Annotated in this window: 49 protein-coding genes (2 of these 49 running past the window's edge); 23 read left to right on the forward strand and 26 right to left on the reverse strand. The window is 43.5% G+C overall.

Annotation, left to right across the window (positions count from 1 at the left end; genetic code table 11):
- Positions 1–514 carry the end of an acyltransferase family protein gene (locus tag ACP26M_RS00860; protein WP_426585311.1) on the forward strand. The gene continues 653 nt to the left of window position 1, outside the view, so only the last 514 of its 1,167 coding nucleotides appear in the window; its start codon lies beyond the left edge, outside the window; its stop codon occupies positions 512–514.
- A 331-nt stretch (positions 515–845) separates the two neighbouring features.
- On the opposite strand, the gene ACP26M_RS00865 is transcribed toward ACP26M_RS00860, so the two are convergent.
- The 4 genes from ACP26M_RS00865 to ACP26M_RS00880 all read right to left on the reverse strand — a co-directional run bounded on the left by ACP26M_RS00865 (position 846) and on the right by ACP26M_RS00880 (position 5,066).
- Positions 846–2,240: an IS4 family transposase gene (locus ACP26M_RS00865; RefSeq protein WP_426589699.1), complete on the reverse strand. Its 1,395-nt coding sequence runs from the start codon at positions 2,238–2,240 to the stop codon at positions 846–848.
- A gap of 258 nt (positions 2,241–2,498) precedes the next feature.
- Entirely contained in the window at positions 2,499–3,488 is a 990-nt protein-coding gene (locus tag ACP26M_RS00870) for an MlaD family protein (RefSeq protein WP_426585313.1), read from the reverse strand.
- 28 nt (positions 3,489–3,516) lie between these two features.
- On the reverse strand, positions 3,517–4,290 hold the full coding sequence (locus ACP26M_RS00875) for an ABC transporter ATP-binding protein (RefSeq protein ID WP_091166784.1): 774 nt from the start codon (positions 4,288–4,290) through the stop codon (positions 3,517–3,519).
- 11 nt (positions 4,291–4,301) lie between these two features.
- Complete coding sequence (locus ACP26M_RS00880) at positions 4,302–5,066, reverse strand: MlaE family ABC transporter permease (RefSeq protein WP_223266281.1); 765 nt, start codon at positions 5,064–5,066, stop codon at positions 4,302–4,304.
- Positions 5,067–5,879: 813 nt separating this feature from the next.
- Here ACP26M_RS00880 and ACP26M_RS00885 point away from each other — a divergent pair.
- The 5 genes from ACP26M_RS00885 to ACP26M_RS00905 all read left to right on the forward strand — a co-directional run bounded on the left by ACP26M_RS00885 (position 5,880) and on the right by ACP26M_RS00905 (position 12,463).
- Positions 5,880–6,758 (forward strand): AraC family transcriptional regulator, encoded by an 879-nt coding sequence (locus ACP26M_RS00885; RefSeq protein WP_426585316.1) that lies wholly within the window; start codon positions 5,880–5,882, stop codon positions 6,756–6,758.
- A 257-nt stretch (positions 6,759–7,015) separates the two neighbouring features.
- Entirely contained in the window at positions 7,016–8,848 is a 1,833-nt protein-coding gene (locus ACP26M_RS00890) for a sodium:solute symporter family protein (protein WP_426585318.1), read from the forward strand.
- Positions 8,849–8,859: 11 nt separating this feature from the next.
- Positions 8,860–10,056 carry a glycoside hydrolase family 130 protein gene (locus tag ACP26M_RS00895; RefSeq protein ID WP_426585320.1) on the forward strand — a complete coding sequence of 399 codons (1,197 nt, stop codon included), beginning with the start codon at positions 8,860–8,862 and terminating at the stop codon, positions 10,054–10,056.
- Positions 10,057–10,070: 14 nt separating this feature from the next.
- A complete protein-coding gene (locus ACP26M_RS00900) occupies positions 10,071–11,294 on the forward strand; it encodes an AGE family epimerase/isomerase (RefSeq protein WP_426585322.1) in 1,224 nt (407 codons plus the stop codon).
- A 44-nt stretch (positions 11,295–11,338) separates the two neighbouring features.
- On the forward strand, positions 11,339–12,463 hold the full coding sequence (locus ACP26M_RS00905) for a glycoside hydrolase family 26 protein (RefSeq protein WP_426585325.1): 1,125 nt from the start codon (positions 11,339–11,341) through the stop codon (positions 12,461–12,463).
- Between the two features lie 72 nt (positions 12,464–12,535).
- Here ACP26M_RS00905 and nhaA read toward each other — a convergent pair whose 3' ends face one another.
- Entirely contained in the window at positions 12,536–13,843 is a 1,308-nt protein-coding gene (gene nhaA / locus ACP26M_RS00910) for a Na+/H+ antiporter NhaA (protein ID WP_426585327.1), read from the reverse strand.
- Between the two features lie 95 nt (positions 13,844–13,938).
- Between nhaA and ACP26M_RS00915 the strand changes: the two genes are divergently transcribed.
- Positions 13,939–14,226 (forward strand): hypothetical protein, encoded by a 288-nt coding sequence (locus ACP26M_RS00915; protein ID WP_426585329.1) that lies wholly within the window; start codon positions 13,939–13,941, stop codon positions 14,224–14,226.
- Here ACP26M_RS00915 and ACP26M_RS00920 read toward each other — a convergent pair.
- The 3 genes from ACP26M_RS00920 to ACP26M_RS00930 form a co-directional block, all read right to left on the reverse strand.
- Positions 14,189–15,427, reverse strand: coding sequence for an MFS transporter (locus ACP26M_RS00920; RefSeq protein WP_090528348.1), 1,239 nt, complete (start codon positions 15,425–15,427; stop codon positions 14,189–14,191). The two genes, ACP26M_RS00915 and ACP26M_RS00920, sit on opposite strands and share 38 nt — an antisense overlap.
- Positions 15,428–15,618: 191 nt before the next feature.
- Positions 15,619–16,356 (reverse strand): hypothetical protein, encoded by a 738-nt coding sequence (locus tag ACP26M_RS00925; RefSeq protein WP_426585331.1) that lies wholly within the window; start codon positions 16,354–16,356, stop codon positions 15,619–15,621.
- 120 nt (positions 16,357–16,476) lie between these two features.
- Positions 16,477–17,187, reverse strand: a complete 711-nt coding sequence (locus ACP26M_RS00930; protein ID WP_426585333.1) for a DsbA family oxidoreductase — start codon at positions 17,185–17,187, stop codon at positions 16,477–16,479.
- 137 nt (positions 17,188–17,324) lie between these two features.
- Between ACP26M_RS00930 and budA the strand changes: the two genes are divergently transcribed.
- Positions 17,325–18,119, forward strand: a complete 795-nt coding sequence (gene budA, locus ACP26M_RS00935; RefSeq protein WP_426585335.1) for an acetolactate decarboxylase — start codon at positions 17,325–17,327, stop codon at positions 18,117–18,119.
- 125 nt (positions 18,120–18,244) lie between these two features.
- The gene (locus ACP26M_RS00940; RefSeq protein ID WP_426585337.1) at positions 18,245–19,483 is read left to right on the forward strand and encodes a DUF3179 domain-containing (seleno)protein; all 1,239 of its coding nucleotides are present in this window, start codon (positions 18,245–18,247) and stop codon (positions 19,481–19,483) included.
- A gap of 13 nt (positions 19,484–19,496) precedes the next feature.
- On the opposite strand, the gene ACP26M_RS00945 is transcribed toward ACP26M_RS00940, so the two are convergent.
- The 8 genes from ACP26M_RS00945 to ACP26M_RS00980 form a co-directional block, all read right to left on the reverse strand.
- Positions 19,497–19,790: a hypothetical protein gene (locus ACP26M_RS00945; RefSeq protein ID WP_090528337.1), complete on the reverse strand. Its 294-nt coding sequence runs from the start codon at positions 19,788–19,790 to the stop codon at positions 19,497–19,499.
- A gap of 277 nt (positions 19,791–20,067) precedes the next feature.
- Positions 20,068–20,289 carry a heavy metal-binding domain-containing protein gene (locus ACP26M_RS00950; RefSeq protein ID WP_426585340.1) on the reverse strand — a complete coding sequence of 74 codons (222 nt, stop codon included), beginning with the start codon at positions 20,287–20,289 and terminating at the stop codon, positions 20,068–20,070.
- 3 nt (positions 20,290–20,292) lie between these two features.
- Positions 20,293–21,741 carry a PepSY domain-containing protein gene (locus ACP26M_RS00955; protein WP_426585342.1) on the reverse strand — a complete coding sequence of 483 codons (1,449 nt, stop codon included), beginning with the start codon at positions 21,739–21,741 and terminating at the stop codon, positions 20,293–20,295.
- Between the two features lie 3 nt (positions 21,742–21,744).
- Positions 21,745–24,102 (reverse strand): TonB-dependent receptor, encoded by a 2,358-nt coding sequence (locus ACP26M_RS00960; protein ID WP_426585344.1) that lies wholly within the window; start codon positions 24,100–24,102, stop codon positions 21,745–21,747.
- Between the two features lie 338 nt (positions 24,103–24,440).
- Positions 24,441–24,812 (reverse strand): hypothetical protein, encoded by a 372-nt coding sequence (locus ACP26M_RS00965; protein ID WP_426585346.1) that lies wholly within the window; start codon positions 24,810–24,812, stop codon positions 24,441–24,443.
- Positions 24,813–24,954: 142 nt separating this feature from the next.
- Positions 24,955–25,314, reverse strand: coding sequence for a hypothetical protein (locus ACP26M_RS00970; RefSeq protein WP_426585348.1), 360 nt, complete (start codon positions 25,312–25,314; stop codon positions 24,955–24,957).
- A 241-nt stretch (positions 25,315–25,555) separates the two neighbouring features.
- Positions 25,556–25,921: a hypothetical protein gene (locus ACP26M_RS00975; RefSeq protein ID WP_426585350.1), complete on the reverse strand. Its 366-nt coding sequence runs from the start codon at positions 25,919–25,921 to the stop codon at positions 25,556–25,558.
- Between the two features lie 111 nt (positions 25,922–26,032).
- Positions 26,033–26,395: a hypothetical protein gene (locus ACP26M_RS00980; protein WP_354486154.1), complete on the reverse strand. Its 363-nt coding sequence runs from the start codon at positions 26,393–26,395 to the stop codon at positions 26,033–26,035.
- A 296-nt stretch (positions 26,396–26,691) separates the two neighbouring features.
- On the opposite strand from ACP26M_RS00980, the gene ACP26M_RS00985 reads away from it, so the two are divergent.
- Positions 26,692–28,908 (forward strand): putative Ig domain-containing protein, encoded by a 2,217-nt coding sequence (locus ACP26M_RS00985; RefSeq protein ID WP_426585352.1) that lies wholly within the window; start codon positions 26,692–26,694, stop codon positions 28,906–28,908.
- 142 nt (positions 28,909–29,050) lie between these two features.
- Here ACP26M_RS00985 and ACP26M_RS00990 read toward each other — a convergent pair whose 3' ends face one another.
- The 9 genes from ACP26M_RS00990 to ACP26M_RS01030 form a co-directional block, all read right to left on the reverse strand.
- Positions 29,051–29,959, reverse strand: a complete 909-nt coding sequence (locus tag ACP26M_RS00990) for a hypothetical protein (RefSeq protein WP_426585354.1) — start codon at positions 29,957–29,959, stop codon at positions 29,051–29,053.
- A gap of 136 nt (positions 29,960–30,095) precedes the next feature.
- A complete protein-coding gene (locus ACP26M_RS00995) occupies positions 30,096–30,539 on the reverse strand; it encodes a hypothetical protein (protein WP_426585356.1) in 444 nt (147 codons plus the stop codon).
- Positions 30,540–30,835: 296 nt separating this feature from the next.
- Positions 30,836–31,873 carry a fatty acid desaturase gene (locus ACP26M_RS01000; protein WP_176628907.1) on the reverse strand — a complete coding sequence of 346 codons (1,038 nt, stop codon included), beginning with the start codon at positions 31,871–31,873 and terminating at the stop codon, positions 30,836–30,838.
- 130 nt (positions 31,874–32,003) lie between these two features.
- The gene (locus ACP26M_RS01005; RefSeq protein WP_426585359.1) at positions 32,004–33,005 is read right to left on the reverse strand and encodes a YncE family protein; all 1,002 of its coding nucleotides are present in this window, start codon (positions 33,003–33,005) and stop codon (positions 32,004–32,006) included.
- 56 nt (positions 33,006–33,061) lie between these two features.
- Entirely contained in the window at positions 33,062–36,157 is a 3,096-nt protein-coding gene (locus ACP26M_RS01010) for an efflux RND transporter permease subunit (RefSeq protein WP_426585361.1), read from the reverse strand.
- Positions 36,157–37,086 carry an efflux RND transporter periplasmic adaptor subunit gene (locus ACP26M_RS01015; RefSeq protein ID WP_426585363.1) on the reverse strand — a complete coding sequence of 310 codons (930 nt, stop codon included), beginning with the start codon at positions 37,084–37,086 and terminating at the stop codon, positions 36,157–36,159. Before ACP26M_RS01015 ends, ACP26M_RS01010 begins: the two co-directional genes overlap by 1 nt.
- A 1-nt stretch (position 37,087) precedes the next feature.
- Positions 37,088–38,335, reverse strand: coding sequence for a TolC family protein (locus ACP26M_RS01020; RefSeq protein WP_426585365.1), 1,248 nt, complete (start codon positions 38,333–38,335; stop codon positions 37,088–37,090).
- 78 nt (positions 38,336–38,413) lie between these two features.
- Positions 38,414–39,661: a sensor histidine kinase gene (locus tag ACP26M_RS01025; protein ID WP_426585367.1), complete on the reverse strand. Its 1,248-nt coding sequence runs from the start codon at positions 39,659–39,661 to the stop codon at positions 38,414–38,416.
- The gene (locus ACP26M_RS01030) at positions 39,661–40,338 is read right to left on the reverse strand and encodes a response regulator transcription factor (RefSeq protein WP_090528286.1); all 678 of its coding nucleotides are present in this window, start codon (positions 40,336–40,338) and stop codon (positions 39,661–39,663) included. Before ACP26M_RS01030 ends, ACP26M_RS01025 begins: the two co-directional genes overlap by 1 nt.
- Before the next feature lie 146 nt (positions 40,339–40,484).
- Here ACP26M_RS01030 and ACP26M_RS01035 point away from each other — a divergent pair, with 146 nt between their 5' ends.
- Together ACP26M_RS01035 and ACP26M_RS01040 are read left to right on the forward strand one after the other, a co-directional pair.
- Positions 40,485–40,898, forward strand: a complete 414-nt coding sequence (locus tag ACP26M_RS01035; protein ID WP_129571406.1) for an EamA family transporter — start codon at positions 40,485–40,487, stop codon at positions 40,896–40,898.
- A gap of 147 nt (positions 40,899–41,045) precedes the next feature.
- The gene (locus tag ACP26M_RS01040; protein ID WP_426585370.1) at positions 41,046–43,532 is read left to right on the forward strand and encodes a TonB-dependent receptor domain-containing protein; all 2,487 of its coding nucleotides are present in this window, start codon (positions 41,046–41,048) and stop codon (positions 43,530–43,532) included.
- Between the two features lie 122 nt (positions 43,533–43,654).
- On the opposite strand, the gene ACP26M_RS01045 is transcribed toward ACP26M_RS01040, so the two are convergent.
- Entirely contained in the window at positions 43,655–44,302 is a 648-nt protein-coding gene (locus ACP26M_RS01045) for a DUF47 domain-containing protein (RefSeq protein WP_426585372.1), read from the reverse strand.
- A gap of 291 nt (positions 44,303–44,593) precedes the next feature.
- On the opposite strand from ACP26M_RS01045, the gene ACP26M_RS01050 reads away from it, so the two are divergent.
- From ACP26M_RS01050 to ACP26M_RS01100, 11 genes are all read left to right on the forward strand, one after another.
- Positions 44,594–44,800, forward strand: coding sequence for a hypothetical protein (locus ACP26M_RS01050; protein ID WP_090528273.1), 207 nt, complete (start codon positions 44,594–44,596; stop codon positions 44,798–44,800).
- Positions 44,801–44,911: 111 nt separating this feature from the next.
- Entirely contained in the window at positions 44,912–47,317 is a 2,406-nt protein-coding gene (locus ACP26M_RS01055) for a TonB-dependent receptor (RefSeq protein WP_426585375.1), read from the forward strand.
- 272 nt (positions 47,318–47,589) lie between these two features.
- Positions 47,590–48,108 carry a DUF2911 domain-containing protein gene (locus tag ACP26M_RS01060; RefSeq protein ID WP_090528267.1) on the forward strand — a complete coding sequence of 173 codons (519 nt, stop codon included), beginning with the start codon at positions 47,590–47,592 and terminating at the stop codon, positions 48,106–48,108.
- A 133-nt stretch (positions 48,109–48,241) separates the two neighbouring features.
- On the forward strand, positions 48,242–49,348 hold the full coding sequence (locus ACP26M_RS01065) for a DUF3810 domain-containing protein (protein ID WP_426585377.1): 1,107 nt from the start codon (positions 48,242–48,244) through the stop codon (positions 49,346–49,348).
- Between the two features lie 506 nt (positions 49,349–49,854).
- Positions 49,855–52,092 carry a penicillin acylase family protein gene (locus ACP26M_RS01070; protein ID WP_426585379.1) on the forward strand — a complete coding sequence of 746 codons (2,238 nt, stop codon included), beginning with the start codon at positions 49,855–49,857 and terminating at the stop codon, positions 52,090–52,092.
- A 27-nt stretch (positions 52,093–52,119) separates the two neighbouring features.
- On the forward strand, positions 52,120–52,608 hold the full coding sequence (locus ACP26M_RS01075; protein ID WP_090528258.1) for a hypothetical protein: 489 nt from the start codon (positions 52,120–52,122) through the stop codon (positions 52,606–52,608).
- Positions 52,609–52,883: 275 nt separating this feature from the next.
- Positions 52,884–53,216, forward strand: coding sequence for an L-rhamnose mutarotase (locus tag ACP26M_RS01080; protein WP_426585381.1), 333 nt, complete (start codon positions 52,884–52,886; stop codon positions 53,214–53,216).
- Between the two features lie 11 nt (positions 53,217–53,227).
- Positions 53,228–54,580 carry an alpha-L-fucosidase gene (locus ACP26M_RS01085; protein ID WP_426585383.1) on the forward strand — a complete coding sequence of 451 codons (1,353 nt, stop codon included), beginning with the start codon at positions 53,228–53,230 and terminating at the stop codon, positions 54,578–54,580.
- A gap of 49 nt (positions 54,581–54,629) precedes the next feature.
- Positions 54,630–56,291: a UxaA family hydrolase gene (locus tag ACP26M_RS01090; protein ID WP_426585385.1), complete on the forward strand. Its 1,662-nt coding sequence runs from the start codon at positions 54,630–54,632 to the stop codon at positions 56,289–56,291.
- An 80-nt stretch (positions 56,292–56,371) separates the two neighbouring features.
- On the forward strand, positions 56,372–56,791 hold the full coding sequence (locus ACP26M_RS01095) for a DUF433 domain-containing protein (protein ID WP_426585387.1): 420 nt from the start codon (positions 56,372–56,374) through the stop codon (positions 56,789–56,791).
- A gap of 121 nt (positions 56,792–56,912) precedes the next feature.
- On the forward strand, positions 56,913–57,671 hold the 5' portion of the coding sequence (locus ACP26M_RS01100; protein WP_426585389.1) for an SDR family NAD(P)-dependent oxidoreductase. Its footprint extends 6 nt past the window's final position; 759 of the gene's 765 nt are visible here — the first part of the coding sequence; its start codon is at positions 56,913–56,915; its stop codon lies off the right edge, out of view.

A 57,671-nucleotide genomic window follows, 5' to 3' on the forward strand; every position in this document is an offset into this window, starting at 1 on the left:
CTTTCAATTAGGGCATTTTGCGCAATACATAGGCATGTTTTGGATGGGAATAATAGCATCACGAAACAACTGGCTTAACAGTTTTGATATCAAAACAGGTAGGTTGTTTGCATGGCTGTCAGCTTTTATGATTTTTGCGGTATTTCCGGCAATTTATTTTATAAAAGAAAGCACGCATAGTTCTATCGAAACGTTTAGCGGAGAGGGGTACTGGCAATCGTTAATGTACGCCTTTTGGGAGCAGTTTACAGGTATTTTCATTATGGCAGCCTTATTGATCATCGCGAAGCATAAGTGGACAGGGCAATCTGCGGTTGGAAAAAGCATGTCGCGTGCGACATTCGGCGTATATATTTTTCATCCCTTGGTGCTCATCTCCCTTTCGGTGGCTGCCATAAGTTGGCCAATGGATCCGGCTTATAAATTGTTGATTGTTGGCCCGCTGGCTGTAACAGGCAGTTTTCTGTTGTCCATGATGCTGGTGAAGGTCCCGGGTGTAAATAAAATTATTTGATCTGAAAAAGGATATCAGGTTTAAGCAATCGGATATTTTAAAATTTTGTTTATTTAAGTATCTGATTGTTGATAATTGATCGATATCAATGAGATGTTGTCGGGATTGCGTTCCGGGGTGAGATACGGAACGCATTTTTTTTGCCTCACCCTAAATCCCTCTCCGGGAGAGAGGGACTTAAAAAGAATTGTATTTTAAAAGTCTTCGCCGTTGTTGGTGTTGTCACCAACAACTCCGCGCCGCTCAATTACTACGTGCATAGCAAATGGTGATTTCGTGATTATAAGAGACAAAACAGGCAAAAAAGTTGTTGGTGACAACACCATATCCGTTAACCTAAGGGATTGAATATGTCGTAAACAATCTCAAAGGCTGCTTTTTTCCGTTTCTTAGGTTCAATGAGCATGTTTTTTATAATTGGGAAAATGAATATCTCGCACCACTGTTCAAAGCTCATGGAGCTTTTTACCACTTTTCTTAATGCATAATCAAACTGGCGTGCCTGCTTGAAAAACTTCCACATAGAGCAAGCGTATCCGGGCACTCCCTTTTGAATAGCTGCATCGATACATCGGAAGATCTTCCAGTTGAGTAATATCCATATGAATTTGGCGATCAACTGGCATTCCAATCTGTCTTTTTTAACTGCCTTGATCTGATGTATACCGAACAACGATTTCCATGTTTTGAATACTAATTCAATCTGCCATCGTAAGCGATACAATTGAATAATAGCTGCCGCGTTAAGGGATTCTTTCGTTGTATTGGTAATGAATACGCTGAATTTACAACGGGTCTTGTACTTATCAGTAAGTTTACTTTTCTGACTTTTTGCTTTTTGTTCAGCTTTTCTTATTCGTTCTGACCATACCGCCTCCGGTACAGGTAAAGCGATCAGGCGACAAGTGATGGCATCTTTACCTGTTCCAACAATAACCTCCGTATCAAAATGATTATTATTATTCTGCATCTTTTGGTACAGCTTTACCCAATCTATCTGCTTACCATTGCTGCACTGGACAAACTTTACCTGTGGGTGAGGTCTGTTCAGGAAAAATGCCTCTTCCTTAATTACTCTTGCAAGATATTCTAATGTTACAAACCCCAGGTCCCGGATATGCAATTCGTCTTTGCAGATCCGGTCTAATGTCTTTCCCGAATGACTTTGGTCATTTTCAGTTGCTTTTGTTAATTCAAGGTTCTCCCAGTTCCCGTGCTTCAAATCAAAAGAATACTGAATGTTCATAATAGAAGATACTCCAAAGTTTCCAAAGCCTGGATAATCTTCCGCGAATTGGTCGGGTAGCGTAAACTTAGAGGAATCAGCGATTAGCACACGTGAAAAAGGCTGCCAGCTGTTTAGCTGGCCATGATCCAGCTTTAAAGCCATTTGGGTTGACAAAACCGATTTCAGAAAGTCAAGCGTTCTTGTATTGAAGCGTTTGTGCAGTCCAACTTTACTTAAAGATTTCTGATGTTGCTGGGCCAGATCGTTACAGCAATCCTGCAGACTAAGCTGGCTATGGTCTAAATCACTAAACATCAACGTGTCGATAAACTCCGATGGTTTTAGCTTGGACTGCCTTTGTAGGAAACCACTTTTTCGAGCTAATTCAGAAAGTTTATCAGGGTCTATAACTGAGCGGATGCTGGTTTGTAGTTCGGATGCATAATCAGTAACAAATGTACTTTGATCGAAAATAAAAGGCGCTTTTCCCCTTAAAATGAATGATTATCGCGAAAAAAAACTTATTTTTATAAAAGAAAAGGCGGTAATTGCCTCGAAAACAAACCGCCTTTTTAATAAATATTAAACTATACAAATATGGGAAAATCTAAGTGGTTTTGCCCAATGGCGAAGCCCCGTCATTTATAACTCCTCAAAAAAACTTTTTTAAAATCCTTAGGTTAACGGCTATGGTGACAACACCAACAACGGCATGAGTTTTTAGTGCTCATGAGGGCTACGCCGTTTAGAGGGGGCTTACTGTTTTCCCTTCAAACTATCAGCTTTTGCTTTTTCTTTCTTTTTGAAAAAACCTCTCAGGAAAAAGTTATGCTGAACGGCTTCCAGGTCATCATTTAATTTGATAGATGCTGCCTGCAGGTTATTAATGGCCGATTGTGTTTGTACTGCTGCTTTTTGATCATTTAACAATACTCCCAGCGCATTATCTGTGCTATTAAGCTTATTGCTTGCTTTGGTAAGGTTGTTAGTAAGCGTTGAAGCATTTGCCGCAGTTTGCTGCAGTTGGCCTACAGCCTGTTTAATTTGGGCAAAGGTAGCTGTATCGGTAAGCATTTTATCGGCAAGGCCGCCTTTGGTGTTCATTTTACGGCTAAACTTGTCGAGCTGCACCGCCATTAAAGCCGCGCTTTGGGTGGTGGCCTGCAGGTTGCGCATAGCGCCTCGTAGCTGTATAGCCATGGTGCTGTCGGCTAATAATGCGCCAACGGTACCTTTACCCTGCAATATGTTGTGACTTAATAATTTAAAATCATTGGTAATGGCCAACAGGTTTTGGTTATTATCCTGCAGGGTTTTAAGCATGTCATCGGTCGAGAGCATTTTTTCGGATTGCAGTACGTCGCCATCTTCAATTACCGGCGCCTGTGCAGTTCCGCCTTCTATCACAATAATTTTATTACCTATCAAACCGTCTGATCCTATTTTGGCCATCGCGTTGCGGCGGATGTATTGCTGTGTAGCCTCATCAACATTCATATACACCTGGACCTCTGATGGGCCGATAAATTTGATATTGCTGATAGTACCAACTTTAACGCCCGAAAACCAAATGGCGTTGCCTTTCTTTAAACCGGCAACATCGGTAAATACAGCGCTTAGCTTTATATTTTTAACAAAGGCTTTTTGCTGGCCGCCCAGGGTAAATACCCCCAATATAAACAATATGAGCCCAAGTGCCAGGAATATGCCTACTATGATCGATTTTCTGTTTTCTGCTGGATCCATGATAATGGTATATCTTATCTAATTGTTGTTATTCAATAAAGTTGTAATCGTAAAATGGTTTCACCCGGCTATCGGTGGTGTTAAACACCTCGTCGAAAGTACCGGTGCGCTGAAACTGCCCGTCTAAGAGCATGGCTATCCTGTCGCCGGTTTGCTTGGCGCAGGTCAGGTCATGTGTTATAATGATGGATGATGTATTGTAACGCTGCTGCACCTCGTTAATCAGGTCATTTATTTCGATACAGGTGATGGGGTCAAGGCCGGCGGTGGGTTCATCATACAGCATAACCTCGGGGTTCAGGATCAGCGTGCGGGCAATGCCGATACGCTTACGCTGCCCGCCCGAAAGCTCGGATGGCATCTGGTTAATGGTTTGCGAAAGTCCAACCGCGTCAAGCACCGTTTCAACCGCGGTATTGATCTCCCCGCGGGTAAGGTTACGTTTGTTACGCACTAACGGGAACTCCAGGTTTTTACGCACGGTCATACTATCGTACAAAGCACTGTTCTGAAACGAAAAGCCTATACGGATGCGTAATTTCTGTAAGTCATCTTCGGTAATATGAGCAATATCCTGGCCAAATACCTTTACCATACCCTCATCGGGTTTAAGCAGGCCCGATATGATCTTGATCAGTACTGACTTACCTGTACCCGAGCGGCCAAGTACCACAAGGTTTTCGCCCTGGTAAAGGTCAAGGTCGATACCGCGGAGCACGGCATAATCCTGAAAAGCTTTTTTTAAGCCCCTGATGCTGATAACCGGGTTATTATGATCTGTCTGTACTGCTGCCTTTTTCATACCTCCATAAATTAGCGGAACCAGCCGGTTATCTGTACAATAATAACTTCTTCAATAAACACCAGGAACATAGCGGTAATTACCGCGCCGTTTGCTGCTTTACCTACGCCTTCGGTTCCTTTATTGGAATTATAGCCCTGGTAGCAGCCCACAATGCCAATGGTAAAGCCAAATACAATTGATTTTATAAGCGATGCCACAAAATCGGTAAAGGTTAGCGGCTCAAAAACTTCCTGTATAAAAGTTGTCCAGGTGGTGCCTTCGTTCATGGTTACATTTAAATACCCGCCAAATAAAGCCACAAAGCCTGTATAGGTTGATAAAATTGGAATAGTAAGCGTGGTAGCCAGTACGCGGGTACATACCAGGTATTTAAATGGTTTGGTGCCGGATACTTCCATCGCGTCTATCTGCTCGGTAACGCGCATGGACCCCAGCTCGGCGCCAATGCTTGAGCCTACTTTTCCGGACGCTATCAGTGCGGTAACCAATGGCGCAAGCGCACGCATGATGGCTATGGATACCAGCGAAGGCAACCACGATTCGGCGCCAAACTGCGATAACGATGGCCTTGATTGCTTGGTAAATATCACCCCCACAATAAAACCCGTAACCGATATCAGGGTAAATGAACGTACACCTACTTCATAACACTGGCGTATAACTTCCTTAAGTTCAAAAGGTGGTACAAAAGCTTCTTTAAAAAAGCGGATGATAAACTGGTTTATCCGGTAAAGCGTTAAAAAAAAGTCGCTCAGGCTTTGTTTAAGCTTCACGAATCTTTTGTTTGTATGCCTGGTTATGCTTTGCGTATTGTCCATTAAAAATGTACTTGTATATGCGTATGGTAACTCTACAAAACCCGCAGGTGTTTGTTTGCCGTACCGTGTTTTATTTCATTAAGATACTTTGGGCAACTTTTTAAATCGTTTTAAAAAGAATTTGTTTAATTAATAAAATGACATAAAAGTATTAGGTGCCGATGCTTTATTTTGAGTGTTTACAGTAGTAATTTAAACGTTTTTGGTAATTTAAAACTAAATAATGAAAAAAAAGTATTATATCTTGCCCGTGCATTAAAAGTACATTTGATGCTAAATCAATTATAAAAATGCTGTAGCAAAAAGGCCGGCCAAAATCTCTGCCGGCAAATTATCAATACAGTATTAATGACAGATTAAATTACGGCTAAATAAACCTTTGACCGTTTGGGTTAAATGTTTAAACCAATTTGTCTGCAAACCTAAAAGTTAAAATTTATATAGCGCAGTACAGCCCCCAAAATATTAGTTAATGAAGTGTAAAATTTTGATAAGTTGCCTTATATTATACAGTATTGCCGGGCATTTTAAAACGCGCTGCCAAATTCATTTGAGTTTTCACGGCTTGATATTAACTGGGGCGAACTTTGATTTTGCCATATAACTAACGTTAAACCTACAGGCACATTTTAATTGGTTAGGTGCTGTAAGGGGCATAATACACAATGAGGTAACGAAAATCAATAATTAATTGTTTAATTGACATTTTGAAAATATAAAAGTGTTAAATTAGTATCATTAATTAGTAAACTTATTTTTTGGGATTCTATGACGACAAGTAATGTAATGCGGGAGATAACTCCGCTAACGCCAAGTGATTGTTTTACTATTTTTTCGAGGGTAAAAAAGAAATTTGATTTTCCGCTTCATTATCATGACGAATACGAGCTTAATTTAATTATCAACGCCAAAGGGGCCAAAAGGGTGGTAGGTGGCCATATTGAGGTTATTGAAGAAGTGGAGCTGGCGCTGATAGGCCCAAACTTATACCATGCCTGGTTTACGCACCAATGTCAAAGCGAAGATATAACCGAGGTTACAATTCAGTTTCATAAGGATCTGTTTGATGAAAAGTTTCTGAAGCGAAATCAGTTAAGTTTTGTAAAAAGCATGCTCGAGCGCTCGCAAAGGGGGGTTTCTTTCTCATCGGAAACCATTTACGCGCTTAAAGACAGGATTATGCAATTGGATAAAAAGAGCGGTTTTGACTCCGTATTAGAGCTTCTGTCCATTCTTCATGACCTGTCAATTTCCCGCAATATGAAAATGCTGTCGGATCCAAGCTTTACAAATGAGAAGTTTTACTACAACAGCCGCCGCATCGAAAAAGTGTTTGAGCACATGAATATTAACTATAACAAGCAAATCACCCTTGCCGAAGTAGCTAAAATTGCCAATATGCCCGAGGCTTCATTTAGCAGGTTTATCAAAAAGCGCACGGGCAAAACCTTTATTGACAGTTTGAACGAGATCAGGCTTGGGCATGCTTCCAGGATGCTTATTGACTCCACAACCACCGTGGCCGAAATTGCCTATAAATGCGGCTTTAATAATATCTCCAATTTCAACAGGATCTTTAAGCGTAAAAAAATGTGTATTCCCAAAGAATTCAGGGAAACCTATACCGGAAACCGCGTATTTATTTAACTGGTATTTATTTGGCTTTATGGTTGGTTAAAAATGTATCAGCCTATCGATAAAGTTAAATATAAGGTTAAAAAAGTATTATAAAGTTGCTGATAATAAATTCAATTTTGAGTAATGACAGTTAGGTGTCTGAACTCGAATTTTTGGAATTTATGAATTCGTCGAATTTATTGTATTTGGCCATTTTTAAACCAGGATTGTAGTATTCTGACAATTATTTAATTCAAAAAATTCCGGTTCAGACAAAATCAGACAAGATGAAGTTACACTTACTTGATGTTGCCATTATAGTTTTATACCTGCTGAGCACCATTTTTATTGGTTTATGGTACCGTAAAAAAGCCCGCGAAAATAAGGAAAGCTACATGCTGGGCGGCAAATCTTTACCCTGGTATAAACTGGGTTTAAGCGATGCCTCCGATATGTTCGACATCAGCGGCACCATGTGGATGGTAAGCCTGTGCTTTGTTTATGGTATGAAGAGCATCTGGATCCCCTGGCTATGGCCGGTATTTAACCAGGTGTTTTTGATGATGTACCTGTCGCGTTGGCTGCGTCGGTCAAACGCCGCTACTGGGGCCGAATGGCTGGCAACCCGCTTCGGTAAAACCGGGCCGGGGGTAACAGGTTCAAATGTGGTAGTTATCGCTTTCGCGCTGTTAAGCTGTTTTGGCTTTTTAGCCTACGGATTTATTGGTTTGGGCAAGTTCATTGAAATATTTATCCCGTGGGACCTGGTTAAAGCTTACGTGCCCTTCCACGTTGCGCCTCAGTATGTGCCGCATATGTACGGGATCATATTTACGCTATTTGCCATGTTTTATTCTATCATAGGCGGCATGCATAGTATTGTACTGGGCGATATGATCAAGTACGGCATTATGACCGTAGCCTGCGTGTGGATCAGTTTCATAGCTGCAGGCAAACTCAGCGGCAACCACCTCAATGTGCCCGATGGCTGGTATAGCCCTTTTTTTGGTAAAAATCTGGGCCTCAGCTGGACGGGAATCATCAACGAGGTAAATAACAAGATCAAAGAAGATGGTTATTCGCTGTTCGGCCTGTTTTTCATGATGATGACCTTTAAAGGTTTCTTCGCGGCAGTTGCCGGGCCCGCGCCTAATTATGATATGCAAAAGATCCTCTCCACCCGCTCGCCCGAAGAGGCCAGCAAAATGAGCGGCTTTGTAAATATCATCCTGCTGCCTATCCGTTATTCGCTTATTGTGAGTTTAACTATCCTGGGTGTACTTTTTTATCACCAAATGGATTTGAAAGACGCCAAAGGGGCTATTGATTTTGAACGCATCCTGCCGGCCGTGATCAACAACTTTTTGCCCGTTGGTTTGGTTGGCTTGCTGCTGGCCGGTTTGCTTGGGGCTTTCATGAGCACCTTTAGCGGTACCATGAACGCGGCGCAGGCTTATATTGTGAATGATATCTACCTCAAATACATCAACCCGAAGGCATCTACCAAAAAAATCATCACCGCCAATTACATGGTGGGGGTTTTTGTGGTAGCGGTAGGCGTGATACTCGGCTTTTTTGTAAAGGATGTGAACAGTGTGCTGCAATGGATAGTATCGGCACTTTATGGCGGTTATATAGCCAGTAACGTACTTAAATGGCATTGGTGGCGCTTTAATGCCAACGGTTTTTTTTACGGGATGCTTTCGGGGATTTTGTCAGCCATGATATTCTCGCTTATTATCCCTTCGATCCAACTGTTGTACTGGTTCCCGGTGCTGTTTGTCATCTCGCTGGGGGGCTCGGTTATCGGCTCGTACGCTACAGCGCCAACGGATATGACCGTGTTGCGGTCGTTTTATACCACCGTAAGGCCGTGGGGCTTTTGGGGGCCTGTTAAGGCTTTGGTAATGGAGAAAAATCCATCATTTGTGCCTAACAAAAACTTTAAGCTAAACATGTTCAACGTGGTTATCGGTACTATTACACAATGCTGCCTTACCATACTGCCCATGTACCTGATACTGGCACAAAAAGCATCGCTCATAGTTACCATAGCCATACTGGTGGTTACTATTACCATACTGAAAAAAACATGGTGGAATAAATTAAAAGACTATTGATAAAAAACTATATGACGCAGGAATTTAACCAAAGGCTCATTCAACTACAGGCCGAACAAGCGCAATTGATTAACCGGCAAAACCAGGTTGAGGAAACAGGCAACGGTATTTTTTGCCGGTTTAAATATCCTGTGCTTACTGCCGCCCATACCCCGCTTGAGTGGCGATATGATCTTGATGCTAAAACCAACCCTCATTTAATGGAACGTTTTGGTATTAACGCGGTTTTTAATGCCGGCGCTATAAAGTTTAACGGCAAATACCTGATGGTAGCGAGGGTTGAAGGCGCCGATCGGAAATCGTTTTTCGCTGTGGCCGAAAGTGCTGATGGGATCAATGGGTTTAAATTTTGGGATTACCCGGTTGAACTGCCCCAAACCGATGAGCCCGATACCAATGTGTACGATATGCGCCTTACCCAGCATGAAGATGGCTGGATCTATGGCCTGTTTTGTACCGAACGCCGTGACCCCGAAGCTCCGTCATATGATCAGTCGATGGCGATAGCAGCCTGCGGTATCGCGCGCACCAGGGACCTGGTAAAATGGGAGCGCCTGCCCGATCTGAAAACCAACTCGCCCCAGCAGCGCAACGTGGTATTACACCCCGAGTTTGTTGATGGTAAGTATGCCTTGTATACCCGTCCGCAGGATGGTTTTATCAGTGCAGGGACCGGTGGTGGAATAGGTTTTGGCTTGTGCGATACTATGGAGCACGCGGTTGTTGACCATGAAACAATCATTCACAATAAAAGCTACCATACCGTTTACGAAGCCAAGAATGGCCAGGGCCCGGCGCCAATCAAAACGGAAAAAGGCTGGCTGCACCTGGCGCATGGCGTACGCAATACAGCTGCTGGTTTACGTTATGTGTTGTACATGTTTATGACCGACCTTCATGACCTTACTAAAGTACTTTACCAACCAGCAGGTTATTTTTTGGCACCGGTCGGTGAGGAGCGTATCGGCGATGTATCCAATGTGGTGTTCTGTAACGGCTGGATAGCTGACGATAACGGATCTGTTTATGTTTATTATGCATCCTCAGATACCCGCATGCATGTAGCCATCACCACAATTGATAAACTGATAGACTATGCCATGAACACACCGGCCGATGGTTTGCGTTCAGCCTCATCGGTACAGGCAGTGTACAATATTATCGATAAAAATAAAGCTTTAAGCCAATTACAGGGAGCCAGCGCCTGAACAGAGATTTAAACATGCTTCAACCATCAAATACTGTTTCAAAAGATCAACTCGTTATCTTCAGCAATGAGCTAACAGGTGAGCTGAAAAATATCCTCAATTATTGGCTCAATCATACTGTAGATGAAGTAAATGGTGGTTTTTTTGGCAAGATCAACAATGATAACCAGGCTACTCCCGGTGCCCACAAAGGTTCGGTCTTAAACGCGAGGATCCTGTGGAGTTTTTCTGCTGCTTACAATCAAACCCCCGATGAAGCTTATTTACAGGCAGCTAAGCGGGCCTATGATTATATCAAAGCTCATTTTGTTGATGATGAGTTTGGCGGCGTGTATTGGTCGGTTGATTACAAAGGCGATATATTGGATACAAAAAAACAGGTATATGCCAATGCCTTTACCATTTACGCGCTGAGTGAATATCATATAGCTTCGAAATCGGAAAGAGTAAAGGAGGAAGCCATCGGCCTCTATCATCTTTTGGTTGATAAAAGCTACGACAACGATAAAACGGGTTATTTCGAAGCTTTCACGCGCGATTGGCAGCCGCTCGGCGATCTTAGGCTAAGCGCTAAGGATGCCAATGAGAAAAAGACCATGAACACCCATCTGCACGTACTGGAAGCTTATACCAACCTGTACCGCATCTGGCCCGATGACGGACTTAAACAGCAGATTGAAACCCTGATCAATAATTTTTTTGATCATTTTATTGATGCTGGAACCGGGCACCTCGTGCTGTTTTTTGATGAGGATTGGAACCGCCGGTCGGAAACCATATCGTATGGGCACGATATTGAAGCTACATGGCTTTTACTGGAGGCCGCTGAAGTTATCGGCAATCATGAAATGATTACAAGGGTCAGCAGCACTTGCATCGCGATAGCAGAAGCAACTATACAGGGTTTAGACGTTGATGGTGGCTTATGGTATGAATATGAACCGGCGGATGATCACCTCATCAAAGAAAAACACTGGTGGGTACAGGCCGAAGCTATGGTAGGTTTTTACAACGCCTGGCAGGTTAGCGGTAGTGATAAATACTTTCACTTGGTCCTTAAAAACTGGGCTTTTATAAAAGATAAAATACTGGATAAACAAAACGGTGAATGGTTTTGGGGTATCAAAGCCGATGGCAGTATTATGCCCGGCGAGGACAAAGCAGGGCTTTGGAAATGCCCCTATCATAACAGCCGTGCGTGTATTGAAATTATCAGGCGTATAGGCCCGATAAATTAGCGACAAAGCAGGCCTTCAAATGGTGTAACTTAGCGGCAGTGAATATGATAAAATTTTTTAGAAGGATTGCTGTTTTATACCTGCTGATCCATAGTTCAACCGCTATGGCGCAGCTGTTTGAACCTGCCGATAAACATGCCACAACCGAAGCCCGGCAGCTTTTTTACAGTATGCAGCGCCTGCTTAACGTGGGGGTAATATTTGGTCACCACGATGACCTGGCTTATGGTGTGGGATGGCGTAATGAACCGGACCGCTCAGATGTTAAGAGTGTTACCGGATCATACCCGGCCCTGTATGGCTGGGATTTGGCCAGGATTGAGCACGACAGCATTCACGATATTAACGGAATCGCCTTTGAACAGCAGAAGCGGTTTGTTAAAGATGTTTATGCGCGCGGCGGCATCAATACATTTTGCTGGCATATGGATAACCCGGTCAATGGCAAAACCGCCTGGGATACCACGCAGCATACCGTAAAAGATCTTATCCCCGGCGGCGCGTTTCATGATGTATATGTTGGATATCTTGATCGTGCGGCCAATTATTTAGCTGAAATGAAAGGCCCGGAAGGCGAGGCTATCCCGATATTGTTCCGGCCATTTCATGAGCTTACGGGCAATTGGTTTTGGTGGTGCAAAAACACCTGTACCCCCGATGAATTTAAAGCCCTGTGGCGTTTTACTATCGATTACCTGCGGGATAAAAAGAAGCTGCATAACTTGCTCATCGTATATTCGGCGGCTGATTTTGAATCGGAATATGAGTTTTTGGAACGCTATCCCGGCGATGCTTACGCGGATTTTATAGGCTTTGATAATTATTGTACGCAAAGCGTTGAGCGTTTTCAAGCTAAGCTGGATCAACGCCTTGCCATTGTTGATGGCATCGCTGTAAAACACCATAAAATAACATGCCTGCCCGAAACCGGCTATGAAGGTGTCCCCATGTCCAACTGGTGGACGGATATAATACTGCAAACCCTCGCTAAGCATAAAGTATCCTACGTAATGGCATGGCGCAACGGAAACGATCATCATTATTACGTTCCATACCCCGGCCAAACCAGCGCCGGTGATTTTATAAAGTTTTATAATAGCCCGCAAACCATTTTCCAAAACCGCATAACACCACTGGGCATTTATGGTAAGCCAAATTGGAAGCAGTAGCCTTGCGGTTCATGGATGATAGTTCATGGTTCATAGAGGAGGTGGATAATACATTCATTTTGGCTTTATGCTTTAAGCCTTCGACTTTTTGCTTAAAACAGCTACCCCCGATATCCCGGCCAGCAAGGACGCTAACAGGATCCCATATTTGGCCTGGTCAATCATTTCGGCATGATCAAAGGCCAGTGCCGATATAAAAAGGGACATGGTAAAACCTACGCCTGCAAGCAAAGCCACACCTGTCATTTGTTTCCAGGATGAACCTGCGGGTAATTGTGCGCCAAATTTTACCATGAGCCAGGTAAAGAGCAATACACCTGTAAACTTGCCGGCAAGCAGGCCTGTAGCCACACCCATGCTAACAGGGTTGGCCAGTGACGAGAAAAAGTCATGGCTAACAATAATCCCGGCATTGGCTAAAGCGAAAAGCGGCATGATGACGAAAGCTACCCAGGGATGCAGGATGTGTTCAATTTTTTGCAGCGGTGTTTCGGCGTCAAGGCTCAGCTTTTTTATTTTATCAATAATGTGGTGCTGTTCGGGCGTTATAAGCGTACTGTTGTTGGGCTGCTCGTTTTCAAAATCGGTAAGGTATTGCTTTACAGATTGGGTGTAACTGATCTCGCTGATGCGGGTACGTGCTGGAATAGTAAAAGCCACCAATACACCCGCAATAGTTGCGTGGACGCCTGAAAGTAAAAAAGCTATCCAAACAGCGAAGCCTATGATCAAATAAAAAGCGGTACTCCTGATCCCCATTTTATTGCCGATAAGCAGCAGCACCAGCAGCCAAACCCCAAAGGTAAGCGGCACAAGCGCTATGTGACTGCTGTAAAAAAGAGCAATAACTAAAACAGCGCCGAGGTCATCGGCAACGGCCAATGCTGATAGGAAAACTTTTACAGAGGATGGAATATGTTTGCCCGCCATAGATAGTAAAGCCAGCGCGAAGGCTATATCTGTAGCCATCGGAATCCCCCAGCCATGGGCCGATGGCTTACCGGTATTAAAAAGGAAAAAGATGAAAGCAGGCACCAGCATTCCGCCCAACGCGGCAAACATCGGTAATGAAGCTTTTTTTACAGAGGATAGTTCGCCGGCCATGAACTCGCGTTTTAACTCGAGGCCTATCACAAAGAAAAACAAAGCCATAAGGCCGTCGTTGATCCAAAGGTGCAGGGGATGGTTTAAAACATATTTATCAAAACCGAGCGATAGTTTGAGTTCCCAAAGTTGGTGGTAACTGTGCCGAAAAGGCGAGTTTACCCATATGATAGCCGCAATTACGCTGATAAAAAGCACTATGCCGCCGGTATGTTCCTGGTTTATAAATTTGCTTACCGGCTGCGTGATTTTATCAATAGGGTAGCTTTGTTTCATAGATGCCTAAAATAGGGATTAAGTTTGATTTTTTGGTGAGATGATCTGCCGATTACATCGTATTAAAACAAAACCCGGCCATAAAACATTTATCAATGAAACCGGATATTATGAATAACTATCAGCAAAAATGGATAAATACATTGAAAAACGCTCATTTAAATGGTTGGGAGATCAAGCCCCAGGGAGATGATATTTTTGTGGAGATGCCGCATGTTACGGATCTTAAACTGATAAGGGATAACCTGCCTGAAACGCTTGCGCTGATGGCTTTGGATATTAATTTACCGAAGGAAAGGCTGAAGTTTATTTTTCACAACGGGTACGAGCAGTTTGAATACCTGCTTAATCCTGCCGCTGCGGATTTGGAACAGGAGGACTAAAATCAACGGTTGTTGTTTCGTTGGGTAATTCCTCTTTGGTATTATCCGAATCAATTTTGGCCATTGTTGATACCACTACTACCGAAATTCCCATACAGGCAATCAGGATAAAAGAGGCCCTGAGGGTAGCAATTCCTGCTATAAAACCGATAACCGGCGGACCGACTAAAAAGCCCATAAAACCAATAGTTGATACTGCAGCCAGTGCAACGCCCGGCGACATAGTTTTTGATTTACCGGCAGCGCTGTATACCATTGGTACTACAGATGATACACCTGCACCAACCAGTAAAAAGCCTGCCATGGCCGTATAAACATAGGGGAAAGCTACGGCTATTAACAAACCCATTGCGGTTAATGAGCCGCTAACCTGTAAGGTGCGTTTTAAGCCAAACTTGTGAGCAAACCAATCGGCCACAAAACGTCCGCCTGCCATGGTGAACATGAATGTAGTAAAGCCTATGCCAACCAACGCCTCGGGAGCCAGCACCACTTTTTTGAAGTAGATCACGCTCCAGTCGAACATGGCGCCTTCGCAAATCATGGAACAGAAGGCTATGATACCTAATTTGATGAGCGATTTATCGGGCATTACAAATACAGGCCCGGAATCGGTTACTTTATCATCTTTCAGATAACGGGCAGCTACGGCCACGCCAATCGCTATCACGATCAGCATTAATGAAAAATGATGAAAAGGGATAATGCCGTTGGCTATCATGAACGTGCCTATACCTGCTCCGGTAAAACCGGCCAGGCTCCACAGTCCGTGAAAAAAAGCCATAATGGGCCGCTGGTAAAGCTGCTCGGTAGCCACTGCCTGCGTGTTTACCGCAATGTTTACAGAATTGCTTGCAAAGCCGAAGCATAGCAGGCAGATGATAAGTTGAAACGTATTTTGTGCGAGGCCTAAACTCACCAATGCGGCAGCATAAACCAATAGCGCGGCGATAACGAGTTTTTTACTGCCTATTTTGGTGATGATCCAGCCCGAAAAAGGCAGGGAACACATAAGGCCTACAGGCAGGGCAAATAACACGGCACCCAAACCGGCATCTGATAAACCTAAATTTTGCTGAACAGTAGCAATACGCGATGCCCAGCTGGAGAAACTTAACCCCGCCATAAAAAACATAGCACCCACGGCAATGCGGAGCGTTAGTTTGTTAATGATATCTGTTTTTTGCGGGAAATTGTTCATGTTTTAGTATTGCCATAGTGTCTAAATGACACTATGGTTAATTGCCACAAATATAAGGCAATTAATTGTACTTTTAATAAGCTAAATCGTTTTTTACTTTTAGGTGAATTAAACACTATATAAATGGAAAAGCGCTCGCTTAGCCTGTAATTGACTGAAAGCGAACGCTTCTATAATCTTGTTTTATATTGTTAAGTTTTTACATTGAAGGAGCCAACAACGACATATGATATACCGGTACTCAGGTTTTTAAACTCAGCCCTGAAAGTACCTACTGCATTTCCTTTGCTTGCGCTTGAATGATTTAACGTTGTAAACTTAACTTTGCCACCCAAAAAAGTAGCATCTATATTTGCACCCAAATTAACATTCAAATCTATTAGATCATAGGTGCCTGCGACCACTGTATTGGCTCCTAACTGAAATATGTCCGAACCATTACCATTGATGTACGAAATCATAGTAGTTCCGGTAGTAGATATCGGACTTTGATCGATAGATGTAAGCATAGGGCCGCTCTTTACAACCTTGGCACCCCCATCAACCTGGTAGGAGATGGTTCCCTGCGAAGTAGCTGGGTAATCAGATCCATCGTCGGCAGTGCTGGTTCCTGTTCCTGTGCCCGTTCCTGTACCTGTCCCCGTCCCGGTGCCTGTACCAGTTCCCGTGCCCGTCCCGGTTCCTGTACCAGTGCCTGTCCCGGTTCCTGTACCAGTGCCTGTCCCGGTTCCTGTACCAGTGCCTGTCCCGGTTCCCGTACCAGTGCCTGTCCCGGTTCCCGTACCAGTGCCCGTTCCTGTATTTGTAGCAGGGACAACGTCAATAGCTTTTGTTTCTTTATCCGGGCCGAGAGGAGGGTCAAGTTTGCAGCTACTTACCGAAGCTGCTATTAAAAGAAGGGTAATTACTTTGCAGTAAATTTTTTTCATATATACAAAGAGTGATAGTTTATGGTTTTACGGTTTAAATATAAGTATTTTAGCTCTTTGTACGTAGGAGAAAAACTATTTGATACAAATAATGTTAAGAAAGGTTTACAATTTTTTCAATTATTTACAGTCGCCATCGGGGCTGCATGATTCGCCTTCGATTGTATCAAACGCTGGTTTGGGGTTTTCTTCCTGCCAGCCGGTAAATGCTTTTGCAAGGGTATCTTTAAATACGGCCACTTCCTGTGCCCCTGATACGGCATATTTGCGGTTCATTACAAAAAACGGAACACCACGCACACCTAAATATTGAGCTTCGGCAATATCATGTTTTACATCGTCGGCGTAGGTGTCGCTTTCAAGCGTTTGTTTAATTTCTTCAGCGTTCAGGCCAATCGCCGTGCCCATTTTAATAAGGGTTTCGGTATCATCAATATTGAGGCCTTCAGTAAAATATGCCCTGAACAAAGCTTCTTCGGCAGCGTCTCCCAATCCATGTTTTTTGGCCAGATGAGCTAACCTGTGCGCGTTAAAACTATTAGCCACAACCGATTTGCTGAAATTATAGGTAAGGCCCGCCTGTGCCGCCATTTGGGTAACATGATCGTTCATCTGTTCGGCATGGTCAAGCGTCCATCCTTTTATATCGGCCAGGTACTGGTTAATGCTGATATTGGGGTTGGTTTTAAGATCGGGGTTTAGCTGAAAGCTTTTCCATTCTATCTCAATTTGTTCTTTGCCTTCAAAGCCGGCCAGCGCTTCCTCGAACCTGCGTTTGCCTATATAACAAAACGGGCACATCACATCCGACCATATTTCTACTTTCATCATTTCCATTTTAAATGTTTAAACAAATTTAAGGCCTGTAATTCTTAACCCCGTAAGGGCAAAGTAAAATTTAACAGGCTTCGTTAGATGCCAGAGTGATTTTTGAGCTACTTTTATGGCTTTAAAAACACGTCCCCCTCATGAAGAATTTATGCCTGAGATGCTTCTCGCTCTTAATGATCTTTACAAGCCTTAAAACATCGGCACAACAAAAAACAACAGATAAAAATTTATTCAGCGCAGGTTATGCTGCAGGCTTTATTGGCGGCTTGTATGATTCCTATTATCAGTATAAACAATTAAAACAACACGGTGATTTTGGTTTGGGCGCCCCAGGCAGGCTTGATGGCGAGCTCATGGTGTTTAACGGCAAGCTTTATCAAACCCAGTCAACGGGTAAAACAACCCAACTTGCCGATACCGGCAAAACCCCTTATGCTGTGGTTTGCTTTTTTCATGCCGAAAAAACATATAAGTGTAATAAGCCTTTATCTAAATCGGCACTGTTTAGCTATCTCGACAGTATCTTAACCAACCAGAACGGGATCTACGCTATCCACATCAAAGGAAATTTTAGTATGGTTAAAACAAGGGCTTTCCCGCCGGTTGATAAACCTTATGTGCCCTTGGCGGCGATGCTTGACAGGCAGCATTTTTTTGATTTTAAGCACATCAAAGGCGATCTCATGGGTTTTAAGATCCCCGCACTGATGGAAGGAGCACATATCAGCGGCTACCATTTCCATTTTTTATCTGATGATAAAACCGGTGGGGGCCATATCATTGATTTGCTTGCAGATGATATCACCATTGAAGTTGAAACGTTAACAAGCTATACCATTGACCTGCCGCAAACGCCGGAATTTAACAGCTTTGACTTTAAGAAAGACCGCAAGGAAGAGATCAAAAGCGTGGAGAATGGAAAAAAGCAATAATTGCCGATCGTTTTATTTGGGCGATAATTTTTTGTAATATGTAAATTTTTATAAATTAGGAAATTATAAACCAATTATAAACTTATTGAGGTAACAGCCCAACGCTGAAGATTTATTGAATAAGCATGAGATGGAACAGTGCTAAAATATTCTGGATAGGTATCATTTTACTGGTGGTGCCCGGCCTTGTTCATGCTTACCTGCTCATGCCATTTCCCGGCAGCCAGGATCTGAATGCCATAACCCTGTGTTATTATCTCGAAAAGGTGATCATGCCGCTGCGCTTGATTGGCTTGCTATTCATTGTTTGGTACCTGTTTAAATTCTACGCTAAAAATACCTTTAAACAAAAGGCTGTTAAAGCCGCTGTTTTTGTGCTTTGTATAGGCAGCTTTTACATAACCGATTATATGTATAAGGCCGAAACCATGTTTAAAGAAACCACAAAAGCTGTTTTTGCCAACGGATTAAAAAACAGGGTGCCGCTAAGCTACCTGGTAGTGGGTGTTGTAAACAACGGTGTAGCCAAGGCTTATCCGCTCATCTACCTGGGCTATCATCATAAACTGCAGGACGATGTAGGCGATAAACCTGTTTTGGTTACTTATTGCACCATGTGCCGTACGGGCAGGGTTTACAGTCCGGTTATAAACGGAGTAAGGCAAAACTTCAGGCTGGTTGGGGCAAGGCACTACAATGCCATAATTGAAGATGAAAACACCAAAACCTGGTGGTACCAGGCAACCGGTAACGCGGCTGTTGGGGAGCTGAAAGGAAAACAATTAACCGAGCTGCCTTATGAGCAATTAACCCTGGCGGCCTGGTTACAGAAACATCCCGAAACGCTCATTTTACAACCCGACAGGCTATACACCGCAGACTATGCCGACCTGAAAAACTATGACCGTGTGCAGGCTATCGACCGCGACAGCACTATAAAAAACAAAGATTCCCTGATGCGTAAAAGCTGGGTAATTGGTGTGATCATAAACGGCAAAGCCAAAGCTTACGACTGGCGCCACATGTACGCCAAACGCCTGTTAAACGACGAGTTGAACAAAAGTTCACTGCTTATTGGCATTGAAAAGGACAGCCTCAGCTATCATGCCTGGAATACATCAGTAAGCGGTAAAACCCTTCATTTTAAACTGGATGATAAAGGCATGCTTACCGACGAGGAAACCGCTTCGGTTTGGGATTGGGACGGCTTATGCCTGGCAGGTTTGCAAAAAGGGCAGCGCCTTGCTAAAATTCAGGCCTACCAGGAATACTGGCACTCATGGAAACATTTTCATCCCGGTACCGTGTTTTGGAAAGGCGATGAATCGCTGGAGCAAACGGCATCCATTTACCCGCCTTTTTAACAAGCATCTTTAATTAAATAGCGGTTGCTATTTTGCTGATGTCATCGTCATTAAGCAGAGCTTCTTCAGAAATGTTGGGGTAATACTTATTCAGGATCTTTTGAATAAGCTGGTAGCTTTCGATGGATTGAATGGGAGCGGAAGCCAGTTCAGTGATGGTTGAACCAATAAGCTTAAGTTTTTTTGCCTCGTACTGGTTGATCACAAAGTCAGAAGTTTTTTTCTTTCGGCTTTGTTGTATGAGATCATCAAGTTTCTTGATCTCTTCAACCAGGTCAATCATTTTTAATACTTCCACCTTTTTCATCAGCGCCAAAATTAGTGATTTATTTGTAACAGGGGGTATAACAGGATATAAGTTGTATTGTTTGTAAGTATGAGACGGGTGGAAGCTGTAATTGTTACGGATAGAAATTGAGGACGTTTTCAGTGTGTGCAAGCTGAAAGATTTAAAAATATGTCATAGCGAGCGAAGCGTGGCAATCTCTTAGCTAATGCATTGCCGCCCTGTATAGCTACAAGATTGCCGCGTCGCCCCATTGCGTTGGCCTATGCTGCTCCTCGCAATGACATTTTTTCTTTTACTATTTCTTATCCTCTGTAGTATCCCTTTCAACCAGGGCCATGCCGCATTTAGGGCAGGTGCCGGGTTTATCAAAGGTAAGATCGGGGTGCATGGTGCAGGTGTATTTGCCTTTTTTCTTTACGGTTGAGGTACTGTCGGTTTTGCCGGTGCTTTTAACCGCACTGTTGCAGGCGCCAAGGGCCATGCCGGCTAAGGCTAAAATGATAAAGCTTTTTTTCATTGATTATTTGTTTTTGATGAATGAGGCCAACCCGAATAACGATACTACCAGCACACCTAAAGCGGCCAGCATACTCACTATATCGCGGATATCCTTACCCGCCCAGGTCATGCCGAAATATTTGTGTAAAAATATAAAAGAAAGCCCTTCGGCCCTGTCAATTCCTGCAACTTTTGCAGCCAGTTTTGATGAGGTAGTTTCAATATACCAATTGCTGCCGTCGGCATAACTTACCCGCTCAACCGGCAGGCGTTTGTTGATGAAACCGTACTCGTTATCAAACTGCTTTACCTGGTTAACGTTTACTCTGCCATAAAACTTGTCAGGATCCTGGTGGGTATGGTAATAAGTACTTAAAGAGCGGGCATAATCCTCATCGCCATTAATTTGTTCTATGCCGGTTAAGGTGTTGAAGTAGGAGATCTGCTTTTTATTATCAGTTACCTGGTAATAGCTGTTGCCACCAAAGTTAACCACGGCTATCCTTTTGATGATACTGTCGGTAACAGGAAGCTGAAGGTTGGAAATAGCCAACTGTTTCCTGTCGATCACCTGCTCATAATCAGGCTTTGGTGTTTCGGTGTTATACAATTTTACGGCAATGTGAAAAGCCCCGCTGATCACAAAAGTAAACATCACAAAGGAAACAATAAGGCCTATCTGCCGGTGATAACGATGAACGATGCGCTTGTCCTCACCGCCATTTTCTTTTCGCTTTTGAGTGATGGATTTAAACTTTTTCCACATTAAACCATAAACAGTTAAGCCGCTGATGAGGGCGAACAGCATTACCGTCATGATGATGAGTAATACTACATTTCGGAAAGTATCGCCGCCGATATCAGCCAAAAACTGCCAGGTATGGAACTGCTCAAACAACCGAAGGAAAGCTTTGCGGGTGTTGTTATTAAATGTACCCATGCGGCTCTGACTGGTTTCAATGTAAATGTCCATGCCATCGGGACGGTCAAAGCTGATCTTCCAAACAGGCAAAAGGTGATTGATGGGCTGGTATTGCCCATCAAACGTTGTTTGCAGATCGATCTTTTTAATGTTAGATGTCGAATCCTGCGTAAAATAGCGGGCAAGATAAGTGGCATATAGCTTATCCCCATTTTTTAACAATACCCCATCATTGGCTGAGTAGTAATTGTACACGCTATCTTTATCCAGCACCTGGTAATAGGTGTTGTGATTAAAGTTAATCAGTCCGAAGTTCCGGATAACGGAGATATTATTTTTATCCAATACCTGCTGGATGCTGAGCACAGGGTTCATCTGGCTTTGAGGCAATGGTTTGAACACTTCCTCCGCAATTGAAGGCCTGAACCAGTTTGACATGAATGGGTGTGAAAGACCGCTCAGTGTCCAGAAGATCACCGGGATGAGGGCTGTTAAGCCCAGCACCCGGTGCCATTTATAAAAGTTGCTTTTTACTGTTGCTGATGCCATTGATCAATATTTTGAAAATGAATAACTGATGCCCAGGGTGTAAGTACGTGGCGGCGCGGCATTATAAGTATCGCTGTACTGGCTGCTGGTTACTGTTGTAGCGTAAAGCTTATTGGTTAAGTTAAGCACATTAAACCAGATGCCCGCGCCTTTTAATACGCTGCTTTTTACATCATAACCCAGGCGCAGGTTGTAAATATCATAACCTGAGTAAGTTTTGGTATTGGCAGGGTTGGTGTAGTATTGATTGATGTGCTGCCACTCTGTTGCTATCCTGAAACCCGGAAGGTACTGCGGCTTGTAGGTGAGCTCGGAGTTGGCAATCCAGGCTGGCGCGTTGTTCATGCGTTTGCCATCATAGTTGGTTACCGTGTTGGTGCCGGTTGTGTAATTGGTGGTCACCTCGCTGTACTCAACATAGGTATGTTTGGCATTGGTGCCGCTAAACCTGAAGGTAAGCTCTTTAACCGGGGCCACAGTAACCGAGTATTCAATCCCCCGGTGACGTGTTGCACCTGCGTTTTGGTTCTGGGTAGTGTTATCCGGCAGCAATTGGTTAATGATTTCGTTATGGCCTTCCAGGTCGAATACACTCAACTCAAAATACAACTTTTTGTTAAACGCCGAAAACCAGCCACCTGCTTCATAATTATCAAAAGTGGCCTGTTTAAGCTGGGTAAGCTGACGTGAACTGTACAAATCACCTGTCTCTGGTGGTTGGAAACCTACGCTATAGTTGGCGTAAATACCTTTGTTATTGCCAAAGTTATAGGTGATGCCCAATTTGGGAGCAACGATATTAAAATTGTTGGTTTCCTGTTGTTTATACTTGGTTTGTCCGGCCGGGATCTCATTATCGAAATTGTAATGAACCCTGTCATAACGTAAACCGCCTACAATTCTTAATGCTTCCGTAGGCTTGACTTCATACTGGACATAAGCCGCTGTGTTGAACAACTTGATCTTGTAATTATCAATGTACCTGCCTGTATTACTGAAACCGGTGTAGTAGTTGTTGGCTACATCTTTGGTGATATCAAGATATTGGGCATAATATGAACTCGGGCTATCATCCATATAAACACCGCCAATCAGCCTCGAATGCAGGAAATCAAAATCAACCCGGTGCTGTGCGAGTAAACCGTAGCTGTTGAATTTTTGATCATTTACTTGTCCGTTGCTGCTTTTGTAAACACCGTTAGCGTCGCGCACATCAGAGATATAATAACTTGGCAGCTGCGCAGTTGAGTTGTTGCGGAAAAACAGCGTCACAAATGTGCTGTTCTTATCACTCCACTGATGATCCAGACGGGTGCCGGCACGAAACGATTTTACCTTGCGATAGGTGAAACGTTGGTTGGAGCCGTAGCTGCGGTCATAAAACCGGGCGCTGTCCAAACTACCCGGAGTTTGGGTGTTCAGATAATTATAAGCAACTGAAGTGGTAAGTTTAGTTTTGGCGCTGAAATCATAGGTAGTTTTAAAATTGGCCGAGTACTTGTCAAAATCAGAATAATCCTGCCAGCTATCAGCTTGGTGGGCAACATATCCGCCTACATATAAGCCAAATTTGCCCTGTGTGAAACCACCATCGGCATCAACACGACGGTAATGGTAATTATCACCCTGAACAGCAACATTGCCTGCATAACCTGTAGGCGGTCCCTGGGTAATAAAATTAACCGCGCCGCCAATGGAGTTACTGCCATAAAGCGATGATGCCGGCCCTTTGATCACTTCGATATCCTTAACGCCCGACATGTTGATCTCATACAGCGAGTTATGGTTGAAGATGCCTGTAGGGCGGATAGGGACACCATCCTCCATATACAAATAGAGTGCGTTATAGGTAATAGGTTGTCTGATGGCCATGGTATGCTGTTCGTTACCCAGGTTCACCATGTAAACACCTGCAACCTTGTTCAGCAACTGATAAAGGGCAGTGGCTTTGGTATCCTTAATTTGGGTGGAATTGATTTTACTGATGGCAATAGGGGCGTCTTGCCTGGCCTGGCCTTCGCGGCTGGCGGTTACTACAACAGGTTGCAGATCTACAGTTGAAGGCTCTAAGGCAACGTCAAGTTTTTGGCCTTTTATGGCAGATACTTCAATAATGCGTGCGCTGTAACCAACCATGGCAAATTTAAGCCGGTTAACGTCTTGTGCATTGATGCTAAAGTGCCCTTTGGCGTTAGTCATGCCAAGCTTTGCACCTGTAGCAGCATCGGCATTGCAAATTGATGCACCCGCGATGGCTTCATGGGTATTGGCATCTGTAACGGTGCCTTGTATAGTAGTTTGGCCGAAGGCCAGGGTTTTAACGAGTATAAAAGTTATAAATAGGATTAAATATCGTTTCATTATATATTATTACGGGAGTTGCTTCCCGGTGTAAAAATGGGTAGAGTAGGGTGTGGGTTGATTGATGGGAGAGTGTAAAGGTGTCTTCTACCCGTCATTGCGAGGTACGAAGCAATCCCCGATCAGGAGGGTGGCTATGCAAGGCTCTCGGTACAGTTTGGGATTGCTTCGTACCTCGCAATGACGGAATGTTTAAATCCGATCATACGTAGCAGATACGATCCTATCGCAAAAGATAAAAAAGCTTACTCTGTAAAGCATGCGATTGCTACGCTTCGCTCGCAATGACATAGTTTTCACACCATACCATCAATCAAAAACCAATAAAAATGAAATGATTATCCTAACTGCGGAGGCTGGAATATCGTAGCCGGGCGATCGGCCGGTACGGTGGGGGTGTAAGGGGTTGAAATAACCTGCAACAGGCTGGAGTGGAATTTAACATCAGTTGAGCTGATGAAATAAACCTCCTGAAAGAGGCTCTTTTGCGACTGCCTTTCGTCGCTGGCCTGCTTGTCCTCTGCCTGTTTGATCTTTTTCGCGAAGTAGCATTTGCCATCGCAATGGAGCCAGGGTTTGTTCCTGTTTTCGCAAAGCTTGGTGGCAATGTAATTCCTGTTCAGCTCAAAACCCGCGAAAATAAAAAAACGCGAGAAGTTGACCGTGATCAGTGAAAAGATGAGTAAATAGGCTGTAATACGTTGCAGCATGGCGCAAAGGTACGCCCTGTGGGTTTAATACGCAATATTTAGTTCAAAGTCTATAGTCTCAATCTATAAGTCATACAATAATCTGACTTTTGACCTGAAAAATTGCCGCACTACTCATGACTAAAGACTTAGAACTTTCGACTTAAGACTTATCCCTTTTCAGCGTAGCATGCAGGTGCTGGCCTTTGTAAACCAGGTCCATACCAATGGAATCCTGATAAACTTTACCCGTATGGGGCGAACTGCCTCCCGGCACCGGGATACTGAAAGAGAAATTATCGCCGTTGATCATGCCGTCGGTAATAGCCACATCCCCTTGTGGCGCATGGGCGGTGCCGGTAAGTTTGCCGCTGTCTACCTTAAAAGTGTAGCTTAAGGGAAAATGATCATCGCCCGGAAGCGTTAGCGAACCTATCCATCTGCCGTTAATATCGACCATCGAAATAAAACTGAAAGCGGTAATAATAACAAACGCACTGATCACCAGGAACTCTTTTTTCATTGTTGATATAGTTTAAGCAGATGCCTATATGCCGTAATTTAAACTATATACAATTTTGTTGCCTTTAAGTTTAAATTAAAAAAGAAAAACCTTGCCCATTAGCAAGGTTTTTCTTTTTTAATGTTTTTATTCACGTCTTCCTGAACTTGTTTCAGGATCCCATAGGCAGGTAGGCCATGCAAAGCTGCACTTGGAAAGTGGGGTGCCGAAACAAGTTCGGCATGACGATCTTATTTGAAAATTATTTCTTCTCAACCGGTCTTTTCAATACGGAGCTGCTTTTTGAGCCATTGATATCCAGCTCAACGCTAACCGAATCGCCCATGAATTTGCCTGTATGAGGTATCACGATACCGCTGGTGGCTACTGTAAATGAAAAGTCGGTACCATTTGTTTTACCTTCTTTAATGTCAACATCGCCTTCCGGAGTTAAGGCTGTGCCAGTCAGTTTATCGCCATCAACCTTAAAATTATAAAGCAGTGGATATTCCTGGCCGTCGCTTGTGATTAGCTTGCCTGCCCATTTGCCGTTAAGATCAGCTATAGCTGCAAGACATATCATAAAGCAGCTTACCAATAGCGTAGTAGTAAAAATCTTTTTTTTCATAAATGTGAATTTTGGTTTATAAATATAAGCACCTTGATTTATAGGATGAAATGATTATATGATATTTTATGGTGTGGAATTTAAAAATCATGTAATTCTTAAATCAGGAAATTAAGGTTGTTGCGCTCTTTTTAAAGTGCTATGTACTTTTGAGCCATTGGCTTCAATATCAACACCTACCGAATCGCCATAGAATTTGCCTGTATGGGCAATGTGGATATCTTCGATGCTTACCGTAAATTTAAAGCTATCGCCGGTTATTTTGCCGTCTTCAATCGGCATATCGCCCTTAGGTGTTTTGGCTGTGCCGGTTAGTTTGTCCCCATCAATCTGAAAATTATAAAGTAGTGGGTAAACTTCTCCGGTTTCTGTTTCAAGCTTGCCTTCCCACTTTCCGGCAATTCCGGCAATGGCTGCAAAGCAAACCGCAATACAAACTGTTACAAGGGCTAAGGTTAAAAAAGTCTTTTTCATAGCTGTTGTTTTCACCGGTAAATGTAAAATCGATATTAAACCAGAACGTAAACTGTACATTAAATTTACTGCCGGTAGTATTATCGATTGATGAACAAAAACTGTACTGCAATAGCCTGGTAGTTAACGCCGGGTTCAATTTTTTACTTTCACTTGTATTTAGGGGCATTTTTTGACTATCTCTAAATAAATGTTAATGATACATTTCCAATTATTCAAAATCATTGTACCTTTAAATCTGCATACTAACCGGGCGAAATCCTGTTTCGCTTTTCACTTTTAAACAACCTATAATAATGAAGAAAATTTTTACCGCATTGCTATTGTTGGGTGGTACATATCTGGGCGCTTCGGCTCAGGATGTTCAGCTTAACAAAGGCTGGAAATTTGCTGTGGGTGATTCTGCCCAATGGTCGTCCCCAACTTTTAACGATCAAAACTGGCAAAACATTGATGTAGCCCATTCCTGGGAACCGCAGGGACATCCTAATTACGATGGCTTCGGCTGGTACCGTATCCACGTAGTGATCCCTTCATCGCTTAAGGAGAAAGCCTATTTAAAGGATAGTCTCCGCTTAAGCCTGGCCAGTGTTGATGATAATGACGAGGTATACCTGAATGGAAAGCTGATCGCTAAATATGGTGGCCACAGCGGAAACATTAAAGATGGCCATTACGGCCCGCGCACTTATAGTATCCCGGCTTCAGATCCGGCAATTTTGTGGGATAAAGAAAATGTGCTGGCCATCCGCATTTATGATACCGGAGGAGATGGCGGTATTTACGGCGATAACTTTTCTATTGCCATGGCCGATGTAATGGATCACGTTACAGTTAATACCGATGGCGATTTTACTTTCCAGGAAAACAACAGCCTGGCCAAATCAGTCAAATTGGTAACCACCAATAAATACCAGTACCAGGGTACTTTGGCTTTTAAAGTTACCGATCCTGAAACGGGCGCGGTGATCTACGAAAAAACAAACCCTGCAAACTTTACCACCGGCAAGCCTTTTACCTATTCGTTTGTGATAGCCCGGTTAGCTAAAAAATCATATACCATCGCTTATACCTTTACCGATCAAAAATCGGGTAAACAAATTGTTAAAACAGAAACTACACCCTATATTCTTACGCCTTACCCATCGGCCAAACCAAAAATTAATGGTGCCGATGTTTACGGTGCAAGGCCGGGTAACCCTTTCCTTTATCTGATCCCGGCAACCGGTAAAAAGCCGTTTACCTATAAAGCTGCGGGCTTGCCTGCCGGCTTAACGCTTGATGCTAAAACCGGTATCATTTCGGGTGTGGTAAGCCAAAAGGGAGATTATCCTGTAACGCTTACGGTTACCAATAGCTTAGGCAATAAAACCAAAACACTAACTATTAGCATTGGCGATAAAATTGGCCTTACCCCGGCCCTCGGCTGGAACAGCTGGAATGCCTGGGGCTTGAGTGTTAATGATGAAAAGGTAAAGATCTCGGCTAAAGAAATGTCGGAGAAATTAAGTGCTTATGGCTGGAACTATATCAATATCGACGATGGCTGGGAGGCGGAAAACCGTGCTGTCGATGGTGCCATTGTTGCTAACAGTAAGTTTCCGGATATGAAAGGTTTAACTGATTATGTACACAGCCTTGGCCTGCATACCGGGATCTATTCATCGCCTGGTCCGCGCACCTGCGGCGGCTTTTTGGGTAGCTGGCAGCATGAAGACCAGGACGCCAAAACTTATGCCGACTGGGGTTTTGATTATTTAAAATACGACTGGTGCTCCTACTCGGAAGTTACCCCTCCGCATCCCGACCTGCCTGCACTTAAGAAACCATATGAAGTAATGCGGATGTCTTTAAATAAGGTAAACCGCGATATTATGTTTAGTTTTTGCCAGTACGGCTGGGGCGATGTTTGGAAATGGGGTGCTGAAACCGGCGGTAACAGCTGGCGTACCACCGGCGATATCCAGGATACCTGGAGAAGCATGAGCGATATTGGCTTTAACCAGGATCCAGCTTCGCCTTACGCTGGTCCGGGGCATTTTAATGATCCGGATATGCTGGTTGTTGGCAAAGTAGGCTGGGGGCCAAGTCTGCACAATAGCCGTTTAACCTATGATGAGCAATATACCCACATCAGTTTATGGAGCCTGCTGTCTGCGCCATTGTTAATCGGCTGCGATATGGGGCACCTGGACAGGTTTACGCTTAGCTTGTTAACCAATGATGAAGTACTGGCTATTGACCAGGATGCCTTAGGCAAAGGTGCAAGACAGGCTTCTAAAACAGATGAGCAGCAGATTTGGGTAAAAGAGCTTACTAAAGATGAAAAAGCAATAGGTTTCTTTAACACATCTGATAAATATCAAACTGTTAACCTGGAAGCTAATGACAAGCTGTTAAAAGGCTTTACCAAAGCCCGCGATGTTTGGGAACAGAAATACCTGATAGCGGTTAACCACAAATACACTTTCAAAATCCCACCGCATGGCGTAAAGCTTATTAGGGTTATGTAAGGATTTAGGGTAGGGAGATAAAAAACACGCGTCGTTGCGAGGTACGAAGCAATCCCCGATGAGCAGGGCCACCCTGTATAGTTAGGGATTGCTTCGTACCTCGCAATGACGCTTTTTATTTGATTAGCTGATTTTATAAAGATCAATTTGGCACATCGTAATGATATATCGGCGAAAAAACTCCTTCACTTGTAGTGTAGTAGCCTTTACCATCGGGCTGAAAACCTATCGCCTCGCCCTGTTTTTCAACTTTATATACGAGCTCGCGTGGTTTACGTACCATGGTTTCCCATATGGGTTCGTTATGCTGGCGGCGCCAGTAGTAAACTTTGTCGTAACTTTTTAGCAGGATCTGCTGCCCATCTTTAGAGATATCGCCGGCTGTGATCCATTTAAAAGGTTTAAAACCCGCGAAGAACAATTTGCAGCGCTTGGTTAATACTGTTGTTGTATTGGCCTGGTATTTTAACGGACTGGTGTAAACCGCAACGGTATCACCTCTTTTGCTTACAATGATCAATTGTTTGCCTATCGGATCAATCATCAACGTCTCCGCATCTTTAGGGCCATCCGGATATTTAAAATCTGCCCGTACAGCTTGTGTGTTTGTAATAGCCTTATCACCTGTAGCCCATGATTTTTTTTCGGCCATGCGGTAAACTGTAATATATGGCCTGTTTTGATTATTATCGCCGATATCGCCAAGATAAACGTAACTTTTACCTTTTTCCGGTCCGGGGCCAACATCAATATCTTCACAATCCTGTACACCCAGCTTTTGAGTGCTGTCACCCTTAAAATAAATGGTTGATTTAAGTTTGCCTTCGGCTGTTATAGCAAAAAAACGGCTGGTATCGCCGCTATCGTTATGTACATAGTAGGTATCGGGACTAATAGACGATGCCGCAATACCCGACGTTTCATCCATCTCTTTATCATTCAGCGTGCCTGTAATATTCTGCCTGTCAAAAAGCCTGTGCTTGGCAAAGGCCCCCATGAAAAGCAGGGATACAATGGGTATTAGTATATTTAATTTTTTTGATCGACTCATTCTGTTTCTTGCAAACAATAACGCAAATAAAGCGCATTAGTATGAAGTTGACATTAATTATTTGATTTTGTTACGATTATATGAAATTAAGTAACAAACAGGGCAAATGGTGCACAATATTCGTACCATGAAACATTTATGCCGATTCAAAGGCATGTAATAAGGCGTTTTGCCTGTATATTTCGGCAGGGGTACGGTAATCGGCCAATTCCAGCTCCTGAACATATTTACAATTACAGGGGTGCCCGGGTTTAATAAAAACAGGCATATCATAGCCCTGTTGCTGGTAATATGGAGTGATGAACGCTTTTACGGGCAGGTCGTTTGCTGCGGAAACAACATCAGGCGTAAGTTTTTTTAAGGGCTTTAAAAGCAGTTTGATTTCGCAAAGTCTGAAGTTGTCATAAAGCGGGATCCAGCGTATTACATCGTCAATATTAACTGCTATGGCATTATGTTTTACACCGGTAAGGACGCCAATATTGACTTCGCTATTGTTTAAAAGACTAATGATCATAATCTGCTGATCGATATAACGACTAAAGATTACGAGTTGATCAGTAACGCTTATAGATTTCATTTTGCTAATTTTATTAGCAAAATACGGAAATTAGTTGGTGAGATGCAAGGGTGAATGCGAAATGTTTTGGGCGTGGGGCGGCAATATGCTACCAACAAAAAAAAGGCCTTTTTCAAGGCCCTTTCTTATTTTATTATTTCCCATCGCTACCGCAAGCGTCCTCGCTTGTGGGTATCATGCTAAGCTATGCGAGAGGCTAATCAGGTTGTATACCTAAACGCGGGCCACAAGCGGGGACGCTTGCGGCAGCGGGTGCTACCAACAAAAAAGGGCCTTTTAAGGCCCTTTTTGTTTTATTATTTCTCAACGTCTATAAGCTCCGGCTTTGTTGCTTCGGACTTGGTGAGGTCAATATCCGGTTTTGAAATATCTGTTAGCGCTACGCGGCCACGGTCTTTACGCAGGATACGGTTAAACAACGAGATCTCCCTGTCGAACAAAAACTGGAAAAACAGTTTGGTCCATGAGGTATGATAGTATAATGTATCGTAATATTCCGGGGCAGTTTTCCTGATCTCGGGAAGTTTATTCCATGGGATAGAAGGAAAATCATGATGCTCGTTGTGGAAGCCCACATTAAATGCTACCGCGTTAAAATTGCCATAATAGCTGTATGTTTCCTGTTCTTCGGTAACGGTAAGGTAATGTTCCTGGATCCAGCGGGCGCCCAGCGGGTGCAGGCCAACTGAAAACGAAAAGCTTAACAGCAAAAACGCTACTGCATGCCAGCCCATAAAGTAAGCGATTGCAGTTGTAAATGCTGCCTGTAATAACCAGTTTGTCAGGATCCAGCCATCAAAAGGATGGATTTCCCTTAAACGTGACAAACGGAACAATTGAAATACCGGGAAAAACAGCAGCCAGATTGCTTTACCAAAAAATGAATTGCTGATCAGTTTTGCTTCCCAGCGGTTTGGCAAATCGGCATCAAGCTCATGAACGCCTTGAAAGGAGTGATGTTTGATGTGGTATTTTTCGAATGAAATAGCGCTTGGCAATATCTGCGGTAAATTGGCAAACATGGATGCCCAGCGATTTGCGTTACGGTTTTTAAACAGCAGCTGGTGTGTACATTCGTGGATCATTACAAACAATGCGTGATCGGCAAAAGCGCCAAGTAAATAGGCAGCTCCAAAAACTATCCACCATGATTGATCACGTACAAACCAGGCTAAAACAACCTGGAAAGCTACTAAACCAATAATGGCCCATATGGTTTTTGGGTTTTTGCCTATAAGCTTTCGCAGTTGCGGAAACTCCTTCAAGATTTTTTTTGTGCGGATACGATGAGGTTCAGACTCCTGGGAATAAACAAAATCAGTCTTTTTAATCATATAGTGTTAAAACGTTAAATATAACGATAACGTACACAAAAGTTCATTGTTTTGTAAAAATTAATTAGTAATATTAGGAATAAACAAAATCTTCACGATCATTTCATATAAATTTTATATACAATTTACGTTAGTTTTGCTTAAAAACAAGCACCTTAAAAGTATTTGGAATGGCTTTACGTGTACCGGGCTCAAACTGTGCAACGCTTAAATAAATTTTGTGGGTTTTGGCGTCAAGTGTCATCGTGCGGGCCCTTTCGGCAGTTTTTAAGGTTTGGATCACCTCATATTCATCAGCCGATTTTTGTTTGATGATGGTAGTGGTGCCATCGCCGCATGAGCAAAATATCAGCTTGGTTTCAGGATCGTAAACTACAGCGTCAACACCGGCACCAATAGGCGGGGTAGCAGTCACTTTACCTGTTTTGATATCAACAACACTTACCCCTTTATTTTCACGGCAAACGGTAAACAATTTCTGATTAGCGGCATCAAGCGCTAAGCCCGTCGGGCCACCACAGGGGGCAAGGGGGTAGTTTTTAATCACCTTAAGGCTTTTGCTGTCTATAACATCCAGGCTGCTTTTATCTTCAAGGTTATTGTAGATTTTACCTTTACCGTCCGATACTGCAAACTCAGGACCGCCGCCAAGTGCTATGGTACTAACCTGTTTCAGTGTTGCCGGGTTAATTACCGATGAATTATCGCTTTCGCCGTTGAAGGTAAACACCCGGTCGGAGTAGGGGTCATACATAATGGCATCCGGGCCATTAGCATCGGTAAGGGCAATGGTAGTTATGGTTTTAAATGTTTTGAGATCGAAAACTACTACCGCATTTGCCTTGCCATCACTAATGAAACCACGATTAAGTTTATTTACAATGGCTATACCGTGAACGCCTTTCATGTTATCAATAACGCCAACCGGCTTTTCGGTATCCAGGTTAATAACATTTACAGCAGTACCATGCGATACATACAGGTTGCGGTTGATCTTGTCTATAGCCAGGTAATCGTAACCGCCATCACCCGGTAGCGCGATGGTTTTATCGGCTACATAGGTTTGCGCGTTTAGTTTAAAAGGAGCTATACCTGCTATGAGCAAGGCTACGGCCAAAATTTGCTTTTTCATTTTTCGGGAGTGTTTATTGCCATGAAATTAAGTCCCGAATCTGTAAAAATGCTGTGTTAACCGCGGTGGCTTTCATTAATTTCATTTAAATGAGTGGTAAACCCTTTGCGGTACAATATACGTAGCATTGCCGGTAAAACAATAAGCAGTAATGGCAACGCCGCTAAAAATCCACCTATAACCGCAATAGCCAGTGGCTGATGTAATTGTGCGCCGGCACCTATGCCTAAAGCAAGCGGCAACAGGGCTATAATGGCCCCCAAAGCGGTCATCAGTTTTGGTCTTAAACGGGTACTGATGGCAAAGGTTATAGCGGCGTCAATGTTTTTATTTTCATTTTCGATAGTGCTTTCCTTAAACTGCAGGAAGGTGAAAATGGCATTTTCGCCAATAATGCCTACAATCATGATCAACCCTGTATAGCTGCCCACATTCAGCGGCGTACCGGTAATAAATAAGGCCAGGAAGCTGCCGGCGATACCTAAAATGCCAATCACCAAAATGAGGAGCGCTATCCTGAACTGCCTGAACAGGAATAATATCACACCAAAAACCAGTAAACAGGCAGTTATGAGGATGATAAGCAACTCTTTAAATGACTGCTGCTGTTGGGCGTAAGCGCCACCATATTCCACATGATAGCCGGTTGGCAGGTTTACGTTATCATGGATTGTTTTTTGAATGGCCGTTATTACGGTACCCAGGTCGCTGCCTTCCAGTCTGGCACTTACTACGTTCATGCTTTGCAGGTTTTCGCGGTTGATCTCGGCATCGCCGGGTCTTAACTCTACCGAAGCGAGTTCGGTTATAGGGATGAGTTTGCCGTTGGGTAAAAATATGTGAAGGTTATGGATATCATTCACGTTAAGCGAGCGGTTACCCGGGTAAACCATGCGAATGGGTGAGAGTTGTTCTTTCTCCAGTAAGCTGCCTATCACATTACCTTCCAGCGCGGTTTGGATCTGCATTTGCAGATCGGCGGCGGTAATTCCATACTGTGCGATTTTGCTGTAATGAGGTTGAATGCTTACCGAAGGACCGGCGATAACAATACCCGGCAGCACATCGGCAGTGCCTTTTACTTTTTCAACCAGCCCGGCTATCTGCCTTGACAGGTTTTGCAATGTTTGCTGATTATCACCAAATACTTTGATCTCGATAGGCTCGGCCGATGTGGTGAGGTCGCCAAGCATATCGGATATTACCTGGCCAAACTCAACCTGCAGCGCGGGTTGGGTTTCTTCAACCATTTTGCGCAAATCGCTAATCACCTCTTCAGTGCCTTTGGTGCGATCTTTTTTTAGCTGTATAAGATAATCGCCGCTATTAGGCTCTGTAATAAAAAAGCCCATTTGTGTACCCGTGCGGCGCGAATAGGCAGTTACATCCGGGTGTTTTATGATCTGCTTTTCTATCTGGCGCAACATCCGGTCGGTTTCTTCCAGTGATGTTCCCGGAGGTGATTTATAGTCGAGCACGATGGCGCCTTCGTCCATATCAGGCAGGAAGCCGGTCTCCAGCAATGGGGGAACAATCACAATTACGGCAGCCAATGCGGCAATAATAATAATGCTTACATAAGGGCGCAGGATAAAGAAGCTTACCCACTTTTGTTGCTTAACTGTGTGTATTTCTTCTGCCTTGGCTTTTGCTGTATTTAATTTAGGCTTACGCGTTACGAGCAGGTAAATTACCGGTAAACCGATCCAGGTTACAAAGAATGAACTCAGCAGGGTAATGATCATGGTATCGGTAAGAACCTTGAAGTAGGCCCCGGCCACACCCGTCATCAAAACAAAAGGAATAAAAATTACGATGGTACTGATAGATGAGCCCACCATGGCCGGGAAAAGATAATCAATAGCCTTGCGGACCAAATGGCTGCTCAACTCGTCCGGGTGTTCTTCGTGTACCCGATGGATCTGTTCAACCACCACAATGGCGTCATCAATAATTAACCCTATGGATGCTGCGATAGCACCCAGCGTCATGATATTAAAAGTATAGCCAAGCCAGTATAGGATAAGCAGGGTAAGCCCGAGTGTAACCGGGATGGTAATTAATATGGTGATGCTTGCCTTGAATGATCTTAAGAAGATCACGGCCACAATAATGGCCAGGAGCAAGCCTACCCAAAGGCTGTCGCTTACGCTCCTAACCGAGTCGTTCACAAAATCGGCCTGAATATAATATGGCCGGATACTTACACCCCGCGGGAGTAGTTTTTTCAGCGCGTCAATCTTATCGGCCATATCATTACTAACCGAAATGAGGTTGGCATTGGGTTGCTTTACTACGGCTATCAGTACCCCATCGTGCCCGTTGGCGTTGATGCGGGTATACTCAATCCCTTCGTTAACCTGGATGCTTGCAAAATCCTTGAGCCGTACTATCCTTTTACGGTTGTTGCTGATCACCAGGTCTTCCAGCTGATCTTTGGCGTTGATGGTAGCATCAGTAACAGTGAGGTACATGCGCTTATAATCAGACAGGTAACCCTCTGATTTTACAAAATTGGTAGTAGCAAGCGTATTGCTGATAATATCAGGCGTAAGCCCCAACGAAGTCATTTTTTGCTGATCGAGCGTGAGCCAGTATTCTTTTAATTTACCGCCGATCACCCTGATCTCCGATACCCCATCAACCTGCGACAGGAATGGTTTTACAGTGTAAGTAGCTAATTGCCTTAATTCGATAGGGGACAGGTTATGGCTTTCCAGTGTGTACCCGCTTACCGGTAAAATGGAAGGGTTCATTTTGGCTACGCTGATATTTACATCGGCAGGAAGGTCATTCTTGATCTGGTCGATGCTCGACTGGATACGCTGCTGGCTCAGGTCGATATCGGCATTCCAGTTGAGCAGGGCCGAAATTTCACAGCTTCCCCTGCTGGTAGTACTGCGTACCAGTTGCAGATCCGGCACCTGCTTAATGGCATTTTCCAGTGGTTTGGTAACCGTAACCATCATTTTATTTACCGGCTGCAGGCCCTCGTCGGCAATGATTTTGATCTTTGGGAAAGTGATTTCAGGAAAAAGCGAAGTTTGCAGTTTTGAATAAGCAAACAAACCGCCCATAATAATCAGGGCCAGCACCAGGCCTAAAGGCTTGCGATGGGTTATGAAGTAATTTTTGCGCTGATTTTCCTTCATCACTCTACAATTTTCACTTTAGCCGTATCTGCCAGTCCGTAATTACCTGTAACCACTATTTTATCATTCGCCGAAAATTTGGGGGTTAAAATTTCCACCCTGCCGCCGGCTTCAATGCCTTTGGTTATGGCGGTTTTTACCGCAGTAGTAGGATTGATCAGCTTCATTACCCAAAACTCCGTTTGTGTTTCATTGCTTAGTATGGCCGATTTTGGAAGTGATAGCGTATGCGGGCGTATCGACTTAATGATCCGCGCTTTAGCTACCAAATTTTCAGGGATGGGATTGGCGCTGTTTACCTTAAGCACAATGCCCTGGGTTTGCGACAACGAATCAACAGCAGGCATTGATGAACTTACCTGTGCCGTCAATTTTTCACCGCCGGGAAGTATAAGTTGTACGGTCTGGTTGTTTTTTACATAGCTACGCAGTTCATAGGGTAATTGCATCACAAATACAAAGCTTGAGCGATCGCTGATCACGGCAAGCTGCTCACCATCCTGTACATAATCGCCCTGCTGGTGGTTGAGCTGGGTAACGTAGCCATTGCCGGCAGCTTTTATTTTATTAATTCCCGAAAACTTAAACGTAGTATCCAGCACATTGATGCTGTTGCCAATACTCTGTGCTTCCTTGGTTTTTATGCTGAATAAAAACTCGCCTTTATTTACGTAATGCCCTGGCAGGATGTTCACCTTTTGGATGTAACCGTTAGCATTGGCCTTCACAATATTTTTTTGCTGAAAAACGGAGGTAGCGCTAAGGTCAATATAGTCAACCATAGCACTATCGGCGACTGAGGTTACGGTTACGGGCGTTTGAGCGGCTGTTTCTGCTTCGCCGGCATCATCTGCAGGTTGGGTATTGCCTTTGCAGCTATACAGCAAGGTTAAAAGGCCTGCAAACAGGTATATATGTTTAAATTTCATGTTATTTATTCCAGTAATTGAGCTGATTAATAAGTTGCAGCTTATTAATATTGGTTTGTGTTTTAAGGTTTTTTATAGCAAGGTAATTGTTAATCGCCAGCACCAGGTCGGCTACCCGCACATCGCCAGTTTGCAGCAGTTGGGTATCAACTTTTACAAGGCTTTCGGTATATTTCATCTGGTCATCAATTTGTGCTAACAGCTTTTCGGAACCCTCGATCTGCTGGTTTAACTGTGCAATCTGCTGGCGGTATTGGGTATCAAAAAATGCTTTGTAGCTGCGCCGGGTATCCTCTTCTAACGAAAGCTTACGGTACTGGATCTTGCGCTGGCCTCCATCGTACAATGGTAATGTAAAGCTAAAGCCGATGCTGGCGCCGAAATTTTTGTAGGCCGGGCCGCTCAGGAAATCGGAATTGTAACCACCGTCTGCCAACAGGTTGATCTTGGGCTTGTAGCTGAAATCAACTAATGAACGGCTATTCACCAGCTTAAGGCTGTCCGTTTTATACTGGCTGAAAAAGATGCTGTTGCTGATATCGGCCCGAATAGTTTTCTGAATGCCGGGATCCTGTAATTCAATATAGCTGGTATCGGCAATGCCGGTTAAATAGTTAAGTGTAGTATAGTCATTTTTATATTGCAGCCTTGCCTGCGACAGGGTTAGTTCCTGCTGCTTAAGGGTAACCAGAAAGGTAAGGTAATCGCTTTGGCGGTAAACATTGGTGCGGGTCAGTTTTTTAAGCAGCGCTTCCTCCCGGTTAAGCAGAGTGATCACTTCCTGGTTAAATTTTACCTGTTGCAGGCTGCCAAATGCGGCGATGTATTGCGCGGTGACTGCTTTTTTCAGATCCTGTTCAGAGATTTTAGCGGTATTGAGCACCGATTGCGATTGCAGCTTAACTGCATCTATCTGCGCGGCGATATTTTTTTTGCTATCCAGCGATTGATTAATACCCAATAGTGCATTGAGTGTATGTTCGTTGGTTATAGCAGGCGCATAACCATAGCCGCCGGCAACCGGGGCATAAAGTCCTGCACTGTTAGCGCTAACCTGTGGCCTGTAACCTGCCCTGATCCGGAGGCTGTCGAATTGGCCTGAAGCAACCTGGTTTTGCAGGTCCTTTAATAGCGGACTGTTGCTTTTGGCAAGCTCCAGGTAATGTTCAAGATTGTAGGTTTGTGCCTGTGTAGCAGCACTAAGCAGGCAAAATAAAAAGCCGAAAACCCATTTTATCCGGATGGTCAAAATAATGCGTATTGTGTTAAATAATAGCTAAGCTACACGATAATTCTGGAAAAAATTGGTAGGGGCAGTGTAACAAATTTAAAAGTTAACCGTGAAAATATGGTAAGGCTCTTCGTAACTGTAAACCAGCTGATAACCCAAACTTTCGCAGATCTGTTTGGAGATAGTGAGCCCCAGGCCGCTGCCTTCGGATGTGGATGCTTTATGAAAACGTGTAAAGATATTTTCAGGATTCAAGGCTACTTGCTCGCCGGTGTTTTTGATAGTTAAATTTTGGCTTGTGAGGCTGATGATGATCTCGCCGTTAGTTCGGTTATGCCGAACAGCGTTGATGATGAGGTTATTTAACAATATCTCAATAAGGTAATTGCTGGCATCAATTTCCTTTTCGCCAATTGTTGAAATAACTGTTATTTCTTTGTCGTTGAAAATATCTTCCAATTGATACAGCAAATCATCTATAAGTTCCTGCAAATCCAGGTGCTGTCGATCGTTCAGTAGTTTGTTCTCAATCTTGACCAATAATAACAACGATTGATTAAGCCTACTCAGGCGCGATACCGCGCTGTAAAGATCATTGAGTAACTTGCTTTGATGCTCACTAAAGTTTTCTGTCTGGATCAGGGTGTCCAACTTGGAGTTGATCACAGCGATAGGGGTAAGCAGCTCATGCGAGGCGTTTTCGGTAAAGGTTTTAAGGTCTTTGTAGTCTTTTTTTACCCGTTCGGCCATGGCGGTAACTTCGGCCTGGAGTTCGTTAAACTCGTCGATAGTAGTATTGGGAGATGGCATTTCGCGGCTGTCGGTAACGTTGAATAGTTTCAACTCGCTCAGGATACTGTAAAATGGCTGCCAAAGCCTGCCCAGGATAAGGCGGTTTGTAATGACCAGCACCAGCAGCAGTAATAAGATAACACCAATGGTAATGCCGAAGATGATCTGGATCAGGTCTTCAGTTTCTACTTTCGATTCAACTATCAGAATTTTATAATACCTGTCGCCAACTTTTACCGAACTGACCAGGCCGCGACCAGATTCCGGCTCGTCTTTTTCGCGGTAATAAGTAGTGTTAAAAAATTCGCGTTTAACAGAATTGGGTTCGGCCGAAATAAAGGTGATCTGCTGGTCTTTCGAGGCAAAAACCTGGGGCAGGTGGTGATTGAGCTTTACATAATCAAAAACTTCCTGCTCTTCAACCTTAAGTGAATTGTCTTTTTGATTAGTAAGGATGAGGCTGATAGCCTGGTAATAAATAACGCCCGTTATCAGCATGATAACGATAGTGGCAATTAAATTTACCTGGTTATACCTTTCCGAAAGCTTCATTATTGATCGGCAAATTTGTAACCCATACCATAGGCTGCATAAATATAATCCTTACCGCCTGCTTCCATTATTTTTTTGCGGATGTTTTTGATGTGCGAATAAATAAAGTCGAAATTATTGGCCAGATCGATGCCATCGCCCCATAAATGTTCGGCAATGGCGTTTTTTGAAATTACCTTGCCTTTGTTGGATATGAAATAGATAAGCAAAGCAAACTCTTTACGGGTAAACTTTACAGGGGTGCCGTTTACAGCTACGGTTTTAGCCATCAGGTCGATACTGAGCTCGTTAAAGTTAAGCACGTTGCTGCCATTGAACATTTTACGCCTGATGATGGCAGATACCCTTGCCTTCAATTCCGACAGGTGAAAGGGTTTTACCAGATAATCATCGGCACCCAGGTCAAGGCCCTGGAGGCGGTCATCGAGCGAATTTTTGGCCGATATAATGAGCACACCGTCGGTATAATTATTGGCTTTAAGCTTTTTTAATATATCAATACCATTACCTCCGGGCAGGGTGATATCCAGCAGGATGCAATCGTAACGGTATAATTCAACCTTAGCGAGCGCTGCTGCATAGCTGGCCGCGGTTTCACAAATGTTACCGGCTTCGGTAAAATATTCTTCAATACTTTCGCGCAGGCCTTCTTCGTCTTCGATGATGAGTATTTTCAAAACGTTTTTTTGATAAAGTTAAAACGCCAATTTGTACAGATTCTGGATTTTGAGTACGACTGACAGCTATCTCACAGATTTTGTACAGAATGCCTAAGCAAATTTGCACTTAGCTTGTTGCAAGTTAAATACAAAATCTGATCATTATGTGGTGGATCTACGCATTACTTTCGGCACTGTTTGCGGCGCTTACAGCCATTTTTGCCAAAATAGGGATTAAAGGAGTTGATACAGATCTTGCTACGGCCATCCGTACCGTCATAATCCTGATCCTGGCCTGGGCCATAGCGCTTTTTAAAGGGACTCATGGCGGTATCGGCAGTCTTACTAAAACCAACTGGACTTTCCTCATCTTATCTGGCTGCGCAACCGGCCTTTCGTGGATCTGTTATTTCCGCGCCCTGCAGTTGGGCAAGGTAAGCCAGGTTGCCCCGGTTGATAAACTAAGCGTTGCTTTGGCCATAGCGCTTTCTGTTATTTTCCTCGGCGAACCCTTAACTTTAAAAAACGCTATAGGCGCGCTGCTTATCATCGGCGGCACAATTGTATTGATTTTCTAATCTTTTTGTAACATGCTCATATACAATGTAACAAGCATATATACATAACAAAAACATATTGTAACAAATACACTTCAATACCATTTAATTCAGATTTAATCCAATCTTTCTTATAAAATTTGTGGTTCCAAACACCCGTATTTTATAATGAAGTCTGTTTTTTTGATATTATTTTCTTTTATTTTTATAACCACCTTACACGCCCAAACTGTCCCCGGAGCCAAGGGGAAAATCACCGGTAAAGTTACCGATGCCACTACCAAGCTGCCGGTTGACTATGCCACCGTATCTGTATTTAAACAAGGCGCTGCTTCACCCTTCAATGGCATCAGCACCGATCCCAAAGGAAATTTTAGCATAAATAACATCCCCGCCGGGGAGTATAAAATAACCGCCGAATTTTTAGGTTACCAGAAAGCAACTATCGAACATGTAATGGTTAAAGACGGAACCGTATCATTGGGCGAAATCAAATTGGCTCCGGTTGCTAATGAACTAAAAGGCGTAACCATAACTGCCAAAGTACCTACCGTAGAAAACAGGATTGACAAAATGGTTTACAACCCCCAGAACGATTTAAGTGCACAGGGCGGCGTAGCTATTGACGTATTGAAAAAAGTACCGCAGATCACGGTTGATATTGATGGTAATGTGGAGCTTCAGGGCAACGCAAATATCCGTTTTTTGATCAATGGCAAACCATCAAGCATTTTCGGGGCCAGCCTTGCCGATGCTTTGGCCAGCATCCCGGCCAGCCAGATCAAAAGTATTGAGGTGATTACCAGCCCGGGCGCTAAGTATGACGCGGCCGGTACGGGAGGTATCGTAAACATTATCCTGAAAGACAGCAAAGTGCAGGGCATTAACGGCAGCGTTAACCTATCGGCAGGTACCCGCCGAGAAAACGGTTCATTTAACCTGAATGCCCGCAAAGGCAATTTTGGTGTTAATGCTTTTTTTAGCGGTAATGCCCAAATTAATACTAATGCACCTAATACCCGTAACCGCGTATCAACTGATTCGGCCAATAATAAAACTACCTTGTTCCAGCAGGGAAGTAATAACTTTAAACGTAATGGTTACGAATCAGGGATCAATTTTTCGTGGGATATTACCCCTAAAGATCAGCTGACCGCAGGCGTAGGTTTTAACCACTTCGGTAACCATGGCAACGGAATTACCAACCAGGGTCAAAGCGAGGTTGATGCAGCGGGTAACCCGATATCTGATATCAGGAGTATCCGTAACTCAAGCAGTAAATTCAGTGGCTACTCAACCGATGTAAGTTTGAATTACAAAAAAACTTTCGCCAAAGAAGGACAGGAGCTTGATGTATTATATTCATCAAGTTTTGGCCGTAATTCGTTCAGTTCGTTCCAGCGGCAGGATTATGATTCGGGCATAACCTCATCCGGTATCTCCAACAACAATCCGGGTAAGGACAGGGAGACCGATATTTCTGTTGATTATACCCAGCCGGTAAGCAAAAACTTTACGCTGGAAACAGGCGGCAAGCTTGTATTTAATCATATTAACAACAACGTTATAACGGATACGCTTTTTGGCGGTAATACCTTTGTGCCTAACCCAAGCCAAACCTATGGTTTTACTTACGACCGTAAAGTGTATGCCTATTACCTGTCGGCATCAACATCGTTATTTGATAAGTTTTTGGATGTGAAAGCTGGTTTAAGGGATGAGTATACCACTACTACAGCCGATTTTCAGGGTGTAAATATCCCATCTTATAATATCCTTGCGCCATCATTGGTTTTCTCTCATAAGTTTGGAAACGGCGGCGAATCACTTAAATTAAGCTACACCCGCCGCATTCAGCGCCCTGATTATGGCGACCTGAACCCTTTCCTGAACATCAGCGACCCGCATAATATCAGCACCGGTAACCCAAATCTTAAACCCGAAAAGGGCGACAACTTTGAGTTGGGTTATAACAAATCATATGATAAGGGAGCCAATATCAACATAGCGGCCTTCTATCGCCGTAATACCGATGATATCCAGCAGTTCACTACCTTCTATTCTACGTTTGATGTAAACGGCACTACCTATACCGATGTGTCATTGAACCAGCGCTATAATATAGGTTCGGAAGAGCGCACCGGTATCAATATTTATGCTTCGGTACCGGTAACCAGTAAACTAAGCCTGCGTACCAATATGATTTTTAGCGACAGGCGCAGCACCAACCCTGGTTTCGCCAATGTAAGTGCCTTCGCGTATCGCCTTAACCTCAACGCGCAATATAGCTTTGGTCATGATTTGAGCGCCGAGTTTTTTGGTAACTACAATTCATCGCAAAAGGGCATCCAGGGTACCAATCCCAAATTTGTGTTTTACAATTTCGCCATGCGCAAAATGTTCATGAACAAAAAAGCCAGTATTGGGCTTACAGCTACCAATCCGTTTGCCAAATATGTGAGTCAAAGCTCATCAACCTTTGGCAGCAACTTTTATTCAACCAACCTGAGGCTGGTACCGGTACAGTCGTTCGGCATAAGCCTGAGTTATAAGTTTGGCAAGCTTGAATTTAAGAAGGAGCGGGAAAAAGAAAGAAACAATGATCAGGATAATAATGGAGGTGACAATGGCCCTCAAACTGATAAAGGGAAATAACCTCACCTAAATCCTCTCCAAAGGAGAGGACTTTAAAAACAAAAAAGCGATGAGTTATCATCGCTTTTTTTGTTTAAAATATTCTATTTAAAGCCCTCTCCTTTGGAGAGGGGTGGGTGAGGTTATCCATTCTTGATCAAAATACTTTCAATGATCAGCGTTGTATCTTCACAGCTGTCGGTTGCAGTTTCCATGGCTGCAAAAACGTCGGTGTATTTAATTAATTCGATTGGGTCGTTTTCGTTATTGAGCAGGTCGGCAAAGGCTTTATTATGAACTGAATCGGCCTGGGCCTCCAGTTTTTTGATATTGCTGCAAAGTTCAAAAATCTCTGCCGATTTGCTCAGGTTATTCATCGCGTTAACAGCTTTCTCAAGCTCGGTACTGGTTTTAAGAATCAGTGCCGATAACTCTACCATAGGCTGCGTGATAGCGGGGACATTGTAAAGATTTATCCTGCGGGCGGCCATGGTGATCCTGTCAGCTACGTCATCAATTGCCGATGCCAGGTCGCACATATCCTTACGGTTAAATGGCGAGATCAGCGTCCGGCCCGATTCTGAAAATACCCTGTGTGTTATCTCATAACTCTTAAATTTCAGCTTATCAATATGAGCAAAATTAAACTTTTGCTCGTATGATGTTGAGGCGTTAACGGCTTCATCCAACAGCCTGGCCATTTCGGTAACATTGGCTACAGCAGTGTTGAACAAATCGTAAAAAACCTGGTTTGAGTTCGGAAATATCGATTTTGAGTTAGTGCTCTTCATTGATCTGTCTTATCAGTCGTGAATTTACAGTAGTTATATTAAGCGGATTTTAAAATATGTCACTATAAATTATTCAGCGGATAAAAGTAACCATTAATATGATGCCAAATGTTAAGTTAATGTTAAGAATAGTTAGGCCAATGTAATAAAACAAAATTAATGATATTATAACTTGTTGATTTAAAGTGAAAAGAAACTCGTATATTGAATGAAGAAAATTGTGTAACATTTAAGTTTAATTAAAACAATCCTGCCATCTGCAGTATTGTATTTATATTAGTCAATCCAATTATGAAAGCCGGGGAAAAGCATTATAAATGCGTAAACAGCAAAACAGGTTACGCCATTTATTACCATTCGCTGGGTAGGGAGCTCAGCAATGAAGAAGTGAAAGCCGAATTAGAAAAAATACGTGCGCGTGTAGCTATTCAAAACGGTATTTACCTTGAAACACTCTACTGGGAAGAAATGAAGCAGGATGCCGAACTGACGCAATAGCAGGCGCGGTTTTGCAAGGGGTATAACTAATTTAAAATGAGTGTTTTTGCAAATAAATACTTATATTTAATTGCCATTATATAACCAGTTTAACCTGCTATTATCCCGCTTATGAAAAAGATAGTTTTATCGCTGTTAGCGGCATGGTATTGCTCTGTGCCTGTTTTTTCACAAAATAATAAACCGGTTTCACCTTCCGTTTCTTTAGATGCTGTGGTATCGCGCCTGCAAACTTTATCGGCCAATAAAGCGGTTGAAAAAGTGTACCTGCATTTGAATAAACCTAATTACAATGCAGGCGATACCGTATATTTCAAAGCATATGTAACCCTGGGCGAACAGCATGAGCCTTCAAAGTTAAGCGGCATGTTGCATGTCGACCTGGTTAACCCCTCCGATTCTCTGCTGCAAACAATCCCGCTGCAAGTGGTTAATGGCTTGGCCGCAGGTGATTTTAGCCTTCCCGGTATCTTGCCCGGAGGGGCCTATCGTATCAGGGCGTATACTAAGTGGATGATCGATAACGGGCAGAATTTATTTGACCGGCAGGTAAACGTCAATGGGAGGGCATTTGCGGGCAATAAAGCGTTAGTGGTTAAAGCAGGTAAACCTAACATCGCTTTTTTTCCGGAAGGGGGAAGTTTTGTAAACGGTATACCAACCAAACTGGCCTTTAAAGCTGTAAGTGCAAACGGGCCGGGGCTTGATGTTAAAGGTGTTGTGGTTGATAACACCAATGCCGAAGTAACCAGGTTTGAATCGAAACACCTGGGCATGGGGCTTATATTTATTACTGCCGAAGCAGGTAAAATTTATAAAGCTGATTTAACATATGCCGATGGTACCAAAGCGATAGTTGATTTACCGAAAGCCGATAACGAGGGGATCACATTGATGGTTAACAATGATAATCCGGATAAACTTGGCATTGAAATAAATGCCAATAAAGCTTATTACCTTAAAAATAAGAACAAAGAAATAGGTATAATTATTTATTCGGCCGGTAGTATCCGCTCGGTAAAAACCGTGCTTGATAACCAGGTGCTCGACCTAAATCTTAATAAAAAAGATTTTAAAACAGGTATAACCCGGGTAACGCTTTTTTCGGAGCAGGGCGAACCATTGAATGAGCGCCTGGTATTTATCCAAAATCCCGACCTGTTAACGATTACATCTGTTAGCGATAAACCTTTATACCCGGTAAGAGGAAAGGTGCATATTGCTATCAATACTAAAAACAAAAATGGAGAGGCGGTAAAAAGCTATTTATCAGCATCAATTATTGATGCCGGTAAAGCATCTGTAACCGGAGATGATGAAAATAGCATATTATCAAGTCTGCTGCTAACTTCTGATCTGAAAGGGGCAATTGAGCAACCCAATTATTATTTTGCTGATGTTAGCAATGATACCCGGTTTAACCTGGATGTATTGATGTTAACCCAGGGGTACCGCCACTTTGAGTGGAAGCAAGTGCTCAATGATAACAACACTGCCGCAGTGTATACTGCCGAAAACGGTTTCGATGTATCGGGCCAGGTGAAAACAATTTCGGGGAAGCCGGTTGATGGCGGTACGGTAACCCTGATGCCGCAGGCAGGCGGGGCTTTATTAACACAAACCACCGATCAGGATGGTAATTTTACTTTCAAAAATCTGGTTTATGATGATAAAACCCCGTTCATGATCCAGGCTAAAACAGCCGAAGGGAAAAGTAATACCAAAATATCCATTTCTCAGGCAAAGGCATTAACAAATATTAAAACCGGAGATTTGATGGGCCCGGCACAGGGGGTAAACGGTGCGGGCTTTGATAAAACAACGCAACAGCCGGTTTACATAGCTGATGCGAATAGCAGGGCACTTAATGCGGTTACTATTAATGAAAGAGGTATTAATGCCGGTAAACTTACTGCAGAGGTTTTGGGGAAAAATAACCTGCGAGACCAAAGCACCCTGTCAAACGGGTTGCAGGGCCGTTTAAATGGTGTTGTTTTGAGACAAGGCGTACCCTACCTGGCTGATAAGGTGAACCCGGCCATGCAGGGAGGGCCAATGTTGATCGTAGTTGATGATACCGTATTGCCGGCCGGAACAAGTATTGATAATTACAATGCTGCTGATGTTGAAAGTGTAAATGTGTTAAAAAATAACGATGCTACCATTTATGGTGTAAGGGGGGCAAATGGGGTATTGGTACTCAAAATGCGGAAAACTCAAGCTCCGGTTGTTTCAAATAATGTGATGTCGCCAGGCTTACTGTATTTTACAGCAAGGGGTTTTTACAAAGCCCGTACCTTTTATTCACCGGTTTATGAAGCATCAACAGGTGCTGATAAGAAACCTGACGCAAGAACCGCTATATACTGGAACCCCGATATTGTAACCGACAAAGATGGCAATGCCTTGTTTGATTTTTTTAATGCAGATAGCAAAGGTAATTACCGTTTGGTGATGGAGGGTATTGATGAAGCAGGCAATATAGGACGGAGCATATTAACTTATAAGGTACAATGATGCCGGCGCATAAAAAACCCTGCCATGGTAGGCAGGGTAAAAAAACCACAACAATTGTTTAACCTTTGGGCTATGAATCCCTCCGGTCGATTCCTAATTGCAATATGATCTTTCAATTATTAAACAATATAAAATCAAAATAGTTTAACCATCAGGTGTTTATTTTCAGTGTTTTATGTGTTAAAATCACCTCTCGAAGGTATTTAAACGAATAGTTGTTTTTAAACCAAATTTCAATCTATCTTTATATTAAACAATTTATGAGAAATCTTATGAAAAAATCATTTCAGCTTAAAGCAGCATTCCTGTTTGCTTTCGCCTTATTAGTATCAGCGGTAACCTTTGCCCAGGACAAACCAGCAAGCCCGCGCGATAGCGTTAGCGGTACAGCGGCTGGTTCAACTATTACTATTAACTATGGCAGCCCATCGGTTAAAGGCCGTAAAATTTGGGGAGGTCTTGAAGCTTACGGTAAAGTATGGCGTGCAGGTGCTAACGAGGCCACAACTTTTACAACAACAAAAGATATCAAAGTTGAGGGTAAACCACTGGCAGCGGGTACTTATAGCTTCTTCCTGGTCCCTGCCGAAAACGGTACCTGGACAGCTATCTTTAACAAAGTGGCCAAACAATGGGGCGCGTTTAAATACGATGAGTCAAAAGACGCCCTGCGTGTAAACGTAAAAACCAAAGCCGCGCCGATGCACGAAAGATTAGTTTATACAGTTGATGCAAAAAGCTTTTGCATGTTCTGGGATAAGATTGTAGTGCCGGTGTCTGTAAGTAAATGATATTCAGTAACCTTATTTTTCACAATTTTGAAAGCCTCCTGCCAAGGGGGCTTTTTCTATTACCCGGGTTTTTAGCGCGCAAAAGCATTCTTTTTTAAACCTGAACCCTAAAGCGCTATATTTACCTTAGATAATGCGCTACCCAACCAACAAAAAACCTGTACTAAAAAGGATCATCGCGATAATATCATTGGCATTGGCTATTTTTTTGCTGATGCTGTTTGCTGATCATCCGGCCGCTGTTGAACGTTATTATGCCAATGGTTTTTACATTATTATTTGCCGGGTTTTTCATTCCATTTTAAACATATTTCCGTTTAGTGTTGGCGACATTATATATATAGCCGTGGTTATTTATTTGATCTATGCGGTGATCAGGCTAATTGCCCTGCTGTTTAAAAAAAGGTTCCAAATGGCGGGGAGACTTTTTTTAGGATTGGTTATAGGTATCCAGGCGGGCATTGTGGCTTTTTATTTGTTGTGGGGAATGAACTATTTCAGGCTGCCGGCCTCCGAGCGGCTTGGGCTCAGCGACACGGCTTTTACAACCGCCGATCTTAAAGCCGTAACCCGCATCCTGATTGACAGCGCCAACGTTACCCGTGCACGGCTCACACCGGCAGACTGGACCCAAAGTAATACCCATATTTATAATACAGCACGGCATGCCATCGGCGTACTCAGTAAAGATTCTGTTAATTTCAGGGCTTATAGTCCTGATATAAAACCATCGATATTGACGCCCCTATTAAATTATATCGGTACGTCGGGCTATTATAACCCTTTTACCTCCGAAGCTCAGGTAAATTACCAGATGCCCATTTTTAACCGGCCCTTTGTGGTATGTCATGAAATGTCGCACCAAATGGGGTATGGGGCCGAAGATGAAGCTGATTTTGCAGGTTTTGTCATCGCCGTAAAATCGCACGACAGGTTATTGCGTTATTCGGCATATCATCTCGCCGTGCAGGAATTCATGCATTCGCTTGGTGCCCGTGATACCCTTGCTCATAAAGAACTCAAAGCGCTCATCAGCAAAGATGTACGCAGCGATTATATCACCGAGCGCAATTATTGGCTGGCCTATGAAAACAAGCTGGGTGCTATAAGCAGTATTTTTTACGATAATTTCCTGAAAGCCAACAACCAGCCCCAGGGCCTCGAAACCTATAACCGCATGGTGTTGTTAGCTATGGCGTGGTACCGAAACCAATGGTTGTCATCGGCTTCGCGTCATTAGCTTCGCGTCATTTTGTTTTACTTCATTTTGCTACGCGTCATTGAGTCATTTTGAAAGGCGATATGCGGCTGTTTTTTGGAATTATTGAGCCATGAAATACAAACAAATGACTTAATGATGCAAAGCAAAATGACTCAAGGTAAATGACCTAATGACGCGAAGCAAAATGACACAAAGTAAAATGATGCGCAGCAGATAAAAAAATGCGTTCCGTATCTCACCCCGGAACGCACACAATATCACGTCTCAAATGATATTGAATCAACTAAATCTCAGATATCATCTTAAATGCGTACCCAAGCTCTTTATATTCGGATACCGGAGTGGAAACCGGTACGAAATTTATCAAATGTTAACTGTACAGTTTTAAAGTACAGCAAATAATTACCTCAAAAAAAGCCGATTGTAAATATTTGAATAAAAACGGCGCTGCTATGTAATTATTATGAATTAATCTCCAAATTTACCTCAAAATCTTTAAAAAGCCTCGTTTACTTCACATTTATATGGATAAATTGTTTGGTAAAATTGCTGTTACTATAAAAGCAAATTTTATTATTGTTTCAATGTTTCTTCCTGCTTTGGTTTTTGCTCAAAAAATTAATCAAAAGGAAATAAAACGGGAGAAAACATTAGCAAAGTCAGTAACCATTATCAGGGATAATTGGGGAGTTCCTCACATTTATGGAAAAACAGATGCAGCTGTTGTTTTCGGATTGATGTATGCCCAGTGCGAAGATAACTTTAAAGGCATTGAACGTAACTACCTTTACCAGTTAGGCAAACAGGCCCAGGTTGACGGCGAAGCTAATTTATATACCGACGTGCAGCTGCAACTGATTGCCGATAGCGCCGACGCCATTAAAGATTATAAAACAAGCGCTCCCTGGTTCCGGAAGCTGTTGGACGCTTTTGCCGATGGCATTAATTATTACCTATACCAACATCCCGAAGTAAAACCCAAAGTATTTAAACATTTTGAACCCTGGTACGCGTTGATGTTTACCGATGGCAGCGTTGCCGCTACCGAAACCGGGGGGATTAAACTAAATGAAACCAAAGACTTTTACAGCACCGCCCCAGAAAAACTTGGCGCGGTGATCAGCCAGCCTGCAAAAAATGTTTATGATATGGTGAACGAGCGCGAAACCGGTTCAAATGGCTTTGCTATAGCACCATCCAAATCGGCATCGGGCCATGCTTTGTTGTATATCAATCCGCATGTGCCGTTCTATTTTCGCAGTGAGGTTGAGCTGGTAAGCGATGAAGGCCTTAATGCGTACGGGGCCGTTACCTGGGGCCAGTTTTTTATTTACCAGGGCTTTAACCAGCATTGCGGATGGATGCATACCAGTGCCTATGCCGATGTGGCCGATCTTTACGCCGAAAAGGTGAGCAAAAAGGATGGTAAATGGTATTACGAATATGATGGTAAGCTAAGGCCCGTTATCACCCGCGAACTATCTTTCAAAATAAAGCATAGCGATGAGATTGAACAGCGCTCTATAACAGGCTATTATACCCATCATGGCCCGGTGCTGGGTGCAAGGGATGGTAAATGGCTGGCACTTAAAGCCAACAACCGTTCATACAATGCCCTGGTTGAGTCATGGCTGATCACCAAAGCCAATAACCTGGCCGAATACAAAAAGGCCATGAACATGGTATCAAACGCTACAAACAGCACTGTTTATGCCGATGATAAAGGGAATATCATTTTTTGGTATGGCAATTATATTCCTAAACGCAACCCTAAGTATGACTGGAGCCAGCCGGTTGATGGCAGCACATCAGCTACCGAATGGCAGGGTATCCACAAACTGAGCGAGATCATTACCAATACCAACCCCGCCACCGGCTGGATCCAGAACTGTAATTCAACGCCGTATACGGCGTCGGGCACGTCAAGTCCGGATAAAAGTAAATACCCGGTTTACATGGCCCCCGACGGTGAAAACTACCGGGCGGTAACTGCTATCAGGATTTTAAAAGATGCGAAAAACCTTACGCTTGATGGCCTGGTAGCCAAAGGGTATGACCACTACCTGGCCGCTTTTGATGATCTGTTGCCCTCACTTTTTAAAGCATATGACGCAGCTCCCGATTCGGTTAAACAATCACTTGCCGGGCCAATAAAGGTCCTGCAGCAGTGGGACAGGAATACCGCTATCCATTCTGTAGCCAGTTCGCTTGCTATTGAATGGGGCGCCCTGATGATGAAAGCGCTGCCGCCGCCTCAAACCGATCTGGAAAGCACTTTTATTACCCGGCGCTTTCAAACGCTGGTTAAAACCATAAGTCCGGCGCAGCAGTTGGCCTGGTTAAACGATGTACTTCAAAATTTGCAAAGCCGTTTTGGCACCTGGAAAGTGGAGTGGGGAGAGATGAACCGTTACCAGCGCCCGGATGATGGCATTACCTTTGATGATAACAAACCCAGTATCCCGGTTGGTTTAACTGGATCGGGCTTTGGACAGCTGCCATCGTTCCAGAGCCGCACTATGAACACCAACAAGCGGTATGGATATTCGGGCAATAGTTTTATCGCTGTTGTGGAATTTGGTACACAGTTAAGGGCTAAAAGCATCGTAAACGGCGGCAGCTCTTTTGACCCTGCATCAAAAAACTTCACCGATCAGGAACAGGGCATTATTGACGGCAAATTTAAGGATGTGCTGTTTTACAAAAAAGATGTTTTAAACCATGCGCAGCGCAGCTATCATCCCGGCGACTATTTTAAATAGTAAAAAGTATATTTGGTAAGTTAAAAAATGAAGAGAACCCTGTTAATTGCCTTATTGTTGTTTTGCAGCGCAACGTTATTTGCCCAAAGCATAACCATTAATGATCTGGCAAATATCTCCAATCTTTCAAACGCCGAAGCACACAACTATCTTACCCTCGGAAAAAAATTCAAGCGCCAGTATCTCCAGGATGTTAATGGCAACAGCATTGAGCACCTGAACAGGATAGGGCCGGATAATAAGGAAGAAACCATTGTAATAGGCGTTAACAGCAAGCTAAGCAGCGGGGCTATATTGCGTACCGTTACCTATACCACTTCTACACCGCAACACATCATTAACTTAATAGGCCAGGCAAAACATATGGGCCTGATCATGAAACTCCACGGCTCTGATATTAAAAACGACATCTATCTGTTTGATAATGATTTTTTCCATATCGTAATATTCCTTAATCATGATAATATCTCCGGCTCGGTAGAAGTACACCAAAAGGAATATTTAGGATTTGATTGATTCTGAACCGTGATTTTCGGGATTTAAGGATTGCCGGGATGATAGTCGAAATATTTAAATTTTGTCCATTTAAACAATTCAAAAAAAGCCGGTTCACCCAATAGATTCCTTGAAAATCCCGGTTCAGAAAAAATCAGGACAATCCTTTAATCCTGAAAAGCATGGTTCTGATCTATGCCAAAATAGTTGAACATTTTGTTTAATTCCCGATAACTATTTACCTGCAAACCTTATTTCTTTGTATTACCGATATAAACTTTTTTGAGAGCTATTCTATGAGTAAGCGATACTGTTTAACCCTCGATCTGAAAGATGACGCGGCGCTCATTGCCGAATACGAAAAATATCACCAGGCTATTTGGCCCGAAATTCATGACAGTATTATCGCCAAAGGAATCACCAAAATGGAGATCTACCGTTTTGATAGCCGCATGTTCATGATCATGGAGGTTGATGATACTTTCAGTTTCGAAAAATCGGCAGCTTTAGATGCGGCAAACCCTAAAGTAAAGGAATGGGAAGATTTGATGTGGGGATATCAGTCGCCGGTAAAAAATGCGCCCGCGGGTGCAAAATGGGTTTTAATGGACAAAATTTTCTCCTTATAAATAGAATAGTTATGCTAAAGAAACTACAATTACTGCTGATGTTTGTGTTGCTGATGGCCCCATCGGTATTTGCGCAAAAAATGATAGGCACCGAAACCGATGCCCAGAAAGAGAAACGCATGGAATGGTGGAAGGACGACCGCTTCGGCATGTTCATTCACTGGGGCCTATACTCGCAGGCTGCCCGTCACGAATGGGTAAAGCATAACGAGAAAATTGATAACGCCGGTTACCAGAAATATTTCGACCAGTTTAACCCTGATCTTTTTGATCCGCAGAAATGGGCAAAGCAGGCCAAAGCGGCAGGGATGAAATATGCTGTGCTGACCACCAAGCACCACGAAGGATTTTGCCTGTTCGATTCAAAATTTACCGATTATAAAGCTCCCAATACCAAAGCCAAACGCGACCTGGTACGTGAATATGTGAACGCTTTCAGGGCACAGGGTTTAAAAGTGGGTTTTTATTATTCACTGTTAGACTGGCACCATCCCGATTACATAATAGATGAACATCATCCGCAGTCACCTGCCGATAAAAGTGATGCATCATACGCTAAGCTGAACAAAGGACGCGATATGGCCAAATACCGCCAGTATATGCCCGATCAGATCACCGAGTTGTTAACCAAATATGGTAAAATCGATATCCTTTGGCTTGATTTTTCTTTCCCCCGTAAGGATGGGCATGGTAAAGGTAAAGACGATTGGGGATCAGTTGAATTGCTTAAGCTGATCAGGAAGTTACAGCCAGGCATCATTGTAGATAATCGCCTTAACCTGGAAGAGTATAAAGACGGCGCCGATTTTGAAACCCCTGAACAGGTAAGCACCGCCGAGTTAGCTAAATACCGCGGCAAGACCTGGGAAACCTGCCAAACCTTTTCGGGCTCATGGGGGTACTACCGTGATGAAAATACCTGGAAAACCCATCGTCAACTGCTCGATCTGTTAATTACTTCGGTAAGCAATGGCGGCAACCTGATCCTGAATGTAGGGCCAACCGCCCGCGGCGAGTTTGACTATCGTGCTACCCGCGCGCTGGATAGCCTGGCTTACTGGATGCACGCCAACAGCAAATCGGTATACAACTGCACGTTTGCTCCTGATACTTATAAAATACCCGAGGGAACCAAGCTTACTTATAACAAAGCCGCCGGTAAACTGTATATACATTTGTTTAACTATCCGCAAGGCAAGCTGGTTTTGCCTGGTTACAAAGGCAAGATCAAATACGCGCAGTTTTTAAATGACAGCTCGGAGCTTTTATATAAGGAGGGCAGCGGTGACGACCTGGAGTTAACGCTGCCTGCACAAAAACCGCCGTATGAAATTCCGGTAATTGAACTTACGCTTCAGCAATAAGCAAAAAAATATTGTCCTTACTAAAAAAAGGACCGATCATATACAAATAATGTCAACACAAAAAGAAACATATTTAAGGATCCATCCGCATGATAACGTACTCGTAGCCTTACAGGACCTGCCGCAGGGAACCGTTATCACGTTTGATGGACAGACTTTTACACTGGTAGATAAAGTAGCAGCTAAACATAAATTCGCCATTAACGAGCTGCCGGTAGGCAAGGAAATTTACATGTACGGCGTACTGGTAGGCAAAGCCTCGGCCGTCATACCGCAGGGTGGTTTGTTAACTACCGAAAATGTACACCACGCGGCCGAAGGTTTTCACCTTGGCGAGCGCAAACTACAATGGCACCAGCCTGATACGGCTAACTTTGAAGGCAAAACCTTTATGGGCTACCACCGTGCCGATGGTTCGGTAGGTACAGGTAACTACTGGATTGTGGTACCGATGGTTTTTTGCGAAAACAGGAATATCAACGTATTAAAGGAAGCACTGGTTGATAAGCTGGGCTACAAAAAAGCCAAAAGCTACGAGGGCGATGTGGAGCAGTTGATGGAACTTTACCAGGCCGGTAAATCTGTTGAGGAAATTTTGAACGCTGATATCCAGGCATCCGAAGATAAGCCAAACTCTAAACGCTTGTTCAAAAATATCGACGGCATTAAATTTTTGAGCCATAGTATGGGTTGCGGCGGCACGCGTGAGGATTCCGATACACTTTGCGGCTTAATAGCCGGTTATGTTACCCATCCCAACGTGGCCGGCGCAACCATATTAAGCTTAGGCTGCCAGCATGCGCAGGTAAGCATTTTGCAAAATGAAATTGCCAAACGCGATGCCAATTTCAGTAAACCGCTGGTTGTACTGGAACAGCAAAAAGTAGGTACCGAAAGCGAATTATTAAAACAAGCTTTGAAGCAAACCTTCGCGGGTTTAGTGAAAGCCAATGAAGCTACCCGTCAACCTGCACCGTTGTCAAAATTGTGCGTTGGTTTGGAATGCGGCGGCTCGGACGGTTTTTCGGGCATTTCGGCTAACCCGGCATTGGGTTATTTATCCGATCTGCTGGTTACCATGGGCGGATCCGTGATCCTTTCAGAGTTCCCTGAGCTTTGCGGTGTGGAGCAGGAACTGAGCGACCGTTGTATCGATGTTGAAACCGCTAACCGTTTCATGCACCTCATGACTACTTACAATGCACGTGCAGAGGCGGATGGATCGGGCTTTTATGCTAACCCATCGCCGGGTAATATCCGCGATGGATTGATCACTGATGCTATCAAATCGGCCGGTGCGGCGAAAAAGGGTGGCACTTCACCGGTAACAGCGGTATTGGACTACCCGGAAAAAGTAACCAAACCGGGTTTGAATTTACTATGTACCCCCGGCAGCGATGTGGAAAGCACCACTGCCGAAGTTGGTGCAGGCGCCAACATCGTACTATTCACCACAGGTTTGGGTACGCCTACAGGCAACCCGGTTACCCCGGTCATCAAACTATCAACCAATACGGCCATGTTTGAGCGCATGCCCGATATTATAGATATTAACTGCGGTACCATTATTGAAGGTTCTGAGACCATTCACCAGGCCGGCGAGCGGATTCTGGATTACGTGATAAAAGTAGCCAGCGGCGAAGCAGAACCAAAATCGGTAAAACTTGGCCAGGATGATTTTATTCCGTGGAAGAGAGGGGTGTCGTTGTAGCCCCACCCAAACCCTCCCCTAAAGGGAGAGGGCTTTTGATTGGCATGATGTAAAAACAACTACAATGCAAAATTGATTTTATGAACGAAAAGCTAATCGTCTGTAATAAAAACATATGTTTTGGCATGCCAATATTAAAAGGCAGGCGATTAACAGTTTATGATATAGTGACAAAGATATATTATGAGGATATCTTAAATATAGCTTTAGAAGATTATGGTATTAGTATAGCGGAAGCTAAAGCTGCAACTAACTATTGTATGCATTTACATTGCCAACAAGATGAAAGTAGAGGACAATTTTGCAACGGATGCATTTTAGGAACAATAGAAGACGGGCATAGTTTTAACAAGGATGATTATAATCAAATTAGTGATAAGTTAACCATGTCAAAAGACGGACAATTGTTGTTTTTAGGTTCAATTGAAGAATTGGACGATGAAATGTTTGGAAAACCGGGATGGGCCATCGCCAGTGAAATTTATCGTTTACTAATTTAAGTCCGTTTCGTTTCGGCTTGCCGGAAGGAGGATAATACATTGAGAGAGAATAAAAAATATTTTTAATAAACCATTAAAAACAAAAAAGTCTCCCCTTCCGGGGGAGATTTAGAGGCGGCTTATGTTCAAACTAACCAATAAATCAGTAATTGTAACCGGCGGCGGCAGCGGCATAGGTAAAGCTATGGCCGTATTATTTGCACAACAGGGTGCCGAAGTCCATATCATCGAATTAAATGACCAGGCGGCAGCCGATACCGTAACTGAAATAACTTCGGCAGGTTGCAAAGCAACCGGCTATGCGTGTGATGTTAGTAACCAGCAGCAAGTGGTTGATACTTTTACCAAAATAGGTAAGATAGATATCCTGATCAATAACGCGGGCATAGCGCATATTGGCAGGGCAGATAATACCAGCACCGAAGATTTTGAGCGCGTATTTAATGTGAATGTTAAAGGTGCTTACAACTGTCTTTATGCAGCTCTCCCGGTATTGAAAAACAATGGCGGCGGCGTGATCCTCAACACGGCTTCAATAGCAGCCAGCGTTGGTATTACCGACAGGTTTGCTTACTCCATGAGTAAAGGCGCCATCCATGCCATGACTTTATCAGTAGCGCGTGATTTTCTCCATGATAACATCCGTTGTAACTGTATTTCACCGGCAAGGGTGCATACTCCTTTTGTGGATGGCTTTATTGCTAAAAACTATGCGGGCAGGGAAGAGGAGATCTTCGAAAAGCTCTCTAAAAGCCAGCCGATAGGCAGGATGGGCAAACCGGAAGAGGTAGCCGCTTTGGCTCTATACCTGTGTTCGGACGAGGCTGGTTTCATTACCGGTACCGATTACCCTATCGATGGCGGCTTTATCACCCTGAAC

Source organism: Mucilaginibacter sp. R-33, from assembly GCF_049949235.1.
Taxonomy (GTDB): Bacteria; Bacteroidota; Bacteroidia; order Sphingobacteriales; family Sphingobacteriaceae; genus Mucilaginibacter.

What these genes read in the sequence shown, in the direction of transcription:
- ACP26M_RS00985 (WP_426585352.1), top strand. Translation starts at nt 26,692, where the DNA reads ATGAAGAAAATTTTTACCGCATTGCTATTGTTGGGTGGTACATATCTG.
- ACP26M_RS00950 (WP_426585340.1), bottom strand. Translation starts at nt 20,289, where the DNA reads ATGAAAAAAAGCTTTATCATTTTAGCCTTAGCCGGCATGGCCCTTGGC.
- budA (WP_426585335.1), top strand. Translation starts at nt 17,325, where the DNA reads ATGAAGAATTTATGCCTGAGATGCTTCTCGCTCTTAATGATCTTTACA.
- ACP26M_RS00930 (WP_426585333.1), bottom strand. Translation starts at nt 17,187, where the DNA reads ATGATGAAAGTAGAAATATGGTCGGATGTGATGTGCCCGTTTTGTTAT.
- ACP26M_RS01045 (WP_426585372.1), bottom strand. Translation starts at nt 44,302, where the DNA reads ATGAAGAGCACTAACTCAAAATCGATATTTCCGAACTCAAACCAGGTT.
- ACP26M_RS00955 (WP_426585342.1), bottom strand. Translation starts at nt 21,741, where the DNA reads ATGGCATCAGCAACAGTAAAAAGCAACTTTTATAAATGGCACCGGGTG.
- ACP26M_RS00900 (WP_426585322.1), top strand. Translation starts at nt 10,071, where the DNA reads ATGCTTCAACCATCAAATACTGTTTCAAAAGATCAACTCGTTATCTTC.
- ACP26M_RS01065 (WP_426585377.1), top strand. Translation starts at nt 48,242, where the DNA reads ATGCGCTACCCAACCAACAAAAAACCTGTACTAAAAAGGATCATCGCG.
- ACP26M_RS00970 (WP_426585348.1), bottom strand. Translation starts at nt 25,314, where the DNA reads ATGAAAAAAGAGTTCCTGGTGATCAGTGCGTTTGTTATTATTACCGCT.
- ACP26M_RS00995 (WP_426585356.1), bottom strand. Translation starts at nt 30,539, where the DNA reads ATGAAATCTATAAGCGTTACTGATCAACTCGTAATCTTTAGTCGTTAT.
- ACP26M_RS01090 (WP_426585385.1), top strand. Translation starts at nt 54,630, where the DNA reads ATGTCAACACAAAAAGAAACATATTTAAGGATCCATCCGCATGATAAC.
- ACP26M_RS00885 (WP_426585316.1), top strand. Translation starts at nt 5,880, where the DNA reads ATGACGACAAGTAATGTAATGCGGGAGATAACTCCGCTAACGCCAAGT.
- ACP26M_RS01015 (WP_426585363.1), bottom strand. Translation starts at nt 37,086, where the DNA reads ATGAAATTTAAACATATATACCTGTTTGCAGGCCTTTTAACCTTGCTG.
- ACP26M_RS01075 (WP_090528258.1), top strand. Translation starts at nt 52,120, where the DNA reads ATGAAGAGAACCCTGTTAATTGCCTTATTGTTGTTTTGCAGCGCAACG.
- ACP26M_RS00965 (WP_426585346.1), bottom strand. Translation starts at nt 24,812, where the DNA reads ATGCTGCAACGTATTACAGCCTATTTACTCATCTTTTCACTGATCACG.
- ACP26M_RS00940 (WP_426585337.1), top strand. Translation starts at nt 18,245, where the DNA reads ATGAGATGGAACAGTGCTAAAATATTCTGGATAGGTATCATTTTACTG.
- ACP26M_RS00870 (WP_426585313.1), bottom strand. Translation starts at nt 3,488, where the DNA reads ATGGATCCAGCAGAAAACAGAAAATCGATCATAGTAGGCATATTCCTG.
- ACP26M_RS01025 (WP_426585367.1), bottom strand. Translation starts at nt 39,661, where the DNA reads ATGAAGCTTTCGGAAAGGTATAACCAGGTAAATTTAATTGCCACTATC.
- ACP26M_RS00920 (WP_090528348.1), bottom strand. Translation starts at nt 15,427, where the DNA reads ATGAACAATTTCCCGCAAAAAACAGATATCATTAACAAACTAACGCTC.
- ACP26M_RS01005 (WP_426585359.1), bottom strand. Translation starts at nt 33,005, where the DNA reads ATGAAAAAGCAAATTTTGGCCGTAGCCTTGCTCATAGCAGGTATAGCT.
- ACP26M_RS01095 (WP_426585387.1), top strand. Translation starts at nt 56,372, where the DNA reads ATGAACGAAAAGCTAATCGTCTGTAATAAAAACATATGTTTTGGCATG.
- ACP26M_RS01050 (WP_090528273.1), top strand. Translation starts at nt 44,594, where the DNA reads ATGAAAGCCGGGGAAAAGCATTATAAATGCGTAAACAGCAAAACAGGT.
- ACP26M_RS00960 (WP_426585344.1), bottom strand. Translation starts at nt 24,102, where the DNA reads ATGAAACGATATTTAATCCTATTTATAACTTTTATACTCGTTAAAACC.
- ACP26M_RS01040 (WP_426585370.1), top strand. Translation starts at nt 41,046, where the DNA reads ATGAAGTCTGTTTTTTTGATATTATTTTCTTTTATTTTTATAACCACC.
- ACP26M_RS01080 (WP_426585381.1), top strand. Translation starts at nt 52,884, where the DNA reads ATGAGTAAGCGATACTGTTTAACCCTCGATCTGAAAGATGACGCGGCG.
- ACP26M_RS00890 (WP_426585318.1), top strand. Translation starts at nt 7,016, where the DNA reads ATGAAGTTACACTTACTTGATGTTGCCATTATAGTTTTATACCTGCTG.
- ACP26M_RS01060 (WP_090528267.1), top strand. Translation starts at nt 47,590, where the DNA reads ATGAAAAAATCATTTCAGCTTAAAGCAGCATTCCTGTTTGCTTTCGCC.
- ACP26M_RS01055 (WP_426585375.1), top strand. Translation starts at nt 44,912, where the DNA reads ATGAAAAAGATAGTTTTATCGCTGTTAGCGGCATGGTATTGCTCTGTG.
- ACP26M_RS00875 (WP_091166784.1), bottom strand. Translation starts at nt 4,290, where the DNA reads ATGAAAAAGGCAGCAGTACAGACAGATCATAATAACCCGGTTATCAGC.
- ACP26M_RS00925 (WP_426585331.1), bottom strand. Translation starts at nt 16,356, where the DNA reads ATGAAAAAAATTTACTGCAAAGTAATTACCCTTCTTTTAATAGCAGCT.
- ACP26M_RS00975 (WP_426585350.1), bottom strand. Translation starts at nt 25,921, where the DNA reads ATGAAAAAAAAGATTTTTACTACTACGCTATTGGTAAGCTGCTTTATG.
- ACP26M_RS01000 (WP_176628907.1), bottom strand. Translation starts at nt 31,873, where the DNA reads ATGATTAAAAAGACTGATTTTGTTTATTCCCAGGAGTCTGAACCTCAT.
- nhaA (WP_426585327.1), bottom strand. Translation starts at nt 13,843, where the DNA reads ATGAAACAAAGCTACCCTATTGATAAAATCACGCAGCCGGTAAGCAAA.
- ACP26M_RS00980 (WP_354486154.1), bottom strand. Translation starts at nt 26,395, where the DNA reads ATGAAAAAGACTTTTTTAACCTTAGCCCTTGTAACAGTTTGTATTGCG.
- ACP26M_RS01085 (WP_426585383.1), top strand. Translation starts at nt 53,228, where the DNA reads ATGCTAAAGAAACTACAATTACTGCTGATGTTTGTGTTGCTGATGGCC.
- ACP26M_RS00945 (WP_090528337.1), bottom strand. Translation starts at nt 19,790, where the DNA reads ATGAAAAAGGTGGAAGTATTAAAAATGATTGACCTGGTTGAAGAGATC.
- ACP26M_RS00895 (WP_426585320.1), top strand. Translation starts at nt 8,860, where the DNA reads ATGACGCAGGAATTTAACCAAAGGCTCATTCAACTACAGGCCGAACAA.
- ACP26M_RS01010 (WP_426585361.1), bottom strand. Translation starts at nt 36,157, where the DNA reads ATGAAGGAAAATCAGCGCAAAAATTACTTCATAACCCATCGCAAGCCT.
- ACP26M_RS00915 (WP_426585329.1), top strand. Translation starts at nt 13,939, where the DNA reads ATGAAACCGGATATTATGAATAACTATCAGCAAAAATGGATAAATACA.
- ACP26M_RS00905 (WP_426585325.1), top strand. Translation starts at nt 11,339, where the DNA reads ATGATAAAATTTTTTAGAAGGATTGCTGTTTTATACCTGCTGATCCAT.
- ACP26M_RS01070 (WP_426585379.1), top strand. Translation starts at nt 49,855, where the DNA reads ATGGATAAATTGTTTGGTAAAATTGCTGTTACTATAAAAGCAAATTTT.
- ACP26M_RS01035 (WP_129571406.1), top strand. Translation starts at nt 40,485, where the DNA reads ATGTGGTGGATCTACGCATTACTTTCGGCACTGTTTGCGGCGCTTACA.
- ACP26M_RS00990 (WP_426585354.1), bottom strand. Translation starts at nt 29,959, where the DNA reads ATGAGTCGATCAAAAAAATTAAATATACTAATACCCATTGTATCCCTG.